Here is a 57,671-nt window from a genome sequence, read left to right as displayed (position 1 = left end):
CGGCGGCTGTCGCTGTCCCCCATGTTCCATGTGCCCATGCCAAGGGCCGGGACGGTGGTGCCGTTGGGGAAAGTGACCGTTTTCATACGCAACCTGCCTTTCGTCCATGCCGCGCGGGATTGCCCCGCGCGATGGTGCCTATTTGCGACGCGCCCAGCCTTTTGGCTGCTGTTGCCAGTAGCTCAGCTCATGCCCGGCCTCGCGCCACGCCACCCAGCGCGCGCGCGCGCCCGCCACGGCGACCTCGTCATGGCCATCGAACAGGTCGAACACCCGCTCGAAGGGAGAAAGATCGGGCATTTCCACCCCATCGAGCAGGAAGGCGAAGGTTGCGCCATTGGGCACGTCCTCGCCCTCCGTCAGCCAGATGGGCTGCCATTCCCCGTGCCCCATGGCCTTTGTGCCATGGGGCAGCCACAACGGGTTGGCGGAACGCCATAGCCCGTCATCGAGTTCGGTCACCCGCTCGGCCGTGCCACAGCGGATGACCGCGCGCCTGCTGGCCGCAAGCGTGCGGCCAAGCAGCGCGGGCAGTACTTCCACCGCCTTGGAACGCGTCAGGTGATAGAAGCCGATCTGCGCCATGGAGTTCCCTGTCCTGCCCTGTCCTGCCACGCGGGGCAGGCATTACCCCTCGTAATGCGTGCTGACCAGACGGTCGAGCAGGCGCACGCCAAAGCCGGTCGCCCCTTTGGGCGCGTGCGAGGTGGCGCCGGAGGAAAACACAGTGCCCGCAATGTCGAGATGCGCCCAGGGCACTTCGTTGACAAAACATTCAAGGAACTTGGCTGCCGTGATCGACCCGCCGGGGCGGCCGCCGATGTTCTTGAGGTCGGCAATGTCCGAGCGCAGCAGTTCAAGGTAGGCGGCATCGAGCGGCATGCGCCACAGCTTCTCGCCCGTCGCCTCGCCCGTGCCGGACAGGTGGCCTGCCAGTTCATCATTGTTCGAGAACAGGCCCGCGCGTTCCACGCCAAGACTGACCACGATCGCACCGGTAAGGGTTGCGAGGTTGACCATGAAGCGCGGCTTGAAGCGGTCCTGCGTGTACCACAGCACATCGGCCAGCACGAGGCGGCCTTCGGCATCGGTGTTGAGCACCTCCACCGTCTGGCCTGCCGCCGTGCGCACCACATCACCGGGGCGCTGGGCATTGCCGGACAGCATGTTCTCCACCAGCCCCACCACGCCCACGGCGTTGACCCTGGCCTTGCGCCCGGCCAGGGCGGCCATGGTGCCAACCACGGCGGCGGCACCGCCCATGTCGGTCTTCATCTCGTCCATGCCGGCGGCGGGCTTGATCGAGATGCCGCCGGAGTCAAACGTGACCCCCTTGCCCACGAAGGCCACCGGGGCTTCGCCTTCCATGCCGCCATTCCAGCGCATGATGACGGTGCGGGGCGGCGCATCGCTGCCCTGGGCCACGCCAAGCAGCGCGCCAAAGCCCAGCTTGTGCATGGCGTCGCGGTCGAGCACCTCCACTTCCACGCCAAGGTCGCGCAGGGCGAGGATGCGCTGCTCGAATTCCGGCGGGCGCAGCATGTTGGCGGGCTCGGATACGAGGTCACGGCACAGGAACACGCCCCGCGCCACCGCCAGCAGCGGCTGCCACGCGGCCTGCGCCGCTGCGGGGTCTGCTGCCAGCACGCTCACTTTTACCAGCCTGTCGGCCTCGCCCTTGCGCGGGGTGGTGCGATACGAATCGAAGCGGTAGCTGCCCAGAACGGCGCCGAGTGCGGCATGGGCGGCAAGGCCGGGGGAGAGGCTGTCGGCCACGATCGCGCCCTGCGCGCCACCCTGCGCCAGGGTGCGTGCGGCGGCAACGCCCGCGCGTTCGGCCCCGGTCGCGCACAGCTCGCCCATCGCACCCAGCCCGACAAGGATCACGCGGTCATAGCCTGCGCCGGGTGCCAGCACCACGCAGGTCTTGGCCAGCTCGAAGCCAAAGCGGGCGGCACGGGCGGCACGGGCCAGCGCCCCGCCGGTGGCGGCATCGATCTGGGCAAACAGGCCCGCGGGCGCCGTGCCGGAGGGCGCGAGGATGGCGATCGTGCCGCCGGCAGGCGCCGTGGCATCGGAAAAGGCAATATCGAGCATGGGGGTCACGGGGCTCCGCTTTGACAAAGGGTGGATGAACGGCACGAAACCCTGCCCCGCCCCATGCGGGAAAAGGCCGGTTTTTCGCCACCGTGCACCATCAGGGCCGATAAAGGCATGACGGCGCGGCACGAGTAAGCTAATGCGAACAGCATGAATACGCCATCCATGCCAGCTTATGAGGACAGATTCCTTCTGGATCTGGCCCTGCGCCTTGCCGATGAAGCAGCGGAGCTGATCCGCGCCATCCGCGCGCGCGGCTTCGCCACCACGGTCAAGACCGACAGCTCCCCCGTAACCGAGGCCGACCACGCGGCGGAGGCGCATATTCTCAAGGGCCTGCGCGCCCATGCGCCCGCCATCCCCGTCGTGGCGGAGGAGGAGATGGCCGCGGGCATCCGCATCGATCCCGGCAGCGAGTTCTGGCTGGTCGACCCACTTGACGGCACGCGCGAATTTGCCGCGGGCCGCGATGATTTTACCGTCAATATCGGCCTGATCCGCCATAACCGCCCGGTGCTCGGCGCCGTGGCCCTGCCTGCCTACCACCAGCTTTATGGCGCGGGTGCGGGGCGTGGGGCCTTCCGCATCGACAAAAATGGTGAGCAGGCGATCCATGTCCGCCGCCCCCCGGCACAGGGGCTGACCGTGCTGGCCTCGCGCCATTATGCCGATGACCCGCGGCTGAAGGAATTCCTGGGCGGCCATCCCGTCGCCCACCTGGGCAATATCGGCTCGGCGGCCAAGTTCATCCGCGTGGCGGAAGGACTGGCCGATCTCTACCCCCGCCTCGGCACCACCATGGAGTGGGACACCGCCGCCCCGCAGGCCGTGGTCGAGGCCGCCGGTGGCGCCATCCTCACGCCCGATGGCAGGCCGCTGGCCTATGGCAAGCCGGAATGGCGCAACCCGCACTTCGTGTGCCGTGGGGCGCGGTAGGTCCGGCCCGCATGCAAACCCGCCTGCTCCCTGACACCCCCGCCGGGATCGAGACCGCAAGCGCGATTTTGCGCGCGGGCGGCCTCGTGGCCTTTGGCACCGAGACGGTTTACGGCCTTGGCGCGGATGCGGGCAATGACCGGGCGGTGGCCGCCATCTACGCCGCCAAGGGCAGGCCGGGGCGCAACCCGCTCATCAGCCACTTCGCCAGCGCGCAGGCCGCCTTCGCGCAGGTCGCGGCAACGGAACTGGCCCATGCGCTGGCCGCGCGGTTCTGGCCCGGCCCGCTGACCATGGTGCTGCCCCGCGCGCCCGGCTGCGCCATCTCGCCCATTGCCACGGCAGGGCTGGGCACCGCCGCCGTGCGGGTACCCGCAGGCACCACCACGCTGGCGCTGCTGCAGGCGTGCGGCTTTCCCGTCGTGGCCCCCTCGGCCAACCCTTCGGGCAAGGTCAGCCCGTCGGATGCGCAGCATGTCATGGCGGGACTTGCCGGGCGGATTGACGCGGTGCTTGACTGCGGCCCCTGCGCTGTTGGTGTGGAGAGCACGATCATCGACCTCAGCGGACCCGTTCCGGTGCTGCTGCGCCCCGGCGGCATCACGCTCGAAGCGCTGGAGGAAGCCTGCGGCATGCCCCTTGCCCTGCCGCAGGCCGCAAGCAACGATGCCCGCCCTTCCGCCCCCGGCCAGCTTTCATCGCATTACGCGCCCGGCCTGCCGGTACGGCTTGACGCCACGAGCGTGGGCGCGGATGAAGCCCTGCTGGCCTTTGGCGCCCCGCTGCCGGGCAGCAGGCTGGTGTGGAACCTGAGCGAAGGCGAAGATTTGCATGAAGCGGCAGCCCGCCTCTTCGCGGGGCTGCGGTTTCTTGATATGGAGGGGCAGCGCCGGGGACTGGTCGGGATTGCCGTACAGCCCGTGCCCCGGCACGCGCTGGGGCGGGCCATCCGCGACCGGCTGACCCGTGCGGCCTGTCCGCGTTCGTAATGATTTCAACCGCATGATCCGACCCTGGTGCAGCTGACATGAGCGATACACAGACAATCGACCCAAGGGAACTGAGAATCCTTTCGGATATTCTCGCCCTTGTTCTGGATGAGAATGCTGGCCAGTCGGAAGCAGCGCTGGCAACCATCCGCACGCGCGCTGGCAAGAACCAGGTCACGGGCGGCGCACTCAAGAACCTGTTCACCGCGATCGCGCCCAACCCACCGCCCAGGGCAGCCCCCAAGCCCCGCGCGCCGCGCGCCACCAAGGCCAGCGCCGCCGCCAAGAAAGAGATCGAGGAGTCGCACGCCCGCATTGCCGAAATGGCGGAAAGCATCCGCACGCTCGATGCGACCCTGCGCGACACGCGGGTTGAACTGCGCGCCTCCCTTGCCCGCAACGACGCGCTGACCGCCGAGTTGCGCCAGACCCAGCAGGCCCGCGCCGAGACACTGACCGCCCTCTCGGTCGCGCACAACAACACCCGCCCGGCCGGCCGCCGCTCATCGGGCCTGATCGTGGCCGCCGCCGTGGGCGCGCTGACCGGCTTCGCGCTGACCGAGGCCTTTCACCTGCTGGCCCAGCCCAGCCCGGCGCAGGCCAGCGCCACCTACCCGCCGGTGCGCCACCATGGGCAGGCATGGCTCGTGCCCTCATCCTTCCCCTCCCATACAGGACACATGCTGTCATGACCGTATCCCCCTCGCCCGCGCCCACGCGCCCTGACCTGATCGCGCGCTTTACCGATCTGCTCGGCCCGGTTGGCGTGCTGGTGGATGCGACCGATACCGACAGTTTCTGCACCGACTGGCGCGACCTGTACCATGGCCGCGCGCTGGCCGTGCTCCGGCCCGCCAATACGGCGGAACTCGCCGCCATCGTGCGCCTGTGCAACGAGCACGACGTGCCCATGGTGCCGCAGGGGGGCAATACCAGCATGGTCGGCGGCGCCACACCTGACGGGAGCGGGCGCGAGGTGGTGATCTGCCTGTCACGCATGAACCGCGTGCGCGCCATCGACCCCGCCGACCTGACCATGGAGGTGGAAGCGGGCGTGACGCTGAAAGCCGCGCAGGATGCCGCGCGTGAAGCAGGCTTCATGCTGCCGCTTTCCATCTCATCGGAAGGATCGGCGCAGATGGGCGGCGTGCTGGCCACCAATGCGGGCGGCAACAACACGCTGCGCTATGGCAATGCGCGTGAACTCACGCTGGGCATCGAGGCGGTCATGCCCGATGGCAGCGTGTTCCATGGCCTGCGCCGCCTGCGCAAGGACAATACCGGCTACGCGCTGCGCCAGCTGCTCATCGGCTCGGAAGGCACGCTGGGCATCATCACCACCGCCATCATCCAGCTCCATCCGCAGCCGCGCGCCATCGAGGCCGCCCTGTGCGCGATGGACGACGCCGATGCGGCGCTGAAGCTGCTCGGCCTGCTGCGCGCGCGCGACCCGGCCCTGGTGCAGGCGTTCGAGTTCATGTCCGGCACCGGCATGGACCTCGTGACCAGCCTGATCGCGGGCGCCACCGTGCCGCTGGGCGAGCGCGCGCCCGCCTACGTGCTGGTTGAACTCGCCACCCCCCGCCCCGATGCCGACCTGCGTGAATACGCCGAGGAAGTGCTGGGCGAGGCGCTGGAGGAAGGCATCATCACCGATGCCGTGATTGCCGAGAGCGAAGGCCAGCGCGCGGGCCTGTGGAAGCTGCGCGAGGAACATGCCGAAGCCCAGCGCCGCGCGGGGGCGAGTGTGAAAAACGATGTCTCGGTTCCGGTCACGCACGTGCCGGAACTGATCCGCCGCGCAACAGCGGCGTGCGAGGCGCTGATACCGGGCATCCGCCCCGCCCCGTTCGGCCACATGGGCGATGGCAACATCCACTTCAATCTTGTCCAGCCCGAGGGCATGGACCCTGCCGCCTTCCTGGCGCGTAGCCATGACATCATGGATACGGTGGCCGATATCGTGAAGGACCTTGATGGCTCTTTCTCGGCCGAGCATGGGGTGGGGCAGCTCAAGCCCTACATGATGCCCGCATGGCGCGGCGGCGCGGAGCTTGCGGCCATGCGCCACATCAAGGCCGCCCTCGACCCCAAAAACCTCATGAACCCCGGCAAGGTCCTGCCACCCGCGCAACCGGGCGCATGACCCCACGCCCCGCCGTGCCGCGCGTAACAGACTGTTCCACCCCCCCATCCGGGCGGGGTTCACCCCTTTTGCCCCGGCGCGAACAGGGTTAGACAGGGGCATGCCTGCCCTCCGCCCTGGTCCCGATCGCCTCGCGCCGCGCCTGTCGATTCTGGATCGTTACATGCTGCGCCAGCTCCTGCTGGCGCTGGCGGCAAGCACGGGCGCGCTGGCAACCCTGATCTGGCTCACCCAGTCGCTGCATTTCGTCTCGCTGGTGGTGGGGCGCGGGCTGTCGCTGCGCGTGTTCCTGGAACTGACCGGCCTGCTCATCCCGTCCTTCGTGGCGGTGATCCTGCCCATCACCACCTTTGTGGTGGTGCAGTTCATCTACCAGCGCTTCGGCACCGACCGCGAACTGACCGTGATGCAGGCGGCCGGCCTCTCGCCCTTCATGATGGCGCGGCCGGGGCTGATATGCGCGGCCATTGCCACCGGGGCGTGCCTGCTGCTCAACGTATGGGTGGTGCCGGTTTCGTACCACGCCTTCCGCCAGTACGAATTCCAGATCCGCAACCGCATGGCCGCCTTCCTGATCCAGGATGGCGTCTTCACGCAGGTGTCGGACAGCATGACGGTCTATATCCGCACGCGCGACAAGGACGGCACGCTGCATGGCATCATGGTGGAAGATGACCGCACGCCGGGTGCGGAAGCCACCATCCTGGCCGAGGAAGGCAACCTCGTGATTGTGGGCGACCAGCCGCGCGTGGTACTGTTCAACGGCTCGCGCCAGGAAATCGATGCCCATACCGGCCGGCTGAACGTGCTGACATTCGCGCGCAACACCATCGACCTGTCCAGCCCGCACGGCAACCATACCCGCCAGCCCGATGCCAATGAACTGCCGATCGCCCAGCTGCTGCACCCGGACATGCACCTCTATTCCCGCCGTGATGAAAGCAAGATGGTCATCGAGGCTTGGCGCAGGCTCAGCACGCCGTTCTGCGCCTTCTCGTTCGCCATGATCGGGCTGCTTGGGGCCATGGGGGGCAATTATTCGCGGCAGGCCAGCATCATCCGCCCCGTGCTGGCCATACTGGGCGTGGTGGCCGTGCAGGCGCTCACGCTTGCGGTGCAGAACCTCGCCTCACGCAACCTGCAGCTCATGCCGCTGATGTGGATCTGCACGCTCACCCCCGGCCTGGTCTGTGCGGCGATCCTGTTCTGGCCCGAGATCCGCACCGAGCGCGAAAAGCCTGCCCCGGCGGGCAGTTCCAGCCCATGAACATGGCCTTTACGCTCTCGCTCTACATCGCGCGGCAGTTCACCTATGCCACGCTGGCCGTGATCGCCTTCCTGACCGGGCTGATCACGATGTTCGATTTCATCGACCTGCTGCGCCGGGTCTCGACGCGCCCCAACGTGCCGACATCGCTGGTCAGCGAAATCGCGTTCCTGCACATTCCCTTCGCCTGCCTCGAGATCCTGCCCTTTGGCGTGCTGCTGGGCGGCATCATCTGCTTCTGGCGGCTTGCGCGCACGTCGGAGCTGGTGGTGGCGCGGGCGGCGGGCATCTCGGCATGGCAGTTCCTGGCGGGCCCGGTCATCTGCGCCGTGCTGATCGGCACGGTGGCCACCACCGCCATATCGCCCCTTTCCTCCGTCATGTATCGCCGCGCGGAGGCGCTCGACCGGCAGTACCTGCGCGACAATAACGGCAAGTCGCTCAACATGACCGGCGGCACGCTGTGGCTGCGCCAGAGCGATAACGGGCTGGTCAGCCACGGCACGGCCATCATCCATGCCCGCCGGGTCAGGCTCAGTGGCGGCATGCTGCATGTGGGGGCTGTCACCGTCTTCCGCATGGGGCCCGATGATGACCTGATCACCCGCATCGAGGCCGAGCGCGGCTATCTGGGCAAGGGGCGGTGGATCCTGACCACGGCCCGCCTGCTGCGCCCCGACGAACTGCCCGAGGCGATGGGCGAGATCACGCTCCCCGCCGACCTGACCCTGGCCGGGGTGGAGGAGAGCTTCGCCTCGCCCGATACGCTGTCGGTCTGGGCGCTCCCGGGCTTCATCCGCCAGCTCAGGCGCTCGGGCTTTTCCACCATCCGCCACCGGCTGCATTTCCAGACCCTGCTTACGCTGCCGGTGCTGTCGGGCACCATGGCGCTCGTGGCCGCCGGTTTTTCCATGCGGCCCGCGCGGCGCGGCGGCGTGGTGCGCATGATCAGCTTTGGCGTGGCCGCCGGTTTTGCGCTGTTCGCCATCTCCAAGATCGCGGCGCAGTTTGGTGAAACGGGAACCCTGCCGCCCCTTCTGGCCGCATGGGCGCCCACCGTGGCCGGGCTTTGTCTTGCAGTCACGCTACTTCTTCATCTAGAGGACGGTTGATGTCCCGTCCCGCCCCTTCCCCGCGCGCGCCGTCACCTGTGCGGCTCCCCGCCGCCATGCGGCGGTTTTCGCGCGGGCTGCTGCTTGCGGCCACGGCACTGGGCGGGCTCATGTTCGGGGCGGATGCACGGGCGGACGGGCCGGTGCGCGCCATGCCCATCCATGCACCCAAGAGCCAGCCCGAACCCCCGGCCTCGTTTACCGGCACGGTCTCGAATACCGACCCGATGACCTTCCAGGCCGACCATGTGGCCTATGACAGCAAGAACGGCATCGCCACATGGACCGGCAACGTGCAGCTGTGGCAGAATGACCAGATCATGCGCGCCGACAAGGTCGTATACGACCGCAACACCGGCATTGCCGCGGCGCGGGGCAACGTGGCACTCGTCGAGCCTGACGGCACCGTGCTGTTTACCGAATATGCCGAGCTGAGCAACGGCATGCGCGATGGCATCATGACGCGCATGTACGCCCAGATGTATGACAACGCCCGCCTTGCCGCCAACGGCCTGCGGCGCACCAACAGCAAGGTCAATGACCTCACGCGCGTGGTCTATACCGCATGCGAGATCTGTGCCCGCCACCCCGAGCGCGCGCCGTTCTGGCAGTTCCGCTCCTTTGACGCCACGCATGACCTGCAGCACAAGCGGCTGGAATTCCGCGATGTGTTCTTTGATTTCTTTGGCGTGCCGGTTTTCTACCTGCCCGCCTTCTCCATGACCGACCCGTCCGTGCGGCGGCAGAGCGGGTTCCTCACCCCCGGCTTCACCCCGCATGACCGCTACCTGGGCACGTATGTCACCATCCCGTATTACTGGGTGATCGACCGCTTCTCCGATCTTACGGCAACCGGGCTGTTCGCCACGCGCACCGGGCCGGAACTCATGATGAATTTCCGCCGGTATTTCAAAACCGCGCGCCTCAACGTCAATGGCAACATCGCCTATGACACCCACCACGACAGCACATACGTCAATACATTTGGCGATACGGTGGACAGCTCGAACAATCACGGCGTGCAGGGCTATATCTCGGCCAGCGGGCAGGTGAACATCAACAAGTCCTGGCGCGCGGGCGGTAACATCCGCTGGGCCAGTTCGCCCAACTACATGCGCGACTACCGCGTGAGCGGCTACGGGCAGGATACGCTCAATTCCAACCTCTACCTCGAAGGCTTCGGCACGGGCTCGTATTCGCGCATCGATGCCGAGGGCTATCAGGGCATGAACCAGGGCATCATCAACAACAAGGACCTGCCCTGGGTCCTGCCGCGCTACACCTACAGCTATTTTGGCCAGCCCGATGCTCTGGGCGGCCGCTTCGCGCTTGATACGACGGATTTCTATGTCTATCGCCAGAACGGCACATCCGATCAGCGCGGCCAGCTCTCGCTCAACTGGGACCGCCCCTTCCACAATTCCCTGGGGCAGATCTGGAACCTGACGCTGCATGTCGAATCCGCCGTCCATCGCGCGACCGACCTCAACGCCCAGCCCAATTTTGGCCGCACGGCGCGCGCGCAGGTGCAGGGCCAGGTGGAGCCTACGGTGGCGCTGAAGATGAACTGGCCCTTCCTGCGCAGCTTCAACCACAATACCGGCACCCAGATCCTCGAGCCGATCGTGCAGTTCATCGCCGCCCCCAACACCGGCAACAGCACGTCACGCAATATCCCCAACGAGGACAGCCTGACCTACGAGTTCACCGATTCCACGCTGTTCGCCATCAACCGCTACGCGGGCACCGACCGGCTCGATGGCGGCCTGCGCGCCAATGTGGGGCTTCATAACAACTGGACCTGGAACGGCCACCAGATCGACGTACTGATCGGCGAGAGCTTCCAGGAACATATCGACCATAACCGCATCCCCTATTCGGGGCTGAACCATCACCTGTCGGATGTGGTGATGGGCACGCACATGGTGCCCAACCAGTATTTCGATTTTGACGGCAAGATGCGGCTCGACCCCTATGCGGGCAAGGTCGACTTTGCCGATGCGCTGGGCAGCGCGGGGTTCCGCCATTTCCGCGTAACGGGTGGCTACCTGTTCGAGCCGGTGACGCCGTACTACTATTACGCCCAGCGCTCCTATGCCTCGGTGCCGCCGGCCATTTACTACAAGCCGGTGAGCGAACTCACGGTGGGCGCCGCCTCCAACTGGGATAACTGGCACATCGCCGCCTACCTGCGCCGCAGCCTGTCGCGCAAGGAAAGCGTGGCGGTGGGTGGCGATGCGGGCTACCAGAATGACTGCTTCGGGCTGGATGTCATGTATCTCAAGCAGTACACCACGATTGGTGGCCAACAGAGCAATTCGACCGTAATGTTCTCCCTTACGTTCAAAACCATCGGCACGTTTGGTATAAATGGCTGACCTGATGCGCGAAAGACCGAGCCGGATGTCCCTCTTCCCCGCCACCCGTGGCACAGCCTTCCCCCCCGCACCCCGCAGCCGTGGCCCGCGCCGCACGCTGGCGGCCACCCTGCTGGCCTGCCTGGCGCTGGTGGGGCACCAGCCCGTGGCCAATGCCCGCAGCGCCCATGCCATTGCCCAGCAGGCCCAGGCGGCGGAAGATCAGGATGCCATTGTTGCCACCGTCAATGGCGCGGTGCTGACCAAGCGCGACATCGACACGCGCGGACGGCTTTTTGCGCTCTCCTCGGGGCTGGATGTGAGCGATGACGTGATGCAGCGCCTGCGCCCGCAGATCGTGCGCCAGCTGATCGATGAAAAGCTGCGCATGCAGGAAATGCTCGATCGCCACATCAACGTACCCCTCCAGCAGATCGCGGATGCCATTTCCGGCATCGAGCAGCGCAATGGCATGCCCCAGAACGCGCTGCGCAACAAGCTGGCGGAAGATGGCGTGTCGCTCACCACGCTGATCGACCAGATCCGCGTGCAGCTTGGCTGGTCGCAGGTGCTGCGGCAGGAAACGGCGGAGCATGGGCGCATTACCGCAGCCGAGATCGAACAGCGCATGGCCGCGCTCAAGCGCGAGGACGGCAAGCCGGAATACATGATCAGCGAGATCTTCATTCCCGTCGAGGACCAGCGCCACCCCGAAGGCGAGCTGAAATTCACCGAGACCATCATTCAGGAACTGCGCGAGGGCGCGCCCTTCCCCATTGTCGCGGCCCAGTTCTCGCAGGGGCAGAGCGCGCTTGACGGCGGCATGATGGGCTGGACGCAGGAAGACGGACTCGACCCGCAGGTGGTGACCGTCGCGCGCCAGATGCCCGATGGCGCCATTTCCAACCCCATCCGGGTGGCGGGTGGTTACGTGATCGCCACCATCGCCGAGCGCCGCACGGTGGGCCACCAGATGGTGACCGTGCTGTCCATCCGGCAGGCCTTCTTCCCCTTCGATGCGCCGCTCGACCCCGAGAACCCGACGGACCAGCAGAAGCAGACGCTCGATGCCGCCAATGCCTTTTCCACCACGGCCAAGAACTGCGACCAGGTGGAAGCGCAGAACAAGAAAAACGGCGAAAAGCACCCCTCTGACCCCGGCGACCTGATGCTGAACCACCTCAACCCGCAGATGCGCGAGGTGCTCGAGCCGCTCCCGCCCGGCAAGCCCAGCCACCCGCTGGTTTCGGTGGATGGCATCCTGGTGCTGATGGTCTGCTCGCGTGAAGAGCGCAACATCGCCATCCAGACGCCCAGCCAGATTGCCGATCACCTGCTGAGCGAGCGCGTGGAGCAGACCTCGCGCCAGCTCAACCGCGACCTGCAGCGCCGTGCGATCATCGACATGCGCTCCAAGACCTGAGTGCTTTCATGACCATGCCACAACGCCCCCACGGGCTTGAGCCGCTGCGCGATACCATCGCGCGGCATGGGCTGGATGCCCGCAAGGCGCTTGGGCAGCACTTCCTGCTTGATCCGGGCATTACGGCGCGGATCGCGGCCCTGGCGGGCGACCTTGCGGGGCAGCATGTGGTCGAGGTCGGCCCCGGCCCCGGTGGCCTGACCCGCGCGCTGCTTGACACGAAGGCGGCCAGCGTCATCGCCGTCGAGGTTGATCCACGCGCGGTGGCGGTCATTACCGAGCTTGCGGCGCATGCACCGGACCGCCTGCAGATCATTGAGGCGGACGCCATGCGCCGGGATCTCGCCACGCTGTGCCCCGCCCCGCGCCAGATCATTGCCAACCTGCCCTACAATGTGGGCACGCCGCTGCTGGTGGGCTGGCTGCGGCAGGCAAGCGCGTGGTCGCGGCTGACCCTCATGTTCCAGCAGGAAGTGGCCGAGCGCATCTGCGCCGCCCCCGGCTCCGACCATTACGGCCGGCTGGGCGTGCTGGCGCAGTGGACATGCCGCTGCGGGGTCATGATGCATATTCCCCCCGGCGCGTTCTCGCCGCCGCCCAAGGTCCACTCCGCCGTGGTGGGGCTGATCCCGCATGCCGAGCAGCCCGATGCGGCCCTGTTCCGCGCCATGGAGCAGGTCACGGCCGCAGCCTTCGGGCAGCGGCGCAAGATGCTGCGCGGGTCGCTGAAATCCATTGGCGGCGAAGCACTTCTGGCCGAAGCGGGAATTGAGGGCAGCCGCCGGGCGGAGACGCTCGAGATCGCGGATTTCGACCGCCTCGCCCGCCTGCATGCCCGCCGCAGCGCCGCCGTAACCTGAAGAGATAAAAGTTTTTGGTGAAGCTTTTTGCAAAAAGCTTCAGGAGAATGCTGCCTTTCTGAAAAAAGGCAGCGCCCGAAAACTTTTATTCTGTTGCGGCTTACGCGGCACTTTCCACCTGCTGCCCGCGCGCCATCATGTAGTCACGCGCCAGCGGCAGGGCATCGATTTCACGCGAGAGCGTGAGCTGGAAGTTCATGTGCCCCTGCACGCGAAATGCCAGTTCCGACACCACCAGATAGAACTCGAACATGCGGCAGAAACGCTCATCATACAGCCGGGCGATCTGGGCGCGCCGGGCTGCGAACCGGGTGCGCCAGTGAGCGATGGTGCGGGCATAATGCAGGCGCCATATCTCGCAGTCAGCCAGCCACAGCCCGGCCCGTTCCACCGCCCCCACCACCTCGCTCACGGCGGGGGAATAGCCACCGGGAAAGATGTAGCGGTCAATCCACGGATTGGTCACGCCCGGGCCTTCCCTCCGGCCTATGGCGTGCAGCACCATCACGCCATCGGGCCGGAGCGCGCGGCGCATGGCGGCAAAGAAGGCAGGATAATGCGCCACCCCCACATGCTCGAACATGCCGACTGAAATGATCCGGTCATACTGCCGGGCCACGGTGCGGTAATCGAGCAGCTCGAAGCGCACCCTGCCCTCCAGCCCGGCAGCACGCGCCCGGCCCTGGGCAATGTGCAACTGCTCGCGCGACAGGGTAATGCCGGTGACATACGCGCCGTAATCACGCGCCAGCGTCAGCCCCAGGCCACCCCAGCCACAGCCGACATCCAGCACGCTCATGCCGGGGCGGTGCAGGTACAGCTTGGCGGCAAGATGATGCTTCTTGGCCGCCTGCGCCTCGGCCAGCGTTTCGTGCCCGGTGGGAAAATAGCCGCAGGAATACTGCATGTCCTCATCAAGGAAATGCCGGTACAGCGTGCTGTCGAGGTCATAATGGTGGGCGACATTACGCCGGGCGCGCTGGCTGGTATTATTTTGCAGCCACGACCGCGCCATGTAGCGCAGGGTGGAAAACACGCGCTCGCCCGCCGGGCTCCGCTCCATCACGTTGCGCATGAGCACATGCATCAGCTCATACAGCGTGCAGCCCACGGGGTATAACGTGCCCGCCATGTAGGCCTCGCCCACCTTCAGCGCGGGATCGAGCAGCAGGGCACGCGCGGTGGCCGGATCGGCAAGGCGCATGGCGGCCTCCGGGCCGGGCCTGCCCACGTAGATGCGCCGGTCTCCATCAGGGTAATAGACCTCGAGCCGGCCTGATGTGATGAAATGGGCGAACGCCCGGTCCAGCAGTACAGGCGCCATCGGTCTTCTCCCCGCATGCCTCATGCTGCAACCCGAACGGCAAAAGCCCGGAAGAGTTTCCTCTTCCGGGCTTTCACAACCACTCCAGCCACCCGCCAGGCGGGTTGCAGGGTCAGGTCAATCAGACAGCCGGGGTTTCCTCGATGGCGGTCTCTTCCGAAACTTCGCCCTCGGTTACCACGCCTTCGTCAGCCAGTGTGGGTTCGTCGTCGATATCAACGCCGATTTCCTCGCCACGGGCCTGACGCTCTGCTTCTTCCTCAGAGCGGGCAACATTCACGGTGACCTGCATGGACACTTCCGGGTGCAGGGCAACGCTTACGTCATACAGGCCAAGCTGCTTGATCGGCTCGGGCAGGATCACCTGGTTGCGGGTGATGGTCAGGCCGGCCTTGGTTGCCGCTTCAGCGATGTCACGGGTCGTGACCGAGCCGTACAGGCTGCCGCTGTCACCCGCCTGACGGATCAGGATGACCGACAGGCCGTGCATGCGCTCGGACAGGCGCTCGGCCTCCTCGCGGTTCTTGAGGTTCTGGGCCTCAAGCTGCACGCGCTCACGCTCGAAACGCTCGCGGTTATGTGCGTTGGCGCGGATCGCCTTGCCCTGGGGCAGCAGGAAGTTACGGGCATAGCCCGGCTTCACCGTGACGATCTCGCCCATCTGGCCCAGCTTCTCGACGCGCTGGAGCAGGATGAGTTCTACTGCGGACATGATTCTGCCTCCCTCAGCTTACAATGTAGGGCAGCAAAGCCAGGAAACGCGCACGCTTGATGGCCTGGGCCAGTTCACGCTGCTTCTTGGCGGAGACTGCCGTGATGCGGCTGGGAACGATCTTGCCACGCTCGGACAGGAAGCGGCTCAGCAGGCGCACGTCCTTGTAGTCGATCTTCGGCGCGTTGGGGCCGGAGAACGGGCAGGACTTGCGGCGACGGTAGAACGGACGGCGCGCGCCAACCGCAACGCGGCGGGCGGCGGGGTTGATCTCGGTGGTTTCAGACATCAGCTCTTACTCCGCTTCGGCGCTGGCAGTGGCGTTGGCGCGCTGCTGTTCTTCACGCTCGTTACGGGCGCGGAACTCCTCGCGGTCATCGAAATTGCGGCGCGTGCCACGACCGCTCTCGAAACGGCCGGTGGGCTTGGGCCCACGGAAGCCACGCTCACGCTCATCGCCCTTGCGCGACAGGATGACCGAGGGAGCCTCGTCGATCTCGTCGATGCGCAGGGTCAGGACGCGCAGGATATCTTCGTTCAGGCCGAGCTGGCGCTCGATTTCCTTGACCGCGGCAGAAGGCGCATCAAGGCCGAGGAGCATGTAATGGCCCTTGCGGTTCTTCTTGATACGGTAAGCCAGCGTACGCAGGCCCCAGTATTCGCGCTTCTTGATGGAGCCGGACTCGGCTTCCAGATAGGTGGCGATGCCATCAGCAATGGCTTCGACCTGCTGCTGCGACACGTCATTACGTGCAATCAGCACGGTTTCATACAACGGCATTGGAACTCCCTTCGGATCACTTCAACCCCCGCATGGACGGACACGGTCCGCCATGTTGCCCATAGGGCACGGGTATAGCCGGGAGCGATGCCACGCACCCGGCAGGGAAGGAGCGGGTTGAAACACAAACCCCGCCCCTGCACAAGGAAAAAGTACGGTTTACTTCGGATCTTTCGGCGCCAGCCACGTAAAGACGGGCTCGGGCGAGACAAGCTGCGGCTCATCATGGCGGAACCCCGTGACCGACTTGACCACCGCGAGCGGCACGTCAAGCATCGGGCCGGGGTCACGGGTCTCGCCCTGCGCCATCAGGGCGCGGGTGGCGGCAAAGGCCTCCTTGTGCAGCATGGGCACGGCGGGCGGGGCCTCGCCGCGTATGTCGAGCGCGAGCATCTCCCCTCCGCGCCCGTCATGCACCACGCTCCAGCACTCCTCGCCCGCCTCATAGCCCTGGGCCTGGCTGACGGGGTCGACGCTCCCCACATCGCATGTGACCAGCTTGCCCTCGCGCACCAGGGTCTTGCGGTCATAATCGGCCAGAAGACCGCTATCATTATCAACGCGGATAACAAACCACCCGTTGGGCAGGTCGGCTATGGCATAAGGCGCCTCACCACCCGGGTCCGGCGTGCCGGTGTCACGCAGGCCAAGCGCATCGATCAGGCCAGCCCGATCAACGCCGTGGAATTTGTAATAGGATACGTCGAACTCCATTTCCCTCTCTCCAATTATGGGACAGGAAGGAAATGGTAACGGTTTTGTGTTATAACAATATCTGGAATACTATTTTTATGCGCATGCCTGCATTCAGGCCAGCCGCAGCCGCGCGGGCGGCACAAGGCCGAGCGCATGTGGGATGGTCCATACCTCATGCAGGGTGCGCACCTTACGAAAGCCTGCCCGCAGGTAATTGGGCAGGGCGCGCGGATGGTCGGCCGAGCAGGTATTGACCCTGACCACGGCAGGCCGCAGCCCCCAGGCCCGCGCCACCATGTTGTGCAGGAAGGCCTGCCCCACCCCGCGCCCGATCCATGCGGGCAACAGGCCGAAATAGGCGATATTCACGTCAGGCGCGTAGCGGCTGTCGAGTTCGCAGAAACCGGCGGGCTCACCGCCATCATAAAGCACATGCACGGCAATGCCGGGGCCCGAGAGCAGGCGGGCAAGCTCGGCATCGGGCATGACGCGGCGCAGCCACCAGCAGTAATCCTGCCCCACCGCATCATACAGGGCGCGGTACCACGCCACCCCGGGGCGGAAGGTCTGGCGGATGCTGTAGCCCGGCGGCAGCGCCGGGGGGATCCCTGGTGGCGGGCGGTCCATGCACAGGAACGTCACATCCACCCCGATCCGTGTTCCACCCCCATCCGGCTCATCGCGGCTGGGGGCACATGGAACCTCAGTTATCATCAAGGAACGAGCGCAGCTTGCGGCTCCGGCTCGGGTGCTTGAGCTTGCGCAGCGCCTTGGCCTCGATCTGGCGAATACGCTCGCGCGTCACGTTGAACTGCTGGCCCACTTCCTCCAGCGTATGATCGGTATTCATGCCGATGCCAAAGCGCATGCGCAGCACGCGCTCCTCACGCGGGGTGAGCGAGGACAGCACCCGTGTCGTCGCCTCGCGCAGGTTGGTCTGGATCGCGGCATCGAGCGGGATGACGGCGGCCTTGTCCTCGATGAAGTCACCAAGGTGGCTGTCTTCCTCATCACCGATCGGGGTTTCGAGCGAGATCGGCTCCTTGGCGATCTTGAGCACCTTGCGCACCTTTTCCAGCGGCATGCCCAGCTTCTCGGCCAGTTCCTCGGGTGCGGGCTCACGCCCAATCTCATGCAGCATCTGGCGCGAGGTGCGCACCAGCTTGTTGATCGTCTCGATCATGTGCACGGGAATGCGGATGGTGCGCGCCTGGTCGGCGATCGAACGCGTAATGGCCTGGCGGATCCACCATGTCGCGTAGGTGGAGAACTTGTAGCCACGGCGGTATTCGAATTTGTCCACTGCCTTCATCAGGCCGATATTGCCTTCCTGGATCAGGTCAAGGAACTGCAGGCCGCGATTGGTGTATTTCTTGGCGATCGAGATCACGAGGCGCAGGTTGGCCTCGATCATTTCCTTCTTGGCGCGCGCCGAATCCCGCTCCCCGCGTGAGACGGTAGCATACACGCGACGGAACTCGCCCACCGGCAGCCCGGTTTCCTGCGTCAGCTCGGCCACCTGGTTGCGCAGGCGGATCACCGTCTCGGCATGCTTGGCCAGGAAGTTCTTCCACGACTTGGCGGGCAGCCCCGCCACCATGTCCATCCAGCCCGGATCGAGTTCGCGGCCACGATATTTGAGCAGGAAGTCATCACGCGAGACGCGGGTGCTCTCGGCCAGGCGCAGCATGCGACCCTCAAGGCCGTTGAGGCGCTGGAAGATTTCCTTGAGGTGCTCGACCAGTACCTCGATGCGGGCATTGTGCAGGTGAACCTGCTGCACCTTGCCCACCAGTTCCAGGCGCAGCTGCTCGTAGCGGCTTTCCTCGTCGGGGGAGATTTCAAGCCCGGCGGTGAGTTTTTCCAGCCGCTCGGCCTGCACCTTGTGCAGCGCCTCGTACAGCGCCTCGACTTCCTTGAACTGCTCGAGGATCTCGGGCTTGAGCTTTTCCTCCAGCGCGGAAAGCGACAGGCCGGCACCTTCGCCCTCACCCTCGCCTTCGCTCTCGCTTTCCTCGGCCTCCTCGGTCTCGTTGCCCTCGTTCTCGGTAAAGGCATCGTCGCCTTCAGCGGCCTCGGCGGGGTCGTTGCCGCCTGCCTGCATGGCCTCGAGGTCAACGATGTCGCGCAGCAGCATCTCACCGGCCTTGAGCCGCTCATGCCATGAAATGATGGCGCGGAAGGTCAGCGGGCTTTCGCACAGGCCGCCGATCATCTCGTCGCGGCCGGCCTCGATGCGCTTGGCGATCGCGATCTCGCCCTCACGCGAGAGCAGCTCGACCGAGCCCATCTCGCGCAGGTACATGCGCACCGGGTCATCGGTACGACCAAGGCTTTCGGTATCGACGTTACCGGCGGCGGGTTCCTCGCTCTCGGTCTCTTCCTCGGCGGTGTCGTCGCTCTTGGTTTCAGCCGCGGGGGCGGCCTCGGTGTCGTCGTTATCCTCGTTCTCGACCACCTGCATGCCCATCTCGGACAGTGCGGCCATCACATCCTCGATCTGCTCGGAGGACATCTGGTCCTGCGGCAGGACGGCGTTGAGTTCGTCAAACGTGATGTAGCCGCGTTCCTTGCCGCGCGCGATCAGCTTCTTTACGGCGCCGGAGCGGGTGTCCAGCAGGGTTGTATCGTTGTCCTGATCCCCTGAAGCCGTGTCCGTACCCGTGGCTGTCTTTGTCGCCATGCCCGATCAATCCCTACCCAGCAAATCCGTTTACTCGCGTGCGCCCGAACCGGCCCGCGCACAGGGGCCGCGCCCTTGTTCCCGCCCCCTTCGCGCAGCGGGACAGGATACGGCCAATCATACCGTTTTCATCTGCATTTGTCTGGTGCAGGTGGTCGATAACATGGTCGAAGTCAAGGGCAGGCGCGCCCCATTTCATGCAATCGGCCCATTTTCCGCCTCATTCCTCCTCCTCATCGCCGCCGCGGCGCAGGGCGTCGAGGGCGATAAGGCGGGTGCGCAGGCTGTTCCATTGTGCCTCATCCGGCGTGCCCGCACACAGGCGCTCGGTATCGGCGCGCAGCTCGGCGGCGAAGCGCTCCACATCAAGCAGCCCGTAGAAATGCCACCACTCCTGCACGGGGTCGGTGTCAAACAGGTCGGCATCGGCGGCCTGCCCCCGCCGCCCGCGCGTGGCGTCCACGCGCTGGCGCACATCGGCAAGGCCCGCTTCGGCCAGCCGGGACGCGAGTTCGTCCGCATCGGGCAGTGCGCCATTGCGGTCATACAGGTCGAGCAGTTCCTCGCGCAGGGCGGCGAGGTCAGGGGGCAGCTCAAGGCTGCAATAGGCATCCTGCACCACGTCAAGCACGCTGGGCTGCTCGATCAGGATGGCACTGAGAATGCACTGGCGCTGCAGGTCGGCGGCCATGGGAGCAACCGGGGCCGTGGCCACGGGCACCCTTTTTGCGCCACCGCGCCCATCGCGGCGGAAGGTCTGGAAAAAGCTGTCGAGCAGGGTCGAGCGATATTCGGCCGCCAGCGTCTTGTCGGGTATGAGGGCCGCCACCGCCACGAGCCTGCGCCGCAGGGCCGCGCGCTGCTCGGGGCCGGGGTCGCGCACGCCCTCGCTCATCAGCCCGAACAGCACCTGCCCCATCGGGCGCGCGCCCTCGATCATGGCGGCCATGGCGGCACTGCCATGGCGGCGCACGAGGCTGTCGGGGTCTTCGCCCTCGGGCAGGGTGCAAAAGCGCAGCGTGCGCTCGACATTGAGCAGCGGCAGCGCGGTCTCCGCCGCCTTCACCGCCGCGCGCTGGCCCGCGCCATCGCCATCGAAGCACAGCACGGGGGCGGGGGCGACCTGCCACAGCGCCTCGAGCTGCTCGGCGGTGAGCGCCGTGCCCAGCGGGGCGACCGCGCCATGAAAGCCTGCCTGATGCAGCGCGATCACATCCATGTAGCCTTCAACCACCAGCAGCTCGGCCCCTGCCCCGCTGCCACGCACGCCCTCGCGCGCGCGATCGAGGCCGAACAGCACCCGGCGCTTGGAGAAGATCGCGGTCTCCGGCCCGTTGAGGTATTTGGGCTGGCCATCACCCAGAATGCGCCCGCCAAACGAGACCAGCCGCCCGCGCCGGTCGCGGATGGGAAAGGTCACGCGGTTGAAGAACAGCTCGCGCTGCGGCGCGCCACTCTCATCGGCGCGCATCACCCCCGCATCACGCAGCATGGCGGGTGTTATGTCGAGCCTGGCCATTTCGGCCACCAGTTCGCCCCGCCCGGCACCCGACCAGCCCAGGCCGAAGGCGGCGATGGTCTCATCGGTCAGGCCACGGCCCCGCAGGTAGGCCAGCCCCTCGCGCCCTTCGGGTTCATGCAGGCGGCGCTGCCATGACTGCTGCACGGCCTCGAGCACATCGCCCAGCGTGCGGGCCTGCTCGGCACGTTCGCGCCGCACCGGGTCGGGCTTTGGCATGTCCATGCCCGCCGCCGTGGCCAGTTCCTCCACCGCCTCGGGGAAGGAGCGGCCCTCGCTCTGCATGACAAATGTAATGACATCGCCATGCGCCTGGCAGCCAAAGCAGTGGTAGTGGTCGTCATAGACGTAGAACGATGGCGTCTTTTCCCCGTGGAAGGGGCAGCACGCCTTCCAGTTCTTCCCCGAGCGCACCAGCTTGGTGCGCCGCCCGATCACGGGGGCGATGGGCGTGCGGGCACGCAGTTCGTCAAGGAATGCGGGGTCAAGCGCCATCGTATCCGGACTCCGGCGCGATCAGGCCGAAAGCCGCGCGCGCACGACAGCCGAGGCGCTGGCCGGGTTGAGCGCCGCGCCAAACTGCTCCTTGAGGGCTGCCATGACCTTGCCCATGTCCTTCATGGAGGTGGCATCGGTGCGCGCGATAGCTTCGCGCACGGCGGCCTCGATGGTGGCGTCATCCAGATCGGGGGGCAGGTAGTCGCGGATGATCGCAATCTCGGCCTCTTCCTTCTCGGCCAGTTCGGGGCGGCCACCTTTGATGTACATCGCCGCCGATTCCGTGCGGGACTTGATCATGCCACGCAGCATGGAAATCACCGCCTCATCGCTCACCTGGTCCTCGCCCTTGGCGCGGCCTGCGATATCGACATCCTTCAGCTTTGCCGTAATCATGCGGATGGTGCCGACCTTTTCGCTCTGGCCAGCCTTCATGGCGGTTTTCAGGTCATCCATGAAACGTGCGCGCAGGGACATGCTGTCAACTCCTCTGCCCGGCGGGAGGGCACGATGCCCCCTTGCATGCCGGGAATAATTTTCCCAATGTCTCGGTGCAAGGGTATGTGGGAATTTTCTTCCCAATTACCAGAGACGCTGTTAGGCAATACTCCCGGAAGGGACATCATCCAATGCCGATGACGATAGAAAGTATTATCGAACGCCTTGGCGGGGCCGAACAGGCCGCGAAGCTGGCTGGCGTCAGCACCGAGGCCATTCGCAAATGGCGGCAGGCCCGCGCCATTCCGCCCAAGCACTGGACCACCGTGCTGCGCGCCACCGGCCTGTCACTGTCCGACCTGCAACCCGCTACAGAATCCGACCGACCGGAGCCCCCGATGAGCACGTCAAACCCGATCGCACCGGCCAACAGGCCCAAAGCTGCGACAGCCGCCCTGATCCTGGCCGATGGCACCATCCTGTGGGGGCGCGGATTCGGTGCGCACAGCACGGAGCGCGCGCTGGGCGAGATCTGCTTTTCCACCGGCATGACCGGCTACCAGGAAACGCTGACCGACCCCTCCTTCGCAGGCCAGATCATTACCTTCACCTTCCCCCATATCGGCAATACCGGCACCACGCCGGAGGATGATGAGGCCACCGCCATCAACGCCCGCGCGCTGGTGGTCAAGGAAGACCTGACCGCGCCCGCCAACTGGCGCGCGACCGAATCGCTCGATGCATGGCTCAAGGCGCAGGGCGTGCCGGGCATCTGCGGCATCGACACCCGCGCCATCACGCGCCGCATCCGCGAGGGCGGACCGCAGACGGCCATCGTGGCCTATCCCGCCGATGGCGAGTTCGACATCGCGGCCCTGCAGGCGCAGGCACGCGCCTGGCCGGGGCTGGAGGGCATGGACCTTGCGCGTGAAGTGACCTGCGCCAAGGCTTACGGGTGGAGCGAAGGCGTGTGGCAGTGGCCGCATGGCACCGCCCCCCTGCCCGCCAAGCGCCGCAAGGTGGTGGCCGTTGATTATGGCGCCAAGCGCAACATCCTGCGCTGCCTCGCCTCGGCTGGCTGTGACGTGACCGTGGTGCCCGCCACCACCACGGCGGAGGAAATCCTCGCACTCGACCCCGCGGGCGTGTTCCTGTCCAACGGGCCGGGCGACCCGGCGGCCACCGCCACCTATGCCGTGCCCGCCATCAAAGGCGTGCTGGAGGCGGGCAAGCCGGTCTTTGGCATCTGCCTTGGCCACCAGCTTCTGGCCCTCGCACTCGGTGCGAAAACCTACAAGCTGGCGCGCGGCCACCGGGGTGCCAACCAGCCGGTGAAAGACCTTGAAACCGGCAAGGTGGAAATCACCAGCCAGAACCACGGCTTTGCGGTGGATGACAAGTCGCTGCCCGCTGACGTGCGCGCCACCCATACCAGCCTGTTTGACGGCTCGAACGAGGGCATCGCCACCAGCCGCTACCCGGCGTTCTCGGTGCAGTACCACCCCGAGGCCAGCCCCGGCCCGTCAGACAGCCACTACCTGTTCCGCCGTTTTGTCGACCTGATCGACACCACAACCAAGACCGCGTGAAAGCCGACCCGACATGCCCAAACGGACAGACATCAGCTCCATCCTGATTATTGGCGCCGGCCCGATCGTGATCGGCCAGGCGTGTGAATTCGACTATTCCGGCGCACAGGCGTGCAAGGCCCTGAAGGAAGAGGGCTACCGCGTCATTCTGGTCAACTCCAACCCCGCCACGATCATGACCGATCCGGGGCTGGCGGATGCGACCTATATCGAGCCCATCACCCCGGAATTCGTCGAGCGCATCATACTGCGTGAAAAGCCCGATGCGGTGCTGCCCACCATGGGCGGCCAGACGGCGCTCAACACCGCCATGGCGCTCGACAAGTCCGGCTTCCTCAAGAAGCACAATGTCGAGCTGATCGGCGCGAACGCCGAGGTGATCGACCGCGCCGAGGACCGCCAGAAATTCCGCGAGGCGATGGACGAAATCGGCATCGAGAGCCCGCGCAGCCTGATCGCCCATACGCTGGATGAGGCCCGCGCGGCCCTTGCCACCGTGGGCCTGCCTTCGGTCATCCGCCCGTCCTTCACCATGGGCGGCTCGGGCGGCGGCATTGCCTACAACAAGGAGGAGTTCGACCGCATCGTCACCTCCGGGCTTGATGCCTCCCCCACCACGGAAGTCCTGATCGAGGAATCCGTGCTGGGCTGGAAGGAGTATGAGATGGAGGTCGTGCGCGACACGGCTGACAACTGCATCATCATCTGCTCCATCGAGAACATCGACCCGATGGGCGTGCATACCGGTGATTCCATCACCGTCGCCCCCGCCCTGACCCTGACGGACAAGGAATACCAGCGCCTGCGCGACATGTCGCTGGCCTGCCTGCGCAAGATCGGGGTGGAGACCGGCGGCTCGAACGTGCAGTTCGGCATCAACCCGGCCGATGGCCGCGTGGTCGTGATCGAAATGAACCCGCGCGTGTCGCGCTCCTCCGCACTGGCATCCAAGGCCACGGGCTTCCCCATTGCCAAGATCGCGGCCAAGCTGGCGGTGGGCTACACGCTCGATGAACTGACCAACGACATTACCGGCAGCACGCCTGCCTCGTTCGAGCCCACGATCGACTACGTGGTGGTCAAGATCCCGCGCTTCACGTTCGAGAAGTTCCCCGGCACGCCGGCCCTGCTGTCGACCAGCATGAAATCGGTTGGCGAGGCGATGGCCATTGGCCGCTCCTTCCCCGAGGCCATGCAGAAGGGCCTGCGCTCGATGGAAATCGGGCTGGCGGGTCTGGACCCGGTCGAGGCGCCGGGCGATGGCGGGCCGGATGCCTTCCGCGCTGCCCTTTCGCAGCCGCGCCCCGAGCGCATCCTCATGGCGGCCCAGGCCCTGCGCGCGGGGCTGAGCGTGGAAGACATCCACGATGCCTGCCGCTTCGAGCCGTGGTTCCTGCGCGAACTGGCCAAGATCGTGGCTGCCGAGCACGCGGTAGTGCGTGACGGCCTGCCCGAGGATGCCGACAGCCTGCGCGCACTCAAGGCCATGGGCTTCTCCGACATCCAGCTTGCCCGCCTGTCGGGCACGCAGGCCGAGGAGATCGCGAAGCTGCGCGAAGGCCGGGGTGTTACCCCGGTGTACAAGCGCATCGACACCTGTGCCGGTGAGTTCGCCTCCCCCACGCCCTACATGTATTCCACCTATGAAGGCGGGTACGGCGTGCCGGAATGCGAAAGCAGGCCGACGGACCGCAGGAAGATCGTCATCCTTGGTGGCGGGCCGAACCGCATCGGCCAGGGCATCGAGTTCGACTACTGCTGCGTCCATGCGGCCTACGCCCTGCGCGAGGCCGGGTTCGAGACCATCATGGTCAACTGCAACCCCGAGACCGTCTCGACCGACTATGACACATCGGACCGCCTGTATTTCGAACCGCTGACCGCCGAGGACGTGATCGCCCTGATCCGCCGCGAGCAGGAGAACGGCACGGTTCTGGGCTGCATCGTGCAGTATGGCGGGCAGACCCCGCTCAAGCTGTCGCGCGCGCTCGAGGCCGCGGGCATTCCGCTGCTCGGCACCCCGGCTGATGCAATCGACCGGGCCGAGGACCGCGAGCGCTTCCAGGCCATGCTGCACAAGCTCGGCCTGCGCCAGCCTGCCAACGGCATTGCCCGCAGCCCGGCGGAAGCCGAGGCCGTGGCCGAGAAGATCGGCTACCCGGTCGTGGTCCGCCCGTCCTACGTGCTGGGCGGGCGGGCAATGGAGATCGTGCATGACCGTGCGAGCCTGCAGCGCTACATGCGCGTGGCGCTCCAGCTTGCGGGGGCCGAAGTGGCCAACGGCCCGGTGCTGATCGACCATTACCTCAATGATGCGATCGAAGCCGACGTGGACTGCATTGCCGATGGCAGGGAAGTCTATGTGGCAGGCGTGATGGAACACATCGAGGAGGCGGGCATCCATTCGGGTGACAGCGCCTGCTCGCTGCCGCCCTACACGCTCTCGCCTGCCATCGTGACCGAACTCAAGGCCCAGACCGAGGCCATGGCGCGCGAACTGGGCATTGTGGGCCTGATGAACGTGCAGTACGCGATCAAGGGGCAGGAGATCTTCGTGCTCGAGGTCAATCCCCGCGCCTCGCGCACCGTGCCCTTCGTGGCCAAGGCGACCGGCGTGCCGGTGGCCAAGATCGGCGCGCGCGTCATGGCCGGTGCCAAGCTGGCCGAGTTCCGGCTTGATGACCGTGCCGTCGCCCCGCATGTGGCGGTGAAGGAGGCGGTGTTCCCCTTCAACCGCTTCCCCGACGTGGACACGATCCTCGGCCCCGAGATGCGCTCGACGGGTGAAGTCATGGGGCTTGATGCCTCGTTTGAGCGGGCCTTCGCCAAGTCGCAGCTTGCGGCGGGCGTGAAGCTGCCGCTTTCGGGCACAGTGTTCCTGTCGGTGCGCGACAGCGACAAGGCTGCAGTCAAGTCGATTGGCCGCCTGCTGGTCGAGATGGGCTTCAAGGTCGTGGCAACCCGCGGCACCGCCAAATACCTGCGTGAAGCCGGTGTCGCGGTGGATGTGATCAACAAGGTGCTCGAAGGCCGCCCCAACTGTGTCGATGCCATCCGCTCGGGCGAGATCCAGATGGTCATCAACACCGCCCAGGGCGCCCAGGCGGTGAGCGACAGCTTTGACATCCGCCGCTCCGCACTCACCCACGGCATTCCGCACTACACCACCATTGCGGGAGCCAGGGCTGCGACGCATGCCATTTCGGCCATGCGCGAGGGGGTTCTTGAAGTCGCGCCGCTTCAATCCTATTTTAAGGGATCATTCTGAGCGCATCGCCACAACGCGGGTGGTCTGCTGGTCCCTGGGCTGGCAGGCTGCCCGCGTCGTATTACAGGCAATACGCCCGGACACAGCAACCAACCGTCAGTTGCGGAAACTGACCTTCACCTCGGGGACAAACCTTGCAGAAATTTCCGATGACAGCCCCCGGGCTCGAACGGCTTGAAGACGAACTGCGCAAGCTCAAGAGTGAAGAACGCCCCGCGATCATACGCGCCATTGCCGAAGCGCGGAGCCATGGCGACCTTTCGGAAAACGCGGAATACCATGCCGCGCGTGAGCGCCAGTCCTTTACCGAAGGCCGCATTCAGGAACTTGAGGAAATCGTCTCCTCCGTGGAGGTGATCGACCCGGCCTCGCTCTCGGGCGACCAGGTCAAATTCGGCGCGCGCGTCAAGCTGGTGGATGAGGAAACCGACAAGGAAGCCACCTACCAGATCGTGGGCGTGTACGAGGCCGACATCAAGCAGGGGCTCCTGTCCATCTCCTCGCCGCTGGCCAAGTCGCTGATTGGCAAGAGCGTGGGCGACAGCGTATCCGTGCCCGCCCCCGGCGGTGACCGGACCTACGAAATCCTGGAAGTTACCTACGGCTAGGCCATAAACCCGTGATCACGCTTGAAGATATCACCGCCGCCGCACAGCGGATAAAGGGGCGCGTACTCCACACGCCCACCATACCGTGCCAGACCCTCTCGCGCGCAACCGGCGCGGATATCGTGCTCAAGCTCGATAACCTGCAGGCGGTGGGCTCGTTCAAGGAGCGCGGGGCAGCCAACAAGCTTGCCCTGCTCACCCCACGCGAGCGCGAGCGTGGCGTGATTACCGTCTCGGCGGGCAACCATGCGCAGGGCGTGGCCCGCCATGCTTCCCTGCTTGGCATTGACGCGGTGATTGTCATGCCGCGCTTCACGCCCGCCGCCAAGGTCACGCGCACGGCTGCGTGGGGGGCGACCGTTGTGCTTGAGGGCGACAACTTCGCCGAGGCCACGGCGCATGCCAACATGCTGTGCCAGCGCGAAGGGCGGGTATTCGTCCACCCCTATGACGACCCCGAGGTCATGGCCGGACAGGGCACGTTCGCACTCGAACTGTTCGAGGATGCAGGCCCGCTTGACACCTTCGTCTGCCCCATTGGCGGCGGTGGCCTGCTCTCGGGCTGCGCCGTGGCCGGGCGGGCGCTCCAGCCGGGCATGGACATCATTGGCGTGCAGGTGGAAAACTTCTCCTCACTCGCGGGCTTCCCCGGTGATGAGGTGATGCCGCCGGGTGGCGCCACCATTGCCGAGGGCATTGCGGTGCTGCAGATCGGCCGCCAACCGCTCGAGGTCATCCGGGAACTCGTATCAAGCGTGCTGGTCGTGCCTGAAAGTGCGATCGAGACCGCGATCACCATGCTGGCCGAAGGGGCCAAGCAGGTGAGCGAGGGTGCGGGCGCCACGGCCCTTGCCGCCGTGCTGACCTACCCCGAACTGTTCCGGGGCAAGCGCGTGGCGCTGCCCATTACGGGTGGCAACATCGACAGTCGCATCTTGGCCAATACCCTGCTGCGCTCGCTGCTGCGCGACGGGCGGCTTTTGTGCCTGAAGATGGAAATACCCGACCGCCCCGGCGTACTGGCCGACATCTCGCGCAAGATTGGCGATGAAGGTGGCAACATCATCGAGGTCTCGCACCAGCGCCTGTTTACCACGCCCAGCGTGCAGGCCGCCGAGCTTGAGGTCATGATCGAGGCCCGCGACCCCGAGCATGCCCGCGCACTCGAGGCCGAACTGGCCAAGACCTATATCGTGCGCCGCGCCTGACGCGGGCACTCAAAAAGCTTTGAAGAATGCCGCCTTTAAAAAAAAGGCGGCACCCGAAAACTTTTATCATTTTTTATCAAGGAATTGTTTTCAAGCAGTTTCTTGAAATCACAGACCTACGGGGCAGCATATAGCTCCGTGGGTTTCATTTCGTGCCGAACAGGCGGTCGCCCGCATCGCCAAGGCCGGGGCGGATATAGCCGTGCTCATCCAGCCCGCGATCAATGGCGCAGGTCACGATCCGCACATCGGGGTGTGCGCGGCGCAGGCAGGCCACCCCTTCGGGCGAGGCGAGCAGGCACACGAACACCATCCTGTTGCACCCGGCCTGCTTCAGCCGGTCAATGGCCGCCACGGCGCTGTGGCCCGTGGCCAGCATGGGGTCGACCACAAGGCAGATGCGGTTGCCGATATCATCAGGCAGCTTGAGGTAATATTCGACCGGCTCCAGCGTTTCAGGGTCGCGATACAGCCCGACATGGCCAATACGCGCCGAGGGCACAAGGTCGAGCAACCCGTCAAGGATGCCATTGCCCGCGCGCAGGATGGAAACAAGGCACAGCTTCTTGCCCGCCAGCCGCCGGGCCTCCATGCGCTCCATGGGGGTGTCGATTTCCACCGGCTCAAGCGGCAGGTCGCGCATCGCCTCATAGCCAAGCAGCAGGCTGAGTTCACGCGCAAGCCTGCGGAATTCCCCGGTCGCGGTCTGGCGTTCGCGCAGCAGCGTCAGCTTGTGCTGCACCAGCGGGTGATCGACAACAACAACACCCGCATCATGCGGGGTGGCAGGCTCGGTCATCTTTATTCCTTCTAAGGGTCATGAAAGTTTCCGGGCGCGGCCTTCTTCGGAGCTGTTTGAAAAACGCTTCGCCAAAAACTTCCTTCCGGCGCATGCTTCAGTCGGCACCGTCACGTGGCACGAATGTCAGGGCCAGCCCGTTCATGCAATAGCGCAGGCCGGTGGGCGGCGGCCCGTCGGGAAAGACATGGCCCAGATGCCCGTGGCACTGCGCGCAGTGTACCTCCGTGCGGGTCATGCCGTGGCTGGTATCGGTGGTGGTGCCCACCGCGCCGGGAATGGCCTCGAAAAACGAAGGCCAGCCGCTGCCGCTTTCATATTTCGCGCCGGAATAAAACAGTGGCGCGCCACAGCCCGCGCAACGATATTCACCGGCACGCTTTTCGTTATTCAGCGGGCTGGAGCCGGGGCGCTCGGTGCCGTGTTCGCGCAATATGCGCAACTGTTCGGGGCTCAGGCAGCCGCATGCGGCACCTTCCCTGCTTGCGGGATCAGACATGGCTGCTTCCTTCCTTGGCTACAGAGGCATTTGACGCTGAACGCTTTTAGGGCATCATGCCACACAAAATAAAACAGGGAGAAAATAACCCCATGAACGACCATGAATCGGTGAACAGGCCGCCCCGCCCCGTCATGCTGGTGGTGCTTGATGGATTCGGCTGGCGCGAGGATGAAGCCAATAACGCGGTAAAAGCCGCGCGTACCCCCGCCTTTGACAAATTATGGGCAACCGGCCCCCGTGCCTTCCTCAAGACGTGTGGCGAGGACGTGGGCCTGCCGGGCGGCCAGATGGGCAATTCCGAGGTGGGTCACCTCAATATCGGCGCGGGCCGCGTGGTCATGCAGGAACTGCCGCGCATCACCGCAGGCCTGGCTGATGGCACGGTGGCAGACAGCGCCGTGATGCGTGATTTCATTGCCGCGCTGAAAAAAACCGGCGGCACCTGCCACCTCATGGGCCTTGTCTCGCCCGGGGGCGTGCATGCCCACCAGGACCACGCGGTAGCCCTTGCCCACATCGTGCGCGCAGCGGGCGTGCCGGTCACCATGCACCTCTTTACCGATGGGCGCGACACCGCGCCGCAATCCGGGCACGGCTATGTGTGCAGACTGCTCTCGGCCCTGCCCGAGGGCACGCGCATCGGTACCGTGTCGGGCCGCTATTACGCCATGGACCGCGACCGCCGCTGGGAGCGGGTGGAAAAGACCTACAACGCCATCGTGGCCGGTGAAGGCCCGCATGCGGGCGATGCGCTCGATGTGCTCGACAAGGCCTATGAGGCCGGCACTACCGATGAGTTCGTGATCCCCACCGTCATTGGCGAATATGGCGGCATGCGCGATGGCGACGGGGTGCTGAGCTTCAATTTCCGCGCCGACCGCATCCGCCAGCTGCTCGATGCGCTGCTTGAACCCGGCTTCGAGGGCTTCACGCGCGTGAAGCTGGTCAACCTTGCTGCCGTCACCGGCATGACCCGCTACAGCGACCGGCTGGCCGAGCTGATGACCGTGCTCTTCCCGCCCGAGGCGCTGCATGACCTGCTGGGCGATGTGGTGAGTGCGGCAGGGCTGAAACAGCTGCGCATGGCCGAGACGGAAAAATACCCGCACGTGACCTACTTCCTCAATGGCGGGCGCGAGGCGCAGCTTGCGGGCGAGGACCGGATCATGGTGCCTTCCCCCAAGGTCGCGACCTATGACCTCCAGCCCGAGATGTCGGCCCCCGAACTGACCGACCGCGCGGTCGAGGCGATCGGCAGCGGCAGATACGACCTGATCGTGCTCAACTTCGCCAACGCCGACATGGTGGGCCATACCGGCGTGCTCGCCGCCGCCATCAAGGCGGTCGAGGCGGTCGATACCGGGCTGGGCCGCATTGCCAGGGCCATCGAACACGCAGGCGGCGCATTGCTGGTCACCGCCGATCACGGTAATGCGGAAACCATGTTCGACCCCGAAACCAACGGCCCCCACACCGCCCATACGCTCAACGTGGTGCCCGTGGTGCTCGCGGGCGGGCCGCAGGGCGTGGGGCTGCATGATGGCCGCCTGGCCGACCTTGCGCCCACGCTGCTACAGCTCATGCACCTGCCCCAGCCCGCCGCCATGACCGGGCACTCACTGCTGGATGGGTCCACGCCATCCTGACACCACGCCTGCATGCTACAGCCCGCTGGCCGCTCCGCCTGGCCAGCGGGTTCCTGCTTTCATGCGCAATACACGCACCTGCCGGGGCCGTACCTACCCATGCGGCGGGCAGTACGTCCCATGCCCATACCGGCCATGCTACGCACGCAACACCCCATGCCCCCACGGCCAGCGAGCAGCGCATCCGCCAGCAGCTTGAAGCCGCACGCAGCGCACATGAAAACCTGCTGGCGCGCGAGCAGCAGCAGGCCCACGACCTCGAGGCTCGCCGCAGGGAGCAGCAGCAGGCCCGCGAGCAGGCCCGCGCGGATGCGGAAAAAGCGGCCAGCCTGTCCGCCGCCACGGTGGATGCCACGGCACGCCTGCAGCAGACCGAGCAGCAGGCCGCCGATATTGACGACCGTATTGGCGACCTGCATGCCGAGCAGGCGGCCCTGCGCCAGCAGCTTGCCGCCCAGGTCGCCCGCCTCGCCCCCCTGCTGCCGCTGGCCGAGCGCCTGTCGCTCTACCCCGCTGACACATTGCTGGCCGTGCCGCTGCCAGCCGACCGCGCCGTGACCGGCCTGCTGGTGGTGCATGGCATGATGGCCGATATCGCCCGGCAGGCCCACGCCATACACGACCGCCGCGCCCGCCTGCTCGCCCTTGATGATGAACTCGGCCGCCAGCAGCAGCAGATGCGCCAGGTGGTCAGCCAGCGCGAAAGCCAGCGCGATGCGGTCAACCGCGCGGCCCGTGCCGCCCTTGAGGCCCAGCAGCGCTCGAACGCCGCGGCCGAAAGCGCCACCCAGGCGGTGGAAGAGGCCGCCCGCCGCGCCTCAAGCGTGCAGGACGCCATCACCCGCATCGAGGAAACCGAGGATCAGGCCGAAAAAAACCTCGAGCAGGCCGCCCGCGCCGCCGAGCGCGCGCATAACATGCAGGCCGCCACCGCAGCGCGGCGCCAGGCGCATGAAATGGCCGATGGCGCGGGCCCCGGCATCAGCACCACGAACGCCAGCGCGGGCGCGCCCGTGGCGGGCACGGTGCTGACCGGCTGGGGCCACCCGACCGAAAGCGGGCCCGCCACCGGCATCACCTACGCACCACCTTCACGCGCGAGCGTACGCGCACCATGCACGGGGCGCATTGATTTTGCCGGGCCGTTCCGTACCTATGGCCAGATGATGATCCTTGACTGTGGCAAGCATTACCGCTTCGTGCTCGCGGGCCTTGGCGAGATCGCGGTGGCGGCGGGCCAGCAGGTCAGCCGCGGGGCGGCAGTGGGCCAGATGCCGCAATGGAGCGGCGGCGGCGCGCGCCCTACCCTGTTCGTGCAGCTGCGCCACGGGGGGAGCACGGTCAATCCGGCGCCATACCTGTAATGGCGCGCAAGGCGGTTTTATCCCAGCACGGGTTCGGTATATGCTACCGACCCGTGACGGATGGGCAAGACCACGTTACAACGCAACGCGAAGATTACGTGCAGGCCTGCCGGAGCATGGCGGCGGGCACCCAGGAGACAACGACGTATGAAATTCCGTAATGGCCTGCTGATCGGTTGCGCCTTTCTTGCAGGGATCGTGGCGGCCCCGCAGATTGCCCACTATTCAGCCAGCAGGTGGGGCGGCCTCGCCCCCATGGCCCATGCGGCGGATGCAGTCTCGAAGGATGACAATTCCCCACAGGAAATCGAACAGCTTATGTTCCTGTTCGGTTACGTGCTGGAGAAGGTGAAGGCCAATTATGTCGAGCCGGTCTCCACGCGCGACCTCATCACCAACGCGCTCAACGGCATGCTGAGCGGGCTGGACCCGCACTCCTCCTACATGACCGAGAAGCAGTTCTCGGACCTGCAGGTCCAGACCAAGGGCTCGTTTGGCGGCCTCGGCCTGGAAGTGCAGGGCGAGGACGGGCACGTGCGCGTGGTCTCCCCCATTGATGACACGCCCGCAGCGCGCGCAGGCATCAAGCCCGGTGACTTCATCGTGGCCATTGATGGCAAGAACATCGATGGCCAGCCGCTCGATCAGGTCGTGACCCGCATGCGCGGCAAGCCCGATACCCGCATCACCCTGACCCTGATCCGTGAAAAGACGCCCAAGCCCGTTATCGTCACCCTCACGCGCGCCATCATTCCGCTGCAGGTCATCAAGTCCGCACTGTATGACAATGTGGGTTATATCCGAATCGCGCAGTTCAACGAGGAAACGCAGTCCGGCCTGATGACGGCCTATAAAAAGCTGCAGGCCCAGACCCATAACAGGATGGCGGGCCTGATCATCGACCTGCGCTCCGACCCCGGCGGGCTACTGACACAGGCGATCGACGTGGGCTCCGACTTTATCCGCAGCGGCGAGATCGTCTCCACCCGCGCCCGCCACACGCAGGACAGCCAGCGCTGGGATGCGCATAACACCGACATTACCGGCGGCCTGCCCATTGTCGTGCTGATCAATGGTGGCTCGGCCTCGGCCAGTGAAATCGTGGCCGGCGCGCTGCAGGACCACCAGCGCGCCGTGCTGCTGGGCGAGAAGACCTTTGGCAAGGGCTCGGTGCAGACCATCCTGCCCATTCCCGGCGAGGGTGCGATCCGCCTGACCACGGCGCGCTACTACACGCCATCGGGCCGTTCCATCCAGGGCCTGGGCATCATCCCCGACATTCCCGTGCGCGAGGCGCATGATGATAGCGGCTACAGCATTCACGAGGCCGATCTCGCGCATATCATCAAGAACCGGGGCGGCAACACCGCCCAGCCGCCCACGCGCACCGACCTGCCCGCCATAGCCAAGGCCATCCCGACGCAGCCGCCCGCGAACTGGCCCGAATTCGACCCGACCAAGCCCACGACCGACTTCCAGCTTCAGGAAGGGCTGCGGGTCGTGCGCGCCATGGCCGGGCTGCCGGTGCCCCCCGAGCCGCCCGCACCCCCGGCTGGCAAGGTGCCTGCCACCGCTGCTGCCACACCAGCCCCCAAGGCCGCGCCGCCTGCCGCCCCGTCGCCTGCGGCCCCCACCACCACGCCGGATGCAACGCCCCCCGCAACCCCTGCCCCTGCGCCCGCACCGGCGGAGAAGCAGGCCCCCGCGGCCCCGGCAACGCCTGCGGTTCCCGCCGCACCGGCTCACCCCTGATCGTGCCGGAAGACCAGCCTTTGACCAGCAAGACCACCCTGCCCTACCGCCCCAATGTGGGCGCGCTCGTGTTCAACCCGCGTGGGCAGGTACTTGTCGCCCGCCGCACCGACATGCCGGGCGCAGGCGGTCCACCGGAGGAAGGCGTTTGGCAGTGCCCACAGGGCGGCATTGATGAAGGCGAAACCCCGCAGGTTGCCGTCTTGCGCGAACTGCATGAGGAAATCGGCACCGACAGGGCCGAGATCCTGGCCGCCTACCCCGAATGGCTCAGCTACGACCTGCCCGCCCACCTGATTGGCAAGGCGCTTGGCGGCCGTTACCGGGGACAGACGCAGCAGTGGTTCGCCCTGCGCTTTACCGGACAGGACGGGGACATACGGCTTGATACCCACCAGCCCGCCGAATTCGATTTATGGAAATGGGTGGCGCTTGCGCAGCTACCCCACCTGAATGTTGGCATCAAAAAAGATATTTATGCCAAGCTTGCCACCTATTTCGCGCCTTACGCCACTGCCAGCTGAGGCATGAGGCCCGCCTGCGCCAGGGCTGTCCATGTCTTGCCACTGAGCAGCGGGGCGAGGCACAGCGTTGCCGCATCGGCTGCCGTAATCCAGCGCAGTTCGGCAATCTCGGCCGCGACAGCGGGCGTGCCTTCAAGCCGCCCGGTCCAGATGCGGGCCTGCACGGTATAGCCCGGCTCATTGGCGGCGGGCGCTGAAAAATCGCCAGCCAGTTCTGCCCCCAGTGTCAAGGCGCAGCCCAGTTCCTCATCGATTTCACGCCGTAACGCCTGCTCCGGGCTTTCACCCGCCTCCGGCTTGCCGCCGGGCAGCATGAAGGCCTTGGTGCCACGCTTGCGCACGACCAGCAGGCGTTCGCGTTCAATAACGGCTGCACAGACAACCCGGATTATGCCTGCCATGATCCCTCTTATGCTCAAACTGACAAAAGTTTTTGGGGGCCGCCTTTTTTCAAAAAGGCGGCGTTCTTCGAAGCTTTTTGAAAAAAGCTTCGCCAAAAACTTTCATACATTACTTGTCCCCGCCCTTGAGCGGCGACATGAGAAAGCAGAATGGCACGACCAGCATGCACCCGATACCGAGGATCATGAAAACCTCGTTATAGGCAAGGATCGCAACCTGGCGCTGGAACTCCTTGTACAGCCGCCCCATCGCCACGTTATTGAGCGCGCCCTGCGCATAGCCACGCATCACCGCAACGCCCCGGCTGTGGGCCAGGTATTCGTTGAAAGGCTGATGGTAGGGCGTCATCCAGTGCACCATCTGGTTCTGGTGCGCCTGGCGCAGCTCCGTCACCAGCGCCGTGGCCCCTGAAATGCTGAGTGAGCCCAGCACGTTACGCGCCATGCTGAACAGCGCCGAACCATCGGCATTCAGGTTGCGGGGCAAGGTGGCGTAGGTAATGGTCGAGATCGGCACGAACAGGAAGGCCATCGTGCCCGTCTGGCTCATGCGGAACATCACCAGATGGCGGAAATCAAGGTCAGGCACCAGCTGCGCCGACCAGATCATGGATATGCCCATGAGGAAGAAGCCCAGCGCGATGATATAGCGCAACTGCACGTATTTCATCGCAATGCCGACCAGCGGGATGAGCACGATCACCACAATGCCGCCGGGCGAGAGAATCAGCCCCGACAGCGTTGCGGTGTAGCCCATGATCTGCTGTGAGAACTGCGGCACGATAATGGCCGAGGAATAGAGCAGCGCGCCCACCGCCCCCATCAGCCCGGTGCCCACGGCAAAGTTGCGGTCCTTGAACACCCGCAGGTCCACCGCCGGGTTCTTGACCCGCAGCAGCCAGATGATGGCGCCGCCTATGCCGAGGAAGGCAAGGATGGCCATGGTGACGATAATGCGCGAGCCGAACCAGTCCTCGTCCTCGCCACGGTCAACCGCCACTTCAAGGCAGCCAAAGCCGATAGTGATCAGCCCGATGCCCACGAAGTCGAGCGGTGCATGCTGCTTGCGCGCCCATGGCGGGTCATCAACCATGATCGAGACCGCGATGGTGGCCAGGATACCCACCGGCACGTTGATGAAGAACACCCACCGCCACGAGTAGTTATCCGTAATCCACCCGCCCAGCGACGGACCGAGCACGGGGGCAACCACGGTGGCGATGGCGGTCAGGCCAAAGGCCGCGGCCCGCTTGTCGGGCGGGAAGGTGTCAAGGATGATGGACTGCTGGTTGGGCTGCAGGCCGCCGCCAAAAAAGCCCTGCATCAGGCGGAAGAAGATCAACTCGGGCAGGCTGGTCGCAATGCCGCACAGGAACGACGAAAGCGAGAACATGGCAATGCAGATCAGGAAGTAGCGCTTGCGCCCGAACAGCTTGCCCAGCCAGCCCGATATGGTGAGCACGATGCCATTGGCCACCAGGTAGGAGGTGAGCGTCCAGGTCGCGTCATCATAGGTTGAGGACAGGCTGCCCGCGATATGCGGCAGCGCCACGTTGACGATGGTGGTATCGAGAATTTCCATGAAGGCGGCCACCGTCACAACCACGGCGATCAGCCATGGGTTGTGCTTCGGTTTCCAGCCCGCGCCATCCGCCGGGGCCGCGGGCGCTGCCTGTGCGCTCATTCCGTATGGACCGTAGGTTCAACCGACAGCCCGATGGACAGCGGCAGGTCGCTGCGCAGCCCCTCGTCGATCAGGATCTTGACCGGCACGCGCTGCACGATCTTCACGTAGTTGCCCGTGGCATTCTCGGGCGGGAAAGCACTGAAGGTCGCGCCGGTGCCAAGCTGCAGCGAGTCCACATGGCCCCTGAGCTTGAGGAACGGGTAGGCATCGATCGCGATATCCACCTTCTGGCCGGGGCGCATGTGGGTGAGCTGCGTTTCCTTGTAGTTGGCCACGACCCAGATTTCGGGCTCGACCACGGACACCACCGTCTGGCCTGCGGTGACATACGTGCCACGCTCGATGTTGCGCTGCGAGATCCAGCCATCATGCGGCGCGCGGATGGTGGTCCATTCTACGTTCAGTTCCGCCTCGCGCAGCCGGGCCTCGGCCTGGTTCAGGGTGGCCTGCTGCTCGCTCACGCGGGCCTCGGTGCTGGCGATGTTGGGGATGACGGGCAGCGCGGTTTCAAGGTTGCCCTGCGCCTCGAGCACCTGTGCCTTGGCCGCGTTCAGCGCCGCCGTGGCGTAATCGATGTTCTGCTGCGATGTCGCCTCACGGGTTACGCCATGCTGGCGGCGGTAATCGGTCTCGGCCCTGAACTCCTGCGCCTGCGCCTGCTGCAACTGGCCCTGGGCGACCATGAGGTGACCGGGGAAGTTCTTTTTGGCCACTTCGGCCAGCAGGGTATAATTCTGCACCTGCGCACGCGCGATATCGACGGCAGCCGCCGCCTGGTCACGCTGGGCGCGCCAGTTGCGGTCATCAATCCGGGCAATGATGTCACCCTGATGGACGAACTGGTTGTCATTGACCAGCAGTTCGGTCACGTAGCCGGACACATGGGGGGCCACCGCCACGGCACGGCCTGCGGTGAAGGCGTCATCGGTTTCCACCTCGTTGCGGTGCAGGAACCAGTAGAGCGCACCCAGCACCACCACCGCCACGACAAGACCGATCAGGATCAGCTTGCGGCGCGGCGATACTTCCTTTTTCTTTTTATCCTGTCCGTCTTCAGGTGCGTTGCCTTCGTCCGCGGCCATCTGCTTTCCTTATCATCAACTTGATTGCAGCCCCTGATCCCGTCATCTCGCGCATTGACCGAACGGGTCGGTCAATCCATTGCACGAAGCTTGCCACACTTCAACCGCCAACCCCGGCCCGCATGCACATTCGCCCGGTCAGGTCAGAGCGTGAAGGCCTGATTGCGCACCATGCGGGCGTACAGGCCATCATGGTCCATCAGTTCATCATGCGTGCCGCATTCCACCGCCTCCCCCTGCGCGATCACCACCACCAGATCAGCCGAGCGCACGGTGGAAAGCCTGTGCGCCACCACAATGGTCGTGCGCCCGTGGCGCAGATGGGTCAGGGCCTCCTGCACGATGGCTTCGCTCTCGCTATCGAGCGCGCTTGTCGCCTCATCAAGCAGCAGCACGCGGGGGTTGCGCAGCAGGGCGCGGGCCAGCGCCACGCGCTGCCGCTGCCCGCCTGAGAGGCGCTGCCCGCCGGGGCCGACCACCGTGGCATAGCCCTGCGGCAGGGCCTGAATGAACGTATCGGCCGCGGCTGCCCGGGCGGCTTCATGCACCTGCGCGTCAGTGGCCCTGGGGTTGCCCATGCGGATGTTGTCGATGACCGGCAGGTCGAACAGGAGCGTGTCCTGGCTGACATAGGCAATGGCATCACGCAGCTCAGCCAGGATCAGGCGGCGCAGGTCCACGCCATCGAGCGTGATGCGCCCTCCGGTGACATCATGCAGGCGCGGAATGAGCGAAAGCGCTGTCGACTTACCCGCCCCGGATGGCCCGACAAGGGCCACGGTCAGGCCGGGTGCGGCCACGAAATCCAGCCCGGTCAGCCCCATGCGCCCATCGGGGTAGCGAAAGGCCACCTGCTCGAAACGGAGGTCGCCGCCGCCCGCGGGCAGGCTGATGGCATCGGGCGCCTGGGCCACGGCCACGGGCTCATCAATCACGTCAAATACGCGCTGCAGGCCGCCAAGCCCTTCCTGCAGGGCAATGTTGAGCGTACCGAGCGCGCGCAACGGGCGGGCAGCGAGCAGCAGGGCCGCCACAAAGCCCGAAAAATCGCCCAGCGTGGCGCCGCCCTGTGTGGCCCGCCAACCCGCAAAGCCCAGCACGGCGGCCACGGCAATGCCGCCAAGCACCTCAAGCATCGGGTCTACGCGCGCGCGACCGCGCGCAATGCGCAGCAGGCGGTCATGCAGGGTGTCGAGCACGCGGGCGGCGCGGCCTTCCTCCTCGGCTTCAAGGCGGTAGACGCGGATGGTGCGCGACTGGCCAAAGCTTTCGGCCAGCATGGCGCTGGTCTCGCCAATCTGTTCATGCACGCCACCGGATTCCCGTCGCAGCCGCTTGCCCAGGCGGCGCACCGGCAGGGCGGCGATGGGGTAGAGCACGGCGGCGATCAGGCTGAGTTCCCAGTCCATGTACAGCATGGAGGCGATCAGCCCCACCACGGTCACCGCATCGCCCAGCGCGTTGGTGGCGCGGATCATCGCCTCGCGAATCGAGACGGCATCGGTGGTGAAGCGCGCCGCGATCTGGGCCGGGGCCTCGGTTTCGATGCGCGAGATATCGGCATTGACCAGATGGTGGAACATGCGCCCCTGCAGGCCCCGGATCACCAGCAGCACCAGCGACTGCACCGCAATCGACTGCCCGTACTGCGAGATGGCCTTGGCCACCGTAATCACCACAACCAGAATGGGCACCTGGTACAGGATGCGGGGATCATGGTCGGCAAACATGTCGAGCGCGCGCTGGATCACCAGCGGATAGAGCGCGCTGAAGATGGCCATGAGCGCCGTCAGCACCATGACCGCCATGATACGCAGCTTGTGGCAGGCCAGTTCATCGCGCCACAGCCGCCGCATGAGGCGGCGTGACGACACCGTTGCATCAGGCGCCGTCGCACGATCAGGCGCGGTCATTTTTATTGCATTCATCAATCGGCCTATAGCCGCAAGCCTACGCAAAACAAAGCGCTGCGACATGCGGTTACAAATTATGTCGTGCGCGCGGCGTCTTCAGCCAGCACGGCGCGCAGGCGGGCGATGCAGGCGGCATGGTCCGGCGCGCAGCCCTTTTCAAGCCACCAGTGCCGCACCTGCCCCAGCACCTGCCCCACCATGGCGCCAGGCGGGCAGCCCGCGCCGATCACGTCGCCACCGTTAAGGGGAAAGACCGGGGGCTGCGTGTGCGCAAGCTGGTGGCGCAGGGCATCCCACCCCGCATCGGGGCGGGCCAGCTGGTCAGCCTGCCGCAGCCACGCGCGCCAGATCAGGTCGCATGGCGCGTGGTCGGCCAGCAGGCGCAGGATGGCAGGTGCGTCAAGGCCGGGGCACAGTACCGGCCCGCCGCGCGTGCGGACCAGCGCGCCCGTTTCCGCGCGCGACAGCTTCAGCCGCCGCGCCGCTTCACGCCCGTCGCCCACCACCAGCGCCGCCAGGCGCAGCACCGGCTCATCCGGCGCGCCACAGGCCAGCAGGCGCTCGAGGCGGGGGATGGCGTAGCCTTCGGGCAGGACATGGTCCAGCACGCCGCAATCGTGCATCTGCCCAAGCGTGCGCGCCACCTCGGGGCCTGTGAGGATGCGCCGCAGCTCCGACCATATCCGCTCGACCGAGAGGCGGTCGATCAGGCCAGCGAGCCCCGTCATCGCATTGATCGCCTGCGGGTCAGGCCTGCCGCTGCCATACCGGGCCTGAAAGCGGAAGAAGCGCAGGATCCGCAGCGCATCCTCGGTAATGCGCAGGCGGGCATCGCCTACAAAACGCACCCTTCCTGCCGCCAGGTCAGCCTGGCCGCCAAAATAATCATGCACCACGCCCGCGCTGTCGCACGACATGGCGTTGATGGTGAAGTCACGCCGTGCCGCATCCTCGCGCCAGTCCTGCGTCCAGGCCACGGTGGCGTGGCGGCCATCGGTTTCCTCATCGCGCCGCAGGGTCGTGATCTCGAAGGGGCGGCGGTCAATGACGGCGGTGACCGTGCCATGCGCAAGGCCCGTGGGCACGACCCGTATGCCTGCGGCCTTCAGCTTCGCCATCACCACATCGGGGGGCGCGGCGCAGGCCAGGTCGATATCGGCCACCGCCTGCCCGCGCAGCAGGTCGCGCACGGCGCCGCCCACCAGCCTTGCATCGGGGAGGATGGTCCAGATCCGGCCAAGCTGCTCCAGCACGTCAGGCATGGCATGACCCAGCGTGGCGAGCGGGCTGGTCACGAAGCCGCCTCCATGGCGGAAAGCGGGAAGAACACATGCTGGCTCCACACGCCAAGGCAGGGCACGCCCTGATAGTGCCCCTCCACCGCAAGGGCGGCGAGTTCGTAATAGACCGGGCGGGCGATGCGGGCCTCGATGGGCAGCGCGCCATCGCCATCGCGCACATGCAGGTAAGGCACGGGGCCGGTGCCGCAGCCTTCGCACGGCACGTTCCAGTCACATCGAATCGGGTGGTCGGGGCCTGCGCAGATCACCTGGTCGACATTGGTGCGAAACGAGAGCACCTGCCCCCGCCCGCAGCCATGCCATTCAAGGTGATTGGCCACGAAGGGGGCATCCTCCACCTCGATCGTGCCCTGCTCCACCGGGGTCTGGAGCCTGAAGCCGCCCTGGGCGTCGCGCCGCAGGGTGGAGGCGAACAGGCAGACCATCGGCTTGCGGCGGATGGGGGAGCCACGGTACAGCCACGTTCCGTCACGCCTGATCACGAACGGCAGCGCGCCGCATGTTCCCCCCTGCCCCGGCACGCGGGCCGGCGGGTTCTGTCCTGTCTCGAAATCGTCCATCAATTGCGTTAACCCGACACTATGGAAGCTGCTGGACTTGATATAGGGATCAACACTGCCTTGATGAAACCCCCGGACCTGTCAGACTGTTGGAATGATGACCATGGATGATACCTCCCCCCTCCATGCGGCGCCGCAGGCGGGCATGACATCCCCCCCTTCCCTGACCGGCGAGCAGATCGCGGCCCGGGCCGAGAGCATGGGCGCGCGCCTGCGGGCGGCGCGGGCGGAAATCGGCCGTGTCATACTGGGGCAGGACCGGGTGATCGACCTGGTGCTGACCACCATCGTGGCGGGCGGGCACGCGCTTCTGGTCGGCGCGCCGGGCCTGGGCAAGACGCTGCTGGTCACAACGCTGGGTCACGTGATGGGCATGGACGCACGCCGCGTGCAGTTCACGCCCGACCTCATGCCTGCCGATATTCTGGGCAGCGAAATCCTTGATGAGGACGAGGCCGGCCGCCGCAGCTTCCGCTTCGTGGCGGGGCCGGTGTTCTGCCAGCTTCTCATGGCGGACGAGATCAACCGCGCCAGCCCGCGCACGCAGTCGGCCCTTTTGCAGGCCATGCAGGAGCGCGAGGTGGCCATTGCGGGCACCAACCACCCGCTGCCCCGCCCCTTCCACGTGCTGGCCACCCAGAACCCCATCGAGCAGGAAGGCACCTATCCCCTGCCCGAGGCGCAGCTTGACCGTTTCCTGATGCAGGTCACGCTCGACTTCCCCACGGCGGAGGCCGAGCGCGCCATGCTGCTGGCCACCACCGGCACCACCACCGCCACCGCCAGCCCCGTGCTCACGGCGGCTGACGTGATCGAGGCGCAGGCGCTGGTCCGCGCCCTGCCGGTGGGCGAGCAGGTGGTCGATGCGATCGTGCGCCTCGTGCGCGCGGCCCGGCCCGAGACCAGCGATGACCCCACCATCCGCGAGGCCGTGGCCTGGGGTCCCGGCCCCCGCGCGGCACAGGCGCTGATGCTGGCCACCCGTGCCCGCGCCCTGCTTGATGGCAGGCTCTCCCCCACCATCGAGGACGTGGTGGCGCTGGCCCACCCCATCCTGGCCCACCGCATGGCGCTGTCCTTTACCGCGCGGGCGGAAAACCTGCGCCTGTCCACGCTGATCGATACGCTGGCCGGACGGATCGGCTGACATTGGCCACCCTTCCCTCCTTCCTGTCGCGGCTGATCCCGAACACTGCCCGCGCGCCCGGCGCGCCCCGCCCCGCACCGGAGGCTGCGGGGGCCGGGTTCCTGCCGCGCAACGCCATTACCGCCACCGCGCTGGCCGATGACCTGGCCCGCAGGCTGCCCGCCCTGCTCATGACCGCCGAGCACCTTGCCCGCGCCACAGGCCCGGGCAGCCATGCGCGGCGCAGGGCGGGCCAGGGCGACGAGTTCTGGCAATACCGCCCTGCAACACAGGGCGAGGCAGCCAGTGCCATTGACTGGCGGCAGTCCGCGCGGGGCGACCGGGCCTTCGTACGCGAGCGCGAAGCACAGGCCCCGCATACCATATGCATCTGGTGCGATAACAGCGCATCCATGCGCTGGCATTCCGCCCCTGGCCTGCCGCCCAAGGCCGAGCGGGCCTTCGTGCTGGCGCTGGCCGGTGCGGCCATGCTGCTTGGGCAGGGCGAGCAGATCCGCCTGCTGGCCACCAACCCCACAACCCCGCCGCTGCGCCTGCACGGCCATCGCGCGCTGGAACAGATGGCCCATGCGCTGCTGGCCGCCCTGCGCCATGCGCCCGATGCACCCGACCTGCCGCTGGCCGCCGCCATACCCGCCCGCAGCCGCGTGCTGCTGTTTGGCGACGGGCTGTACCCGCCCACGCAACTTGAGACCTTCCTGCGCCAGCTTGCCACGTGCCAGGCCACCGCCACGCTGGTGGAAACCCTCGACCCGGCGGAGACCACCCTGCCCTATGCCGGCCCCACCCGCTTCACCGGCGTGGAGGAGGACACGGCCCGCCTGCTCCATGGCAGCCCCACGCTGCAACAGGACTATGCCGTGATCTGGCAGCGCCACCAGGCGCGGCTGCGCACGCTGTGCATGGCGGCAGGCAGCCCGCCCGTGGTGCACATGACCGACCAGCCGCCGCTTGCGGCGCTGATGGCGCTCCACACCCTGCTCGGGGCGGGAGGACGGCCATGATCCTGCTGGCACCGTGGATGCTGCTGGGCCTGCTGGCCCTGCCCGCCGTGTGGTGGCTGCTGCACGCCCGCCCGCCCGCGCCGCGCACGCAGTCCTTCCCGCCCATGCGGCTGCTTGCTACACTTGCGGCCCCGCCGCCTGATGCGACCTCCGCTCCGCTATGGCGCGTGCTGCTGCGCTGCCTGGCCGTGCTGGGGCTGGTGCTGGGGCTGGCGCAGCCGGTCTTTCCGCGCGGGCAGGCCGGCCTGCCCGATGCCGACTGCCTGATCGTGCTCGATAACGGCTGGGCGGCTGCGGGCACATGGTCACAGCGCATCCATGCGCTCGATGGCCTGCTCGACCACCTTGCCCGCACCGGCCACACAGGCCGCCTGCTGCTCACCGCCCGCAACGACGCGCTCGACCCGATCACGGTCCAGCCCGCCATGCAGGCTGACCTGCTGCGCAGCCAGATCGACCCGATGCTGCCGCGCGCCTGGCCTGCCGACCGCCTTGCGGCCACCCATGCGCTCACAACCCTTGCGGGCCAGGGCTGGCGCGGGCCGGTCCTCTACATTGCCGACGGGCTGGCCACGCAGGCCGACACGGGGTTTGCCGCAGCACTCGCTGGCATTGGCCCCGTGCATGACATGCAGGTGCCGCAATCCGACATCGTGCTGCTCGCCCCGCCTGCCAGCGGGCAGGGCAGTCTGGCCACGCGGCTGCGCACGGTGCCGCGCGACCATCCGCGCACCGGCCAGCTCCGCCTTGAAACCGCAACCGGCGGCACGCTCGGCCTGCTGCCGGTCAACCTGCCCGCAGGCGCCGACCATGCCGACCTTGCCCCCGACCTGCCCGCCGAACTGCGCAACAAGGTCGATCACCTCGCCCTTGAGGGCATGGCCGGGCCCGCGGGCATCCGCCTGCTTGACGAGCGCGAGCGCCAGCGCCCGGTGGGGCTGATCGCAACCGGCAGTTCCGACACGCCGCTGATGGGCAGCCTGTTCTACCTGCGCCGCGCGCTGCAACCCGCCGCCGAACTGCGCGAGGGCGACCTCGATACGCTACTCGCGCGCCCGCTTTCGGTCATCATTGCGCCCGACGGCACATTGGGCAGCCCCGAAAGCCGCAAGAAAGTCGCGGCCTGGGTGCGCGCGGGCGGCACGCTGATCCGCTTTGCCGGCCCGCTGCTCATTCAGGGGGCGGATGCCACGGATGGCGGTGGCGATACGCCCCAACCGCAGGCCGACCCGCTCCTGCCCGTGCCGCTCATGGCGGGCGCACGTGAACTGGGGGGGGCCATGTCATGGAGCAGGCCTGAGCATCTGGCCCCCTTCCCCGCCACGTCGCCATTCCATGATCTGGACATCCCGGCCGATGTCACGGTGTCACGGCAGGTGCTGGCCCAGCCCGCCACCGATCTGGACAGCCATAGCTGGGCGCGGCTTGATGATGGCACGCCGCTGGTCACCCACGCCGCACTGGGCGCGGGGCAGGTGGTGCTGTTCCATGTAACCAGCACGGCGGAATGGTCGAACCTGCCGCTTTCGGGGCTGTTCGTGGGCATGCTCCAGCACCTGATCGACCAGGCCTCGGGCATCGAAACGCCTGCGGGCACCACCCTGCTGGCCCCCTACATGGCGCTTGATGGCGATGGCACGCTGGTCGCACCCCCCGCAGGCGCGCAGGCGCTACGGGCCGATGCGTTTGGCCATACCGCGCCCAGCCCCGAACACCCGCCGGGGCTTTACGGCCCGCGCAACAGCCGCCGCGCGCTCAATGTGGGTGATGACCCGGCAGCCCTTGCGGCCCAGCCCGCCATCGGCACCGTATCGGACCTGCGCGGGCAGGTGGCCGACCTGTCCATCGGGCCGGTGCTGCTCCTGCTGGCGAGCGTGCTGCTCCTGGCCGATGGGCTGGTCAGCATCGTGCAGCGCGGGCGGCAGTGGCGCGGGCTTGCGGCCCTGGCCCTGTGCTGCGCCATGGGCCTGACCGCCGCCCATGCGCAGGCGGCCGACGACATACCGCCCGACGTGCCGCGTGCCGCCCTTGAAACCCGGCTGGCCTACATCGTGACCGGACATGCGGAGGTCGATGATGTCTCGAAAGAGGGGCTGCAGGGCCTGTCGGACTACGTCAACGCCCGCACCTCCGCCGTACTGGGCCACCCTGATGGCGTGACGCCGGAGCATGATGACCTGTCCTATTACCCGCTCATCTACTGGCCGGTCACGGCGGATGCCGCCACCAGCCCTGCCCGCACGGCGGCGCTGAACACCTATATGCACCATGGCGGCATCCTGCTGATCGACACGCAGGGCCAGGACCCCGCTACCGCACCCGAAAACGCCAGCAGCTATACCGGCTCGGCGCCGGGCACGGCGGCGGCACTGAGGCGCATGACGGCGGGGCTGGACATTCCGCCGCTCGCCCGGCTCGACAGCCACCATGTGCTCTCGCACACCTTCTACCTGCTGCATGATTTTCCCGGCCGGTATGAGGGCATGCCCGTATGGGTGGCGCAGGAGGGCGACAGCACCAATGACGGGGTGAGCCCGGTCATCATCGGCAGCAATGACTGGGCGCATGCCTGGGCGGTGGATGAAACGGGCAACACGCCCTACGCCCCCGTGCCCGACGGGGCGGAACAGCGCGTCACGGCCTACCGTTTTGGCGTGAATGCCGTGATCTATGCCCTGACCGGCAACTACAAGGCGGACCAGGTGCATGTGCCTGCTCTGCTCAAACGGCTTGGGGAGTAAGCGGCATGCCTGACCTGTCGCGCCACATGATGGCGCTCAGCCCGCTTGTGCCGCCGTGGTGCATCAACCTGCTTCTGGCCGCCTGCGTCGTGCTCGCCCTGTGGGGCCTTGCCCGCCGGGTGCGCGGCAGCGTGTGGCGGCTGCTGGCCGGGCTGGGTGTTGCCCTGTGGCTGTACAACCCCCAGCGCATTACCGAGACATGGCACCCCCTGCCTGAAACGGCACTTGTGGTGGTGGACCAATCGGCCTCGATGAACGAGCGCAACCGGGGCGAGATGGCGCGCAATGCGGCGGCAGGCGTGCAGGCCGCCATGAACCGCGTGCCCGGCCTCGTACCCCGCATCGTGACCGTGCGCGAGGCGCAGCATGGCGGCACGCGGCTGTTTGCGGCGTTGCAGCAGGCGGCGGCTGACATTCCCCCTTCCCGCCTGGCGGGCGCCGTACTGATTACCGATGGCGAGGACCATGACGTGCCCGCCACCGTGCCCGACACGCTCAACCCCGATGATGGTCACGGCCACCGCACGCTCCTGCCGCTGCACGTGCTGCTGACCGGCAGGGGCGAGGAAACCGACCGCCACCTGCGCGTGCTCCAGGCGCCGCCCTTCGCCATCGTGGGCAAGGACGTGACCATACGTGTGCAGATCGATGACCAGGGCGCGCCCCCACAGCCGGGGGCCACCACGCAGCTCACGCTCACGCAGGGCGATGGCGCGACCTTCACCCGGCCGGTCAAGATTGGCGAACCACAGGACATTACCCTGCCCGTCACCCATCCGGGCGAGATGCTGGTGGGCCTGTCGGCACCCGAACTGCCCGGCGAGGTCTCGACGCGCAACAACCATGATGTCATCCGCATCAACGGCGTGCGCGACCGGCTGCGCGTGCTGCTGGTGTCAGGCACGCCCAACCAGGGCGAGCGCGTATGGCGGCGGCTGCTCAAGGCCGACCCTTCGGTGGACCTCGTGCACTTCACCATCCTGCGGCCACCCGACCGTGATGATGGCACGCCCCTTTCCGACCTTGCGCTGATCGCCTTCCCCGTCAACGAACTGTTTCAGCAGAAGGTGGGGCAGTTCGACCTCATCATTCTCGACGGGTTTGAAAACCGCGGCATCCTGCCCGAGGCCTATCTGCGCAACATCGTCAACCACATCCGTGAAGGCGGCGGGCTGCTGCTGATTGGCGGGCCGGAATTCCTGACCGCGGGCTCCCTGCAGGATACCCCGCTTGCCGACATCCTACCCGCGCATGTGAGCACGGCCGATGGCATGGCCATCCAGCGCTTCAGGCCCGACCTGACCGAGACCGGCATGCGCCACCCTGTCACCTCCGGCCTGCCGGGCGCGCCCGAGCATGCAGGCAGCAAGCCGGGCTGGGGGCCGTGGTATCGCAGCCTGCGCAGCGATACCGCCCGGGGCGAGGTACTCATGACCGGCCCCGACCACCAGCCCCTGCTGGTGCTTGACCATGCGGACAAGGGGCGCGTGGCCTTCCTCATGTCCGACCAGGCCTGGCTGTGGTCGCATGGCGAAGGTGGCGGCGGCCCGCAATCCGAGCTGCTGCGCCGCATCTCGCACTGGCTGATGAAAGAGCCGGAACTGGAGGAAAACCAGCTTGAGGCCAGCATTGCGGCAGGGCAAATGACCATCACGCGCCGCTCGGTCACCACTGGGCCTGCACCGGTGGTGCATGTCACGGCGCCCGATGGCACCAGCCAGCAGGTCACCCTCGAGCCCGCTGGCAATACCGGCCTTGCCCGCGCCCGCCTGCCCGCGACACAGGAAGGCATATGGACCGTGCGGGATGATGACGGGCATGCAGCCTTTGCCGCCCCGCGCGCGGAAGACCCGCTGGAGTTTGCCGATTTGCGGGCCACGGCTTCGGTGCTTGGCCCCATGGCGGCGGCGACCGGCGGCGGCGTGCACTGGCTTGGCGCGAATGCGCAGGCCCCTGCCGTGCCGGAGATGGTGATGGCTGACGGGAGCCACGCTTCATCGGCCAGCCGCTTCGCCTTCCCCGCCCGCAATGCCCACAGCGTATCGGGGCAGCAGGCAAGAGCCATGCTGCCAGCCTGGGCCATGGGCCTGTTCGTGCTGCTGATGGTGTTCATGGCATGGTGGCGGGAGAGCCGCCCCTGAAGGCAGGGACTGCAATCAAGGAACTGACAAAGCGGCGGTCCAAGAGACTGTTTTGAAAAGTTAGCTCAGCAAACATCCAGAAATCATAAGGAAGTTTTTGGTGAAGCTTTTTTTCAAAAGCTTCAAAGAACACCGCCTTTTTGAAAAAAGGCGGCACCCAAAAACTTTTATCATTTTTTATCAATGAGTTGTTTTTAGACTGTCTCTAAATAAAGATAGCCCCAGAACGCCTTGATGATTGCACGCTGTTGAACGGACGGGCTTTTCTGGCCACCATGGCGGGAAAGTGGATTAATCATCGCATCCACCATCATTTTGCGGTAATCAGCAGAACCGGCAGGCGGCGCAGGGCTGTTGCGCGGCAGGCTGAACGCTCACTCTCGGGACAGGACATGATTTCCAGATCCGGTATATATCTTCTTGTCGCCGCCCTGTTCGCGGGCCTTCCTGCCGTGTGCATGCCACTGCACATGGCGCATGCGCAGGATGCCGAAGACGCTGAAGCCGAATCAGAGGCTGCCGATGCCGCCAAGAAGGCCGAGGCCCGCCGCGCGGCCAAGGCCGCAGCCCCGCCGGCCGCGCTGCCGGGCGCTGAATCGCGCGAGGAAGAGCACGGCCACGCCAATGCCGATATGAACCCGACCAATGCGCTGTTCGACGCCATCAACCGTGGCAGCCTTGGCGCGGCGAAGGAAGCCCTGAACCGCGGCGCTGACATGACGGCCCAGAACCAGCTTGGCCAGACGCCGCTTGACATGGCGATCGACCTTAACCGTAACGACATCACCTTCCTGCTGCTGTCGATGCGCACCTTCTCGGATGCCGACCCGCATTTCGCCTCCAACAACCTTGAAAGCGGCGAGGACGATACCCCCCCGCTCACCATGCCCAAACATGCCTCGACCACCGCCTCGCCCGACCGGCGCTATGATGCCTCGGGCGGACATGCCGACCCCTCGATCGGGTTCCTTGGCTTTGGCGGCAGCTAGGCCAGGCGGGGCCGCCTGATTCAGGGCGCCCCGTTCAGGCTGGCCTCAAGGGTCATGATCTCGTGCCACAGCTCATCGGCCGTGCGTTGCGGCGGGCGGCGGGTATTGGTCAGCACGACGAATTCAAGCGTCATGGGGCGGGCGGAATAGCGCTGGCGGCTGACGCGGTAGCGCTTGTAGGGGCGGGTAAAGACCTGCACCGCGCCCCGCTCGCAATTGGCCCGCAGCATATCTTTCAGCGCAATGAAGCCATCGGTGCTGTAGCTCGTGGCGATCCAGCGCGTATCGAGCACCGATAGCAGCTGCCGGTAGGCCGCAAGCGCCTGCCTGCGGTGGTTGTAGGGGCTGCGCCGCTCGGTGCGCCAGTCCTGGCGTATGGCCGCCTTGTCGCGCCCGGTAATCTTGGGGGCAAGGGGCGGGCTGTCCCACAGGGCGATGGTGTTGAGCACGTGGTAATTGGCGCCGTAGGGGTGCTGGTTGTAAGGCGGATCGATATAGGCGATGGCGGCCTCGCCCACCTCTCCCGCAAGATTGGCGGCCAGGGCGTGGGCATCCATGCGCAGCACCCTGTGCTCGTGCCCATTATCAATAAAGCCCGCCGGGCGCAGCGCAAGATCGGCGGCGATGCGATACAGCGCCGTGCCCGTGCGCCCGCCCCAGCCGTGATGAAACCCCTTGAACAGCCCGCTGGTATTGCTGTTGTAGCTGGCGCTGTACAGCAGCGGGGCCAGCAGGCAGGCCTTCTGCCCTGCATCAAGCAGGCCATCATGTTCCCACCGGGCGATCTGGGTGCGAATGGCGTCGATGCGCATGCCGTTCTTGCGCATGTAGAACATCCGGTCACGCGCGGTGTCGTAATGCACGTCATCATCGGGGCACAGGTGCCGGGTGATCCAGCCCTCGAGCGGCGGCAGGGCGTTGAGTTCCGCCATGACCTGCCCGTAATCACGCCCGCCGTGAAAGACCGGCGCGCGCGACTGGGCCACATAACAGCGGTTGATCTGTTCGCTATAAGGCTCCCAGTCATTGCACAGCACGCGAAAGCCAAGCCGCTTGGCCAGCCTTGATACCACGCCGGTGCCGGCGAACAGGTCGATGAAATCGGTATGGTGCGGCACCTCGCCCGTGGCCGCGATGGCCTGAGCGATCAGGCCGAGCAGCTTGCGCTTGTTGCCGATATAGGGAATGAGCTGGCTGAACAGGTATTCCCCGGTCAGCAGTGCCGCATGGCGGCCCGGGCTCCATTCCATGCCGGGCAGGCCATGCGATCCATCAGGATCGGGGCGCCAGTTCATGCCACCCTGCCTTCCCCCGCCATCAGGATGCGACGGCTGCCTGCTCCGCCCGGATCTCGCTGCGCAGCGTATCGAGTTGCACCAGTTCGCCCTCGTGCTCGAAATACCAGAACGTCCAGCCATTGCATGAGGGCGCATTGGTCAGCGTCGCACCCATCTTGTGAATGGAGCCCCGGTGCCGCCCGCTGACCAGCGTGCCATCGGGCGAGACGGTGGCGCGCACGCGCTTCTGCCGGTCCATGAGCACGGTGCCAGCAGGCACCATGCCGCGCTCGACCAGCACGCCAAAGGGCACGCGCGGGCTTTCGCGCCGGGCGGGCGTGGTCAGCACGCTGTCAAGCGGCACGGGTTTTTCGCGCCGGGCACGGCCGATCGCGGCCTCGGCATAATCAGGGTGGCGCTCGATGCCGATAAAGCGGCGGCGCAGCCTGCGCGCCATGGCCGTGGTGGTGCCGGTGCCGGTAAAGGGGTCGAGCACCACGTCATCCACATTGGTCGAGGCCACGAGCACGCGGTGCAGCAGGCTTTCGGGCTTCTGGGTGGGGTGCAGCTTCAGGCCATGCTCGTTGCGCAGCCGCTCGCCGCCGGTGCACAGCGGCAGGTACCAGTCCGAGCGCATCTGCACATCGTCATTGAGCGCCTTCATGGCCTGGTAGTTGAAGCGGTAGCGGCTGTCCGGCCCGCGCGCCGCCCAGATCAGCGTTTCATGCGCATTGGTGAAGCGCCGCCCGCGGAAGTTGGGCATGGGGTTGGACTTGCGCCAGATCACATCATTGAGGATCCAGAACCCGAGGTCCTGCAAAATCGCCCCAATGCGGAAGATGTTGTGATACGAGCCGATGACCCAGATCGTGCCATCCTTGCGCAGCACGCGCCGCGCCTCGGTCAGCCAGGCGCGGGTGAATTCGTCATAGGCCCGCAGGTCGGCGAATTTGTCCCAGTCGTCATCCACGCCATCGACCACGCTGTCATCGGGGCGGCGCAGTTCGCCCTTGAGCTGGAGGTTGTATGGCGGATCGGCGAACACGCAGTCGATCGAACCCGCGGGCAGGGTACGCATCATCTCCACGCAGTCGCCGCGCAGCACCTGGTCAAGGGGCAATTCCATCATTACCGCACCGCTCATGAATTGTTCAGCATGATGGCTGCTCCGCGCTTGAATGTAAGGAAGAAGGACCGGAAGCCTGCATGATGCGCCGCACCGTGCCGAAGGCCGCCCGGTGGTGGGGGCTGACACCGTGGGCCATGAGCCCCGCGCGGTGTATGGGCGTGCCGTAGCCTGCATTGCGCTCCCAGCCATAGGCGGGCCAGCGCCGGGCCAGCCGCTCCATGGCCCGGTCGCGCACGACCTTGGCCACGACCGAGGCCGCGGCGATGGACAGGCTGATCGCATCGCCCCCCACGACGCATTGCGCCGGGCACCCGAAATCGGGCGCGGCGTTACCATCGACCAGGACCAGTTCGGGCCATTGGGGCAGGCGGCCGACCGCACGCTGCATGGCGATCCATGAGGCGCGCAGGATGTTGTGGTGTTCGATTTCGGCCACGGAGGCCGCCCCCACCCCGATCAGGACATTGGGGGTCTGGTGCAGCGTATCGTAAAGCTGCTGGCGGACCTTTGGCCTGAGCTTTTTTGAATCATCAAGCGTGTCAGCCAGATGGCCCGGCACGCCCGAGAGGAACATGACCGCCGCCGCCACGACCGGACCGGCCAGCGGGCCGCGACCGACTTCATCGACACCGGCGACCCGTCCCCCATGGGCGTGCTCAAGCGTGTAATCCGGCATCCAGTCCTTCCCGTCATGGTGCGAATCGGGGTTCAGGCCCGATTCGCACCAGATTCATGTTCTGGAAGGATGGAAACCATTTTTATGCACGGTTGTGCAAGATGCTGTGGACTCATCGAGTCCCTTAAAATGAAAAAAAACGACTCGAGCCGTGATCAGCCCTTGCGGCGGGGGATGAAAATCAGCCCCATGATGGTGCCGAGCACCGCCGCGATACCGAGGGAAAACAGCGGGCGCTCACGCACGAAGGTCACGGCGCGCTCGAGCTTGCCTTCGCCTTCATCATACAGATCGGCGAATTCCTGCCGCGCCATGCCCGAAAGCTGGTCAACCTTACCTTCAGCCTGCATGCCCACATTGCCCGTAAGGCCGCCGGCGGCATCCTTCAGGCGACCTACGCCCTCATCAACCATGCCTTCAGCCTTGGTCTCGATGTTTTTTGCCTTGTCTTCCGACATCATTCACACTCCGTAATATCGCTGTTCTGTAGCGTGGACCCATAACGCCACGATGGCGCTTGCAGTTCCGTACCCCCTACTATCATGCATGATGATGCCGCCCTTGACGACAGCCCAAACCGAACAGCCCGCGCCCGGCACCGACATGCCTCCCCTTTCGCCCCGCCGCACAAGGCTCATGGCGCTGATCGTGTCGAGCCTGATGATGATGGAACAGCTCGATGGCACGGCGCTGACCACGGCGCTGCCCGCCATGGCAACGGACTTCCATGTCGATATTCCCCAGACCAGCATCACGCTTACGGTCTACATGCTGGGGCTTGCGGCCCTGATCCCAGCCTCGGGGCGCATTGCCGAGCGGTTTGGCAACCGGGTCACGCTGCGCTGGGCCATTATCGTGTTCCTTGGCGGCTCGCTGCTGGGCGGGCTTGCGCCCAACCTGCCCGTGCTGGCGCTGGCACGGCTGGTGCAGGGGCTGGGCGGGGCGATGATGGTGCCGGTGGGGCGGCTCGTGATCCTGCAGAACGTGCCCAAGTCGGAGCTGATGTCGGTCATGGCATGGGTCATGCTCACCGCCACCATCGGGCCCATGGCGGGCCCGGTGCTGGGCGGCGTGCTGACCTCGGCACTGTCATGGCGGTGGGTGTTCTACCTCAACATCCCACTCGGGCTGATCGCCATCGGGCTGATCGGACGGTTCATTCCTCAGGTGCGCATGCCCCATCCCCCTCCGTTTGACCTCAAGGGCAACATGTGGTGCGCGCTGGGGCTGGCGGGGCTGATCTTCGGGCTGGAACTGCTGACCCATTCCGGCACGGCCCGCATCGTGGCCTGCGCCCTGCTCGTGCTGCCACTGGTATGCAGCGTGGCGTATATCCGCCACGCGCGGCGGGTTGCGCACCCGGTGCTTGACCTGTCGCTGCTGCGGGTGAGCACCTTCCGCATCTCGGTCATCGCGGGCGCATGCACGCGCATCGCCACCGGGGGCATCATCTTTCTCCTGCCCTCCCTGCTGCAGACCCGCTTTGACGCGAGTGCCGCCCAGAGCGGGCTGATCACCGTCATCGCCCCCGTGGGCGCGCTGGCCATGCGCTTTGCCACACCCGCGCTGTACCGCGCCCGGGGCTACCGCGCGGTCATGTGCGCAAGCAGCCTGACCCTGCCCGGCGTGTGCCTGCTGCTGGCCCTGTACAACCCCGCCATGGGCATGCTCGCGCTACTGGCGCTGCTGGCCATGCATGGCATGGGCCAGACCATGGTCTATACCGGCTACAACACCATAGCCTATGCCGACATGCCGCCTGCACGCATGGGGGCGGCGACAAGCCTGTATTCAACCGCCCAGCAGGTCATGCTCACGCTGGGCATATGCTTTGCGGCAGGCACCCTGACCTCCGCGCGGCTGGTGCTCCCGCCCTCGCTCCAGATGCAGGACTACCGCCTGACCTTTATTCTGTGCGGTCTTGTTGCCACGATCGCACTGCCCGTCCTGCTGCGGCTTTCACCCGGTGCGGGGTCGGCGGTGAGTGGTCATGACCACACCGCCGCACAAAAGGACCGGTTATGAAACATCAGGAGGTTTTGGCCCTTCCACCCGCCGCACAGGATGTTACATTCACTAACTTATTCCATTCACGCGCCATGTTAATACTGGGACGATCCCAGGTTCGACCTTACGCTTTTTTCATAATGGCCCGGTTATTCACGCGGCCCCCATCCGACAGCAAGCAGGCAGAAACCCGACCGCATGGATACAACGCCCCCCCCGCCCCGCGCCAGCGCCACACCCACGCCCCCGACCGACCGACCGCGCCGTGGGCGGCGCGTGCTCTACCTGGCGGGCGGGGCGCTGGCGGTCGTCCTTGCGGTCGCTTTCCTGCGCCCCCATGCCGGCACCCACAAGAAGCACGCCACAAGCGGCGACCAGCCGGTGGCGGTCACCGCCGTAAGCAGGGGCGACATGCCCGTGGTGCTGACGGAGCTGGGCACGGTGGTGCCCATCACCAACGTCACCGTGCAGTCGCGCATTGATGGCTACCTGATGCAGGTGCTCTTTACCGAGGGGCAGCATGTGCACAAGGGCGACCTGCTGGCCCTGATCGACACCCGCCCCTATGAGGTGCTGCTGGCGCAGTACGAAGGCCAGCTGGCGCAGGACGTGGCCCAGCTCAAGGCCGCCCAGGTGGATAACGCCCGCTACCAGCGCCTGATCCAGCAGAACAGCGTTGCCGCCATGACCGCCAAGGACCAGCAGTACAAGGTCGAGCAGCTCGAGGGCACGGTCAAGGCCGACCAGGCGCTGGTCGATAACGAGAAACTCCAGATCACCTACTGCCATATCGTAGCCCCCGTTGACGGGCGCGTTGGCATCCGTGAAGTGGACATGGGCAACTACATCACCGCAGGCCAGACCAATGGCCTCGTGATCCTGACGCAGATGCAGCCGATCTCGGTCATCTTCACCGTGCCCGAAAACGATATCGGCCCCGTGGCCACCCGCCTGCGCGAAGGCACACCGCTCGAGGTCGATGCATGGGACAGCGCCAACCTCAACAAGATCGCAGCCGGCCAGGCCAGCGTGCTTGACAGCCAGATCGATACCTCGACCGGCACGGTGCGCATGCGCGCGATCTTCCCCAATTCCCAGGAAGAGCTGTTCCCCAACCAGTTCGTCAACGCCCGCATGCTGGTCAGCACCGACCATGATGCCCTGCTCGTGCCCACCAATGCGCTGCAAAATGGCCCCAACGGCCAGTTCGTGTACGTCGTCAAGGCGGACAGCACGGTGGAAGTGCGCAACGTCAAGACCGGCCATGCCAACAACACCATGACCGTGGTGACGGACGGCGTGAAGGAAGGCGAGCGCGTGGTGACCGATGGCGTGGACCACCTGCGTGATGGCGTGAAGGTCAGCATTCCCCAGGCTGCCGACGGCACCGCCGCCCCGCAGAAGGGCAAGGAATAGGGTGCGCGCCCGCCTGCCCGCCCCCCTGCCTGACCTGCCCTGCGCGTTGCCGGAGATTGCCGCGTGAATCCCTCCCGCCTTTTCATACACCGTCCGGTCGCGACCACGCTGCTCATGCTGGCCATCCTGCTGGCGGGGCTGCTGGGCTATCACTTCCTGCCCGTATCGGCCCTGCCGGATGTGGAATACCCCACCATTACGGTGCAGACCTTCTACCCCGGCGCCAGCCCCGATGTGATGGCCACCTCCGTCACCGCCCCGCTTGAAACACAGCTGGGCGAGATGTCGGGGCTGGAGCAGATGACATCGCGCTCATCGGGCGGCGCATCGGTCATTACCCTGCGCTTTGGCCTGACCATGACCATGGACATTGCCGAGCAGGAAGTGCAGGCCGCGATCAACCAGGCGAATTCCCTGCTGCCGACCGACCTGCCCGCCCCCCCGGTCTACGCCAAGGTCAACCCCGCCGACACGCCGGTCGTGACCCTTGGCATCTCGTCAAAGACCATGCCGCTGACGGAGGTGGAGGATTACGTCGATACCCGCCTGGCCGAGAAGATAAGCCAGATCTCGGGCGTGGGGCTGGTGACGCTTTCAGGCGGCAACCGCAAGGCGCTGCGCGTGCGCGTCAACATCCCCAAGCTGACCTCGTTCGGCATTGACCTCGATACGCTGCGCACCACCATCGGCAATGTGAACATCAACTCCCCCACCGGCACGTTCGATGGCCCCAAGCGCGCGACCACGCTGCGCATCGATGGCCAGATCACCGGGGTGCAGCAGCTGCTTGACCAGGTCATCGCCTACCAGAACAACGGCCCCGTGCGCATCCGCGACGTGGCCAGCGTGGTGATCGGCCCCGAGAACACCGAGCTTGCCGCCTGGGCCAACCGCACGCCGGCCCTGGTCATGAACGTGCAGCGCCAGCCGGGCGCCAACGTGATCTCGGTGGTGGACAACATCAAATACGCCCTGCCCCGCCTGCAGGAATCCCTGCCGCCGGGCATCACCATCACGCCACTTACCGACCGGACCACCACCATCCGCGCCTCGGTGGAGGATGTGGAGTTCGAGCTTGGCCTGGCGCTGGTGCTGGTCG

The 57,671-nt window shown here is 66.1% G+C and carries 50 protein-coding genes (2 of these 50 only partly in view); 25 read left to right on the top strand and 25 right to left on the bottom strand.

Translation table 11 applies throughout. The features are described 5' to 3' along the window. The 3 genes in view from OQZ28_RS03490 to OQZ28_RS03480 are tightly spaced (at most 52 nt apart) and all read right to left on the bottom strand, a layout consistent with a single transcriptional unit that may run on beyond the window. On the bottom strand, positions 1-86 hold the start of the coding sequence (locus tag OQZ28_RS03490) for an aldo/keto reductase (RefSeq protein WP_458135153.1). The gene continues 766 nt to the left of window position 1, outside the view; only the first 86 of its 852 coding nucleotides appear in the window; the start codon lies at positions 84-86; its stop codon lies beyond the left edge, outside the window. 52 nt (positions 87-138) lie between these two features. Further along, on the bottom strand, positions 139-585 hold the full coding sequence (locus OQZ28_RS03485; protein WP_458135152.1) for a DNA polymerase III subunit chi: 447 nt from the start codon (positions 583-585) through the stop codon (positions 139-141). Positions 586-627: 42 nt separating this feature from the next. Beyond that, positions 628-2,097 carry a leucyl aminopeptidase gene (locus OQZ28_RS03480; protein ID WP_458135151.1) on the bottom strand — a complete coding sequence of 490 codons (1,470 nt, stop codon included), beginning with the start codon at positions 2,095-2,097 and terminating at the stop codon, positions 628-630. A 153-nt stretch (positions 2,098-2,250) separates the two neighbouring features. On the opposite strand from OQZ28_RS03480, the gene cysQ reads away from it, so the two are divergent. The 9 genes from cysQ to rsmA all read left to right on the top strand — a co-directional run bounded on the left by cysQ (position 2,251) and on the right by rsmA (position 13,190). Continuing rightward, the gene (gene cysQ, locus OQZ28_RS03475; protein WP_458135150.1) at positions 2,251-3,036 is read left to right on the top strand and encodes a 3'(2'),5'-bisphosphate nucleotidase CysQ; all 786 of its coding nucleotides are present in this window, start codon (positions 2,251-2,253) and stop codon (positions 3,034-3,036) included. An 11-nt stretch (positions 3,037-3,047) separates the two neighbouring features. After that, the gene (locus OQZ28_RS03470) at positions 3,048-4,025 is read left to right on the top strand and encodes an L-threonylcarbamoyladenylate synthase (RefSeq protein WP_458135149.1); all 978 of its coding nucleotides are present in this window, start codon (positions 3,048-3,050) and stop codon (positions 4,023-4,025) included. A gap of 38 nt (positions 4,026-4,063) precedes the next feature. After that, entirely contained in the window at positions 4,064-4,717 is a 654-nt protein-coding gene (locus OQZ28_RS03465) for a hypothetical protein (RefSeq protein ID WP_130730272.1), read from the top strand. Further along, positions 4,714-6,171, top strand: a complete 1,458-nt coding sequence (locus OQZ28_RS03460; RefSeq protein ID WP_458135148.1) for an FAD-binding oxidoreductase — start codon at positions 4,714-4,716, stop codon at positions 6,169-6,171. The genes OQZ28_RS03465 and OQZ28_RS03460 overlap by 4 nt, the downstream gene beginning before the upstream one ends. 100 nt (positions 6,172-6,271) lie before the next feature. Beyond that, complete coding sequence (gene lptF, locus OQZ28_RS03455) at positions 6,272-7,438, top strand: LPS export ABC transporter permease LptF (RefSeq protein WP_130730274.1); 1,167 nt, start codon at positions 6,272-6,274, stop codon at positions 7,436-7,438. Next, a complete protein-coding gene (gene lptG / locus OQZ28_RS03450; protein WP_458135147.1) occupies positions 7,435-8,550 on the top strand; it encodes an LPS export ABC transporter permease LptG in 1,116 nt (371 codons plus the stop codon). The genes lptF and lptG overlap by 4 nt, the downstream gene beginning before the upstream one ends. Continuing rightward, positions 8,550-10,928: an LPS-assembly protein LptD gene (locus tag OQZ28_RS03445; RefSeq protein WP_130730276.1), complete on the top strand. Its 2,379-nt coding sequence runs from the start codon at positions 8,550-8,552 to the stop codon at positions 10,926-10,928. Before lptG ends, OQZ28_RS03445 begins: the two co-directional genes overlap by 1 nt. Positions 10,929-10,953: 25 nt before the next feature. Then, the gene (locus OQZ28_RS03440; RefSeq protein WP_458135146.1) at positions 10,954-12,330 is read left to right on the top strand and encodes a peptidylprolyl isomerase; all 1,377 of its coding nucleotides are present in this window, start codon (positions 10,954-10,956) and stop codon (positions 12,328-12,330) included. 8 nt (positions 12,331-12,338) lie between these two features. Continuing rightward, positions 12,339-13,190: a 16S rRNA (adenine(1518)-N(6)/adenine(1519)-N(6))-dimethyltransferase RsmA gene (rsmA, locus tag OQZ28_RS03435; RefSeq protein ID WP_130730278.1), complete on the top strand. Its 852-nt coding sequence runs from the start codon at positions 12,339-12,341 to the stop codon at positions 13,188-13,190. A 100-nt stretch (positions 13,191-13,290) separates the two neighbouring features. On the opposite strand, the gene OQZ28_RS03430 is transcribed toward rsmA, so the two are convergent. The 9 genes from OQZ28_RS03430 to OQZ28_RS03390 form a co-directional block, all read right to left on the bottom strand. Beyond that, positions 13,291-14,514, bottom strand: coding sequence for a class I SAM-dependent methyltransferase (locus OQZ28_RS03430; RefSeq protein ID WP_458135145.1), 1,224 nt, complete (start codon positions 14,512-14,514; stop codon positions 13,291-13,293). A gap of 121 nt (positions 14,515-14,635) precedes the next feature. Beyond that, positions 14,636-15,226: a 50S ribosomal protein L9 gene (gene rplI, locus OQZ28_RS03425; protein WP_061271280.1), complete on the bottom strand. Its 591-nt coding sequence runs from the start codon at positions 15,224-15,226 to the stop codon at positions 14,636-14,638. Positions 15,227-15,239: 13 nt separating this feature from the next. Beyond that, positions 15,240-15,515, bottom strand: a complete 276-nt coding sequence (gene rpsR / locus OQZ28_RS03420; protein WP_061271282.1) for a 30S ribosomal protein S18 — start codon at positions 15,513-15,515, stop codon at positions 15,240-15,242. 6 nt (positions 15,516-15,521) lie between these two features. Next, positions 15,522-16,007 (bottom strand): 30S ribosomal protein S6, encoded by a 486-nt coding sequence (rpsF, locus tag OQZ28_RS03415; protein ID WP_061271284.1) that lies wholly within the window; start codon positions 16,005-16,007, stop codon positions 15,522-15,524. A gap of 159 nt (positions 16,008-16,166) precedes the next feature. Further along, the gene (locus OQZ28_RS03410) at positions 16,167-16,721 is read right to left on the bottom strand and encodes a hypothetical protein (protein WP_458135144.1); all 555 of its coding nucleotides are present in this window, start codon (positions 16,719-16,721) and stop codon (positions 16,167-16,169) included. A gap of 93 nt (positions 16,722-16,814) precedes the next feature. Next, positions 16,815-17,417 (bottom strand): GNAT family N-acetyltransferase, encoded by a 603-nt coding sequence (locus OQZ28_RS03405; RefSeq protein WP_130730415.1) that lies wholly within the window; start codon positions 17,415-17,417, stop codon positions 16,815-16,817. Beyond that, positions 17,407-19,386: an RNA polymerase sigma factor RpoD gene (rpoD, locus tag OQZ28_RS03400; protein WP_458135143.1), complete on the bottom strand. Its 1,980-nt coding sequence runs from the start codon at positions 19,384-19,386 to the stop codon at positions 17,407-17,409. The genes OQZ28_RS03405 and rpoD overlap by 11 nt, the downstream gene beginning before the upstream one ends. A 220-nt stretch (positions 19,387-19,606) precedes the next feature. Further along, entirely contained in the window at positions 19,607-21,400 is a 1,794-nt protein-coding gene (gene dnaG / locus OQZ28_RS03395) for a DNA primase (protein WP_130730282.1), read from the bottom strand. Positions 21,401-21,421: 21 nt separating this feature from the next. Beyond that, positions 21,422-21,880 carry a GatB/YqeY domain-containing protein gene (locus tag OQZ28_RS03390; protein ID WP_130730283.1) on the bottom strand — a complete coding sequence of 153 codons (459 nt, stop codon included), beginning with the start codon at positions 21,878-21,880 and terminating at the stop codon, positions 21,422-21,424. A 152-nt stretch (positions 21,881-22,032) separates the two neighbouring features. On the opposite strand from OQZ28_RS03390, the gene carA reads away from it, so the two are divergent. From carA to OQZ28_RS03370, 4 genes are all read left to right on the top strand, one after another. Further along, positions 22,033-23,430, top strand: a complete 1,398-nt coding sequence (carA, locus tag OQZ28_RS03385) for a glutamine-hydrolyzing carbamoyl-phosphate synthase small subunit (protein WP_458135142.1) — start codon at positions 22,033-22,035, stop codon at positions 23,428-23,430. 13 nt (positions 23,431-23,443) lie between these two features. Further along, positions 23,444-26,698, top strand: coding sequence for a carbamoyl-phosphate synthase large subunit (gene carB / locus OQZ28_RS03380; RefSeq protein WP_458135141.1), 3,255 nt, complete (start codon positions 23,444-23,446; stop codon positions 26,696-26,698). 134 nt (positions 26,699-26,832) lie between these two features. After that, positions 26,833-27,306: a transcription elongation factor GreA gene (greA, locus tag OQZ28_RS03375; RefSeq protein ID WP_078524521.1), complete on the top strand. Its 474-nt coding sequence runs from the start codon at positions 26,833-26,835 to the stop codon at positions 27,304-27,306. 11 nt (positions 27,307-27,317) lie between these two features. Next, the gene (locus OQZ28_RS03370; RefSeq protein ID WP_458135140.1) at positions 27,318-28,514 is read left to right on the top strand and encodes a threonine ammonia-lyase; all 1,197 of its coding nucleotides are present in this window, start codon (positions 27,318-27,320) and stop codon (positions 28,512-28,514) included. A gap of 145 nt (positions 28,515-28,659) precedes the next feature. Here OQZ28_RS03370 and upp read toward each other — a convergent pair whose 3' ends face one another. Both upp and msrB read right to left on the bottom strand, forming a co-directional pair. Next, positions 28,660-29,313, bottom strand: a complete 654-nt coding sequence (gene upp / locus OQZ28_RS03365; protein ID WP_130730287.1) for a uracil phosphoribosyltransferase — start codon at positions 29,311-29,313, stop codon at positions 28,660-28,662. 97 nt (positions 29,314-29,410) lie between these two features. After that, complete coding sequence (gene msrB / locus OQZ28_RS03360) at positions 29,411-29,812, bottom strand: peptide-methionine (R)-S-oxide reductase MsrB (RefSeq protein WP_130730288.1); 402 nt, start codon at positions 29,810-29,812, stop codon at positions 29,411-29,413. Between the two features lie 92 nt (positions 29,813-29,904). On the opposite strand from msrB, the gene gpmI reads away from it, so the two are divergent. Beyond that, positions 29,905-31,461 carry a 2,3-bisphosphoglycerate-independent phosphoglycerate mutase gene (gene gpmI, locus OQZ28_RS03355; protein WP_130730289.1) on the top strand — a complete coding sequence of 519 codons (1,557 nt, stop codon included), beginning with the start codon at positions 29,905-29,907 and terminating at the stop codon, positions 31,459-31,461. Positions 31,462-31,520: 59 nt separating this feature from the next. On the opposite strand, the gene OQZ28_RS03350 is transcribed toward gpmI, so the two are convergent. After that, entirely contained in the window at positions 31,521-31,880 is a 360-nt protein-coding gene (locus OQZ28_RS03350) for a hypothetical protein (RefSeq protein WP_458135139.1), read from the bottom strand. Between OQZ28_RS03350 and OQZ28_RS03345 the strand changes: the two genes are divergently transcribed. The 3 genes from OQZ28_RS03345 (at position 31,806) to OQZ28_RS03335 (ending at position 35,101) form a co-directional block, all read left to right on the top strand. Continuing rightward, complete coding sequence (locus OQZ28_RS03345; RefSeq protein ID WP_458135138.1) at positions 31,806-32,825, top strand: murein hydrolase activator EnvC family protein; 1,020 nt, start codon at positions 31,806-31,808, stop codon at positions 32,823-32,825. The two genes, OQZ28_RS03350 and OQZ28_RS03345, sit on opposite strands and share 75 nt — an antisense overlap. Positions 32,826-32,972: 147 nt before the next feature. After that, positions 32,973-34,577 (top strand): S41 family peptidase, encoded by a 1,605-nt coding sequence (locus OQZ28_RS03340; protein WP_458135137.1) that lies wholly within the window; start codon positions 32,973-32,975, stop codon positions 34,575-34,577. A gap of 20 nt (positions 34,578-34,597) precedes the next feature. Continuing rightward, complete coding sequence (locus OQZ28_RS03335) at positions 34,598-35,101, top strand: RNA pyrophosphohydrolase (RefSeq protein ID WP_130730292.1); 504 nt, start codon at positions 34,598-34,600, stop codon at positions 35,099-35,101. On the opposite strand, the gene OQZ28_RS03330 is transcribed toward OQZ28_RS03335, so the two are convergent. The 6 genes from OQZ28_RS03330 to OQZ28_RS03305 all read right to left on the bottom strand — a co-directional run bounded on the left by OQZ28_RS03330 (position 35,083) and on the right by OQZ28_RS03305 (position 42,045). Further along, on the bottom strand, positions 35,083-35,502 hold the full coding sequence (locus OQZ28_RS03330) for an NUDIX hydrolase (protein ID WP_458135136.1): 420 nt from the start codon (positions 35,500-35,502) through the stop codon (positions 35,083-35,085). The two genes, OQZ28_RS03335 and OQZ28_RS03330, sit on opposite strands and share 19 nt — an antisense overlap. A gap of 109 nt (positions 35,503-35,611) precedes the next feature. Next, complete coding sequence (locus OQZ28_RS03325; protein ID WP_130730294.1) at positions 35,612-37,186, bottom strand: DHA2 family efflux MFS transporter permease subunit; 1,575 nt, start codon at positions 37,184-37,186, stop codon at positions 35,612-35,614. Further along, the gene (locus tag OQZ28_RS03320; RefSeq protein ID WP_458135135.1) at positions 37,183-38,271 is read right to left on the bottom strand and encodes an efflux RND transporter periplasmic adaptor subunit; all 1,089 of its coding nucleotides are present in this window, start codon (positions 38,269-38,271) and stop codon (positions 37,183-37,185) included. The genes OQZ28_RS03325 and OQZ28_RS03320 overlap by 4 nt, the downstream gene beginning before the upstream one ends. 143 nt (positions 38,272-38,414) lie before the next feature. Beyond that, positions 38,415-40,199, bottom strand: coding sequence for an ABC transporter ATP-binding protein (locus OQZ28_RS03315; protein ID WP_408884442.1), 1,785 nt, complete (start codon positions 40,197-40,199; stop codon positions 38,415-38,417). A 59-nt stretch (positions 40,200-40,258) separates the two neighbouring features. Further along, entirely contained in the window at positions 40,259-41,446 is a 1,188-nt protein-coding gene (locus tag OQZ28_RS03310; RefSeq protein ID WP_458135238.1) for a CCA tRNA nucleotidyltransferase, read from the bottom strand. A gap of 29 nt (positions 41,447-41,475) precedes the next feature. After that, positions 41,476-42,045 (bottom strand): DUF1285 domain-containing protein, encoded by a 570-nt coding sequence (locus OQZ28_RS03305; protein ID WP_458135134.1) that lies wholly within the window; start codon positions 42,043-42,045, stop codon positions 41,476-41,478. A 94-nt stretch (positions 42,046-42,139) separates the two neighbouring features. Between OQZ28_RS03305 and OQZ28_RS03300 the strand changes: the two genes are divergently transcribed. The 5 genes from OQZ28_RS03300 to OQZ28_RS03280 all read left to right on the top strand — a co-directional run bounded on the left by OQZ28_RS03300 (position 42,140) and on the right by OQZ28_RS03280 (position 50,067). Beyond that, complete coding sequence (locus OQZ28_RS03300) at positions 42,140-43,192, top strand: AAA family ATPase (RefSeq protein WP_130730298.1); 1,053 nt, start codon at positions 42,140-42,142, stop codon at positions 43,190-43,192. Positions 43,193-43,194: 2 nt separating this feature from the next. Next, positions 43,195-44,196 carry a DUF58 domain-containing protein gene (locus OQZ28_RS03295; protein ID WP_458135133.1) on the top strand — a complete coding sequence of 334 codons (1,002 nt, stop codon included), beginning with the start codon at positions 43,195-43,197 and terminating at the stop codon, positions 44,194-44,196. After that, positions 44,193-46,937, top strand: a complete 2,745-nt coding sequence (locus OQZ28_RS03290) for a DUF4159 domain-containing protein (protein ID WP_458135132.1) — start codon at positions 44,193-44,195, stop codon at positions 46,935-46,937. The genes OQZ28_RS03295 and OQZ28_RS03290 overlap by 4 nt, the downstream gene beginning before the upstream one ends. Before the next feature lie 5 nt (positions 46,938-46,942). Continuing rightward, positions 46,943-49,078, top strand: coding sequence for a VWA domain-containing protein (locus OQZ28_RS03285; protein ID WP_458135131.1), 2,136 nt, complete (start codon positions 46,943-46,945; stop codon positions 49,076-49,078). Positions 49,079-49,470: 392 nt separating this feature from the next. After that, positions 49,471-50,067 (top strand): ankyrin repeat domain-containing protein, encoded by a 597-nt coding sequence (locus OQZ28_RS03280; RefSeq protein WP_130730301.1) that lies wholly within the window; start codon positions 49,471-49,473, stop codon positions 50,065-50,067. A gap of 20 nt (positions 50,068-50,087) precedes the next feature. On the opposite strand, the gene OQZ28_RS03275 is transcribed toward OQZ28_RS03280, so the two are convergent. The 4 genes from OQZ28_RS03275 to OQZ28_RS03260 form a co-directional block, all read right to left on the bottom strand. Then, positions 50,088-51,362, bottom strand: a complete 1,275-nt coding sequence (locus OQZ28_RS03275; RefSeq protein ID WP_458135130.1) for a DNA adenine methylase — start codon at positions 51,360-51,362, stop codon at positions 50,088-50,090. Positions 51,363-51,384: 22 nt separating this feature from the next. Next, a complete protein-coding gene (locus tag OQZ28_RS03270) occupies positions 51,385-52,488 on the bottom strand; it encodes a site-specific DNA-methyltransferase (RefSeq protein WP_130730303.1) in 1,104 nt (367 codons plus the stop codon). 7 nt (positions 52,489-52,495) lie between these two features. Further along, positions 52,496-53,149, bottom strand: a complete 654-nt coding sequence (locus OQZ28_RS03265) for a ribonuclease HII (RefSeq protein WP_458135129.1) — start codon at positions 53,147-53,149, stop codon at positions 52,496-52,498. A gap of 155 nt (positions 53,150-53,304) precedes the next feature. Beyond that, complete coding sequence (locus tag OQZ28_RS03260) at positions 53,305-53,607, bottom strand: CsbD family protein (RefSeq protein WP_130730418.1); 303 nt, start codon at positions 53,605-53,607, stop codon at positions 53,305-53,307. Positions 53,608-53,785: 178 nt separating this feature from the next. Here OQZ28_RS03260 and OQZ28_RS03255 point away from each other — a divergent pair, with 178 nt between their 5' ends. The 3 genes from OQZ28_RS03255 to OQZ28_RS03245 all read left to right on the top strand — a co-directional run. Then, positions 53,786-55,174 (top strand): MFS transporter, encoded by a 1,389-nt coding sequence (locus OQZ28_RS03255; protein ID WP_130730419.1) that lies wholly within the window; start codon positions 53,786-53,788, stop codon positions 55,172-55,174. 180 nt (positions 55,175-55,354) lie between these two features. Next, positions 55,355-56,572: an efflux RND transporter periplasmic adaptor subunit gene (locus OQZ28_RS03250; protein WP_130730305.1), complete on the top strand. Its 1,218-nt coding sequence runs from the start codon at positions 55,355-55,357 to the stop codon at positions 56,570-56,572. A 63-nt stretch (positions 56,573-56,635) separates the two neighbouring features. Further along, positions 56,636-57,671, top strand: partial view of an efflux RND transporter permease subunit gene (locus OQZ28_RS03245; protein ID WP_458135128.1) — the 5' portion only. The gene runs 2,144 nt beyond the window's last position; 1,036 of the gene's 3,180 nt are visible here — the first part of the coding sequence; its start codon is at positions 56,636-56,638; its stop codon lies off the right edge, out of view.

This window comes from Komagataeibacter sp. NFXK3 (assembly GCF_054182245.1).
This window is presented reverse-complemented; position numbering and strand designations above follow the sequence as displayed.

What these genes read in the sequence shown, in the direction of transcription:
- lptG (WP_458135147.1), top strand. Translation starts at nt 7,435, where the DNA reads ATGAACATGGCCTTTACGCTCTCGCTCTACATCGCGCGGCAGTTCACC.
- OQZ28_RS03340 (WP_458135137.1), top strand. Translation starts at nt 32,973, where the DNA reads ATGAAATTCCGTAATGGCCTGCTGATCGGTTGCGCCTTTCTTGCAGGG.
- OQZ28_RS03470 (WP_458135149.1), top strand. Translation starts at nt 3,048, where the DNA reads ATGCAAACCCGCCTGCTCCCTGACACCCCCGCCGGGATCGAGACCGCA.
- OQZ28_RS03270 (WP_130730303.1), bottom strand. Translation starts at nt 52,488, where the DNA reads ATGAGCGGTGCGGTAATGATGGAATTGCCCCTTGACCAGGTGCTGCGC.
- OQZ28_RS03410 (WP_458135144.1), bottom strand. Translation starts at nt 16,721, where the DNA reads ATGGAGTTCGACGTATCCTATTACAAATTCCACGGCGTTGATCGGGCT.
- OQZ28_RS03405 (WP_130730415.1), bottom strand. Translation starts at nt 17,417, where the DNA reads ATGATAACTGAGGTTCCATGTGCCCCCAGCCGCGATGAGCCGGATGGG.
- OQZ28_RS03305 (WP_458135134.1), bottom strand. Translation starts at nt 42,045, where the DNA reads ATGGACGATTTCGAGACAGGACAGAACCCGCCGGCCCGCGTGCCGGGG.
- msrB (WP_130730288.1), bottom strand. Translation starts at nt 29,812, where the DNA reads ATGTCTGATCCCGCAAGCAGGGAAGGTGCCGCATGCGGCTGCCTGAGC.
- OQZ28_RS03430 (WP_458135145.1), bottom strand. Translation starts at nt 14,514, where the DNA reads ATGGCGCCTGTACTGCTGGACCGGGCGTTCGCCCATTTCATCACATCA.
- OQZ28_RS03465 (WP_130730272.1), top strand. Translation starts at nt 4,064, where the DNA reads ATGAGCGATACACAGACAATCGACCCAAGGGAACTGAGAATCCTTTCG.
- rplI (WP_061271280.1), bottom strand. Translation starts at nt 15,226, where the DNA reads ATGTCCGCAGTAGAACTCATCCTGCTCCAGCGCGTCGAGAAGCTGGGC.
- lptF (WP_130730274.1), top strand. Translation starts at nt 6,272, where the DNA reads ATGCCTGCCCTCCGCCCTGGTCCCGATCGCCTCGCGCCGCGCCTGTCG.
- OQZ28_RS03285 (WP_458135131.1), top strand. Translation starts at nt 46,943, where the DNA reads ATGCCTGACCTGTCGCGCCACATGATGGCGCTCAGCCCGCTTGTGCCG.
- OQZ28_RS03440 (WP_458135146.1), top strand. Translation starts at nt 10,954, where the DNA reads ATGTCCCTCTTCCCCGCCACCCGTGGCACAGCCTTCCCCCCCGCACCC.
- OQZ28_RS03460 (WP_458135148.1), top strand. Translation starts at nt 4,714, where the DNA reads ATGACCGTATCCCCCTCGCCCGCGCCCACGCGCCCTGACCTGATCGCG.
- upp (WP_130730287.1), bottom strand. Translation starts at nt 29,313, where the DNA reads ATGACCGAGCCTGCCACCCCGCATGATGCGGGTGTTGTTGTTGTCGAT.
- cysQ (WP_458135150.1), top strand. Translation starts at nt 2,251, where the DNA reads ATGAATACGCCATCCATGCCAGCTTATGAGGACAGATTCCTTCTGGAT.
- OQZ28_RS03390 (WP_130730283.1), bottom strand. Translation starts at nt 21,880, where the DNA reads ATGTCCCTGCGCGCACGTTTCATGGATGACCTGAAAACCGCCATGAAG.
- carA (WP_458135142.1), top strand. Translation starts at nt 22,033, where the DNA reads ATGCCGATGACGATAGAAAGTATTATCGAACGCCTTGGCGGGGCCGAA.
- rsmA (WP_130730278.1), top strand. Translation starts at nt 12,339, where the DNA reads ATGACCATGCCACAACGCCCCCACGGGCTTGAGCCGCTGCGCGATACC.
- OQZ28_RS03290 (WP_458135132.1), top strand. Translation starts at nt 44,193, where the DNA reads ATGATCCTGCTGGCACCGTGGATGCTGCTGGGCCTGCTGGCCCTGCCC.
- OQZ28_RS03265 (WP_458135129.1), bottom strand. Translation starts at nt 53,149, where the DNA reads ATGCCGGATTACACGCTTGAGCACGCCCATGGGGGACGGGTCGCCGGT.
- rpsF (WP_061271284.1), bottom strand. Translation starts at nt 16,007, where the DNA reads ATGCCGTTGTATGAAACCGTGCTGATTGCACGTAATGACGTGTCGCAG.
- OQZ28_RS03250 (WP_130730305.1), top strand. Translation starts at nt 55,355, where the DNA reads ATGGATACAACGCCCCCCCCGCCCCGCGCCAGCGCCACACCCACGCCC.
- OQZ28_RS03280 (WP_130730301.1), top strand. Translation starts at nt 49,471, where the DNA reads ATGATTTCCAGATCCGGTATATATCTTCTTGTCGCCGCCCTGTTCGCG.
- OQZ28_RS03255 (WP_130730419.1), top strand. Translation starts at nt 53,786, where the DNA reads ATGGCGCTGATCGTGTCGAGCCTGATGATGATGGAACAGCTCGATGGC.
- rpoD (WP_458135143.1), bottom strand. Translation starts at nt 19,386, where the DNA reads ATGGCGACAAAGACAGCCACGGGTACGGACACGGCTTCAGGGGATCAG.
- dnaG (WP_130730282.1), bottom strand. Translation starts at nt 21,400, where the DNA reads ATGGCGCTTGACCCCGCATTCCTTGACGAACTGCGTGCCCGCACGCCC.
- OQZ28_RS03275 (WP_458135130.1), bottom strand. Translation starts at nt 51,362, where the DNA reads ATGAACTGGCGCCCCGATCCTGATGGATCGCATGGCCTGCCCGGCATG.
- OQZ28_RS03325 (WP_130730294.1), bottom strand. Translation starts at nt 37,186, where the DNA reads ATGAGCGCACAGGCAGCGCCCGCGGCCCCGGCGGATGGCGCGGGCTGG.
- OQZ28_RS03350 (WP_458135139.1), bottom strand. Translation starts at nt 31,880, where the DNA reads ATGCAGGTCGCCAATACGGTCGTCAATATCGGCGGCCTGCTGCTCGGT.
- OQZ28_RS03445 (WP_130730276.1), top strand. Translation starts at nt 8,550, where the DNA reads ATGTCCCGTCCCGCCCCTTCCCCGCGCGCGCCGTCACCTGTGCGGCTC.
- rpsR (WP_061271282.1), bottom strand. Translation starts at nt 15,515, where the DNA reads ATGTCTGAAACCACCGAGATCAACCCCGCCGCCCGCCGCGTTGCGGTT.
- carB (WP_458135141.1), top strand. Translation starts at nt 23,444, where the DNA reads ATGCCCAAACGGACAGACATCAGCTCCATCCTGATTATTGGCGCCGGC.
- OQZ28_RS03315 (WP_408884442.1), bottom strand. Translation starts at nt 40,199, where the DNA reads ATGAATGCAATAAAAATGACCGCGCCTGATCGTGCGACGGCGCCTGAT.
- OQZ28_RS03485 (WP_458135152.1), bottom strand. Translation starts at nt 585, where the DNA reads ATGGCGCAGATCGGCTTCTATCACCTGACGCGTTCCAAGGCGGTGGAA.
- OQZ28_RS03300 (WP_130730298.1), top strand. Translation starts at nt 42,140, where the DNA reads ATGATGACCATGGATGATACCTCCCCCCTCCATGCGGCGCCGCAGGCG.
- gpmI (WP_130730289.1), top strand. Translation starts at nt 29,905, where the DNA reads ATGAACGACCATGAATCGGTGAACAGGCCGCCCCGCCCCGTCATGCTG.
- OQZ28_RS03480 (WP_458135151.1), bottom strand. Translation starts at nt 2,097, where the DNA reads ATGCTCGATATTGCCTTTTCCGATGCCACGGCGCCTGCCGGCGGCACG.
- OQZ28_RS03320 (WP_458135135.1), bottom strand. Translation starts at nt 38,271, where the DNA reads ATGGCCGCGGACGAAGGCAACGCACCTGAAGACGGACAGGATAAAAAG.
- OQZ28_RS03330 (WP_458135136.1), bottom strand. Translation starts at nt 35,502, where the DNA reads ATGGCAGGCATAATCCGGGTTGTCTGTGCAGCCGTTATTGAACGCGAA.
- OQZ28_RS03310 (WP_458135238.1), bottom strand. Translation starts at nt 41,446, where the DNA reads ATGCCTGACGTGCTGGAGCAGCTTGGCCGGATCTGGACCATCCTCCCC.
- OQZ28_RS03260 (WP_130730418.1), bottom strand. Translation starts at nt 53,607, where the DNA reads ATGTCGGAAGACAAGGCAAAAAACATCGAGACCAAGGCTGAAGGCATG.